55 protein-coding genes (1 of these 55 cut by a window edge) are annotated in these 56,374 nt (G+C 58.4%); 36 read left to right on the top strand and 19 right to left on the bottom strand.

Annotation, left to right across the window (positions count from 1 at the left end; all coding sequences use genetic code 11):
• The 6 genes from smrA to ACJO3M_RS08580 form a co-directional block, all read left to right on the top strand.
• Nucleotides 1–510, top strand: the 3' portion of a protein-coding gene (smrA, locus tag ACJO3M_RS08605) for a DNA endonuclease SmrA (protein WP_407000990.1). Its footprint begins 72 nt before the window's first position; the window shows 510 of its 582 coding nt (coding positions 73–582); its start codon lies off the left edge, out of view; it ends in the stop codon at nt 508–510.
• 68 nt (nt 511–578) lie between these two features.
• The gene (locus ACJO3M_RS08600) at nt 579–773 is read left to right on the top strand and encodes a hypothetical protein (RefSeq protein WP_406985395.1); all 195 of its coding nucleotides are present in this window, start codon (nt 579–581) and stop codon (nt 771–773) included.
• 49 nt (nt 774–822) lie between these two features.
• Nucleotides 823–1,449: a methylthioribulose 1-phosphate dehydratase gene (locus tag ACJO3M_RS08595; RefSeq protein WP_407000989.1), complete on the top strand. Its 627-nt coding sequence runs from the start codon at nt 823–825 to the stop codon at nt 1,447–1,449.
• Nucleotides 1,446–2,003, top strand: a complete 558-nt coding sequence (locus ACJO3M_RS08590; protein WP_407000988.1) for a 1,2-dihydroxy-3-keto-5-methylthiopentene dioxygenase — start codon at nt 1,446–1,448, stop codon at nt 2,001–2,003. Before ACJO3M_RS08595 ends, ACJO3M_RS08590 begins: the two co-directional genes overlap by 4 nt.
• Nucleotides 2,003–2,695, top strand: coding sequence for an acireductone synthase (gene mtnC, locus ACJO3M_RS08585; RefSeq protein ID WP_407000987.1), 693 nt, complete (start codon nt 2,003–2,005; stop codon nt 2,693–2,695). Before ACJO3M_RS08590 ends, mtnC begins: the two co-directional genes overlap by 1 nt.
• 54 nt (nt 2,696–2,749) lie before the next feature.
• A complete protein-coding gene (locus ACJO3M_RS08580) occupies nt 2,750–3,796 on the top strand; it encodes a DUF3080 family protein (protein WP_407000986.1) in 1,047 nt (348 codons plus the stop codon).
• Between the two features lie 8 nt (nt 3,797–3,804).
• On the opposite strand, the gene tfpB is transcribed toward ACJO3M_RS08580, so the two are convergent.
• From tfpB to arsC, 4 genes are read right to left on the bottom strand one after another with little or no spacing between them, the layout of a single operon-like run.
• Nucleotides 3,805–5,586, bottom strand: coding sequence for a type IV pilus assembly ATPase TfpB (gene tfpB / locus ACJO3M_RS08575; protein WP_407000985.1), 1,782 nt, complete (start codon nt 5,584–5,586; stop codon nt 3,805–3,807).
• A 12-nt stretch (nt 5,587–5,598) separates the two neighbouring features.
• Nucleotides 5,599–5,967: a DUF2069 domain-containing protein gene (locus ACJO3M_RS08570; protein ID WP_407000984.1), complete on the bottom strand. Its 369-nt coding sequence runs from the start codon at nt 5,965–5,967 to the stop codon at nt 5,599–5,601.
• 44 nt (nt 5,968–6,011) lie between these two features.
• A complete protein-coding gene (wrbA, locus tag ACJO3M_RS08565) occupies nt 6,012–6,614 on the bottom strand; it encodes an NAD(P)H:quinone oxidoreductase (protein ID WP_407000983.1) in 603 nt (200 codons plus the stop codon).
• A 13-nt stretch (nt 6,615–6,627) separates the two neighbouring features.
• Nucleotides 6,628–6,981 (bottom strand): arsenate reductase (glutaredoxin), encoded by a 354-nt coding sequence (gene arsC, locus ACJO3M_RS08560; RefSeq protein WP_407000982.1) that lies wholly within the window; start codon nt 6,979–6,981, stop codon nt 6,628–6,630.
• Nucleotides 6,982–7,116: 135 nt separating this feature from the next.
• Between arsC and ACJO3M_RS08555 the strand changes: the two genes are divergently transcribed.
• From ACJO3M_RS08555 to ACJO3M_RS08475, 17 genes are all read left to right on the top strand, one after another.
• Nucleotides 7,117–7,518, top strand: coding sequence for a TlpA family protein disulfide reductase (locus tag ACJO3M_RS08555; RefSeq protein WP_407000981.1), 402 nt, complete (start codon nt 7,117–7,119; stop codon nt 7,516–7,518).
• Between the two features lie 44 nt (nt 7,519–7,562).
• Complete coding sequence (gene dnaE, locus ACJO3M_RS08550; RefSeq protein WP_407000980.1) at nt 7,563–11,045, top strand: DNA polymerase III subunit alpha; 3,483 nt, start codon at nt 7,563–7,565, stop codon at nt 11,043–11,045.
• Nucleotides 11,046–11,194: 149 nt separating this feature from the next.
• Nucleotides 11,195–12,148, top strand: a complete 954-nt coding sequence (gene accA / locus ACJO3M_RS08545) for an acetyl-CoA carboxylase carboxyl transferase subunit alpha (RefSeq protein WP_407000979.1) — start codon at nt 11,195–11,197, stop codon at nt 12,146–12,148.
• Nucleotides 12,132–13,490 (top strand): tRNA lysidine(34) synthetase TilS, encoded by a 1,359-nt coding sequence (gene tilS, locus ACJO3M_RS08540; RefSeq protein ID WP_407000978.1) that lies wholly within the window; start codon nt 12,132–12,134, stop codon nt 13,488–13,490. Before accA ends, tilS begins: the two co-directional genes overlap by 17 nt.
• A gap of 88 nt (nt 13,491–13,578) precedes the next feature.
• Nucleotides 13,579–15,207, top strand: a complete 1,629-nt coding sequence (pyrG, locus tag ACJO3M_RS08535; RefSeq protein WP_407000977.1) for a CTP synthase — start codon at nt 13,579–13,581, stop codon at nt 15,205–15,207.
• Between the two features lie 2 nt (nt 15,208–15,209).
• Nucleotides 15,210–16,055 carry a 3-deoxy-8-phosphooctulonate synthase gene (gene kdsA / locus ACJO3M_RS08530; RefSeq protein ID WP_407000976.1) on the top strand — a complete coding sequence of 282 codons (846 nt, stop codon included), beginning with the start codon at nt 15,210–15,212 and terminating at the stop codon, nt 16,053–16,055.
• 116 nt (nt 16,056–16,171) lie between these two features.
• On the top strand, nt 16,172–17,467 hold the full coding sequence (eno, locus tag ACJO3M_RS08525) for a phosphopyruvate hydratase (protein WP_407000975.1): 1,296 nt from the start codon (nt 16,172–16,174) through the stop codon (nt 17,465–17,467).
• A gap of 203 nt (nt 17,468–17,670) precedes the next feature.
• A complete protein-coding gene (locus ACJO3M_RS08520) occupies nt 17,671–17,943 on the top strand; it encodes a septum formation initiator family protein (RefSeq protein WP_406985379.1) in 273 nt (90 codons plus the stop codon).
• A gap of 9 nt (nt 17,944–17,952) precedes the next feature.
• Nucleotides 17,953–18,654, top strand: coding sequence for a 2-C-methyl-D-erythritol 4-phosphate cytidylyltransferase (gene ispD, locus ACJO3M_RS08515; protein ID WP_407000973.1), 702 nt, complete (start codon nt 17,953–17,955; stop codon nt 18,652–18,654).
• A 30-nt stretch (nt 18,655–18,684) separates the two neighbouring features.
• Nucleotides 18,685–19,164, top strand: a complete 480-nt coding sequence (gene ispF / locus ACJO3M_RS08510) for a 2-C-methyl-D-erythritol 2,4-cyclodiphosphate synthase (protein WP_407000972.1) — start codon at nt 18,685–18,687, stop codon at nt 19,162–19,164.
• A complete protein-coding gene (gene truD / locus ACJO3M_RS08505) occupies nt 19,161–20,261 on the top strand; it encodes a tRNA pseudouridine(13) synthase TruD (protein ID WP_407000971.1) in 1,101 nt (366 codons plus the stop codon). The genes ispF and truD overlap by 4 nt, the downstream gene beginning before the upstream one ends.
• Nucleotides 20,262–20,328: 67 nt before the next feature.
• Complete coding sequence (gene surE / locus ACJO3M_RS08500) at nt 20,329–21,093, top strand: 5'/3'-nucleotidase SurE (protein ID WP_407000970.1); 765 nt, start codon at nt 20,329–20,331, stop codon at nt 21,091–21,093.
• Entirely contained in the window at nt 21,093–21,749 is a 657-nt protein-coding gene (locus ACJO3M_RS08495) for a protein-L-isoaspartate(D-aspartate) O-methyltransferase (protein ID WP_407000969.1), read from the top strand. Before surE ends, ACJO3M_RS08495 begins: the two co-directional genes overlap by 1 nt.
• 47 nt (nt 21,750–21,796) lie before the next feature.
• Complete coding sequence (locus tag ACJO3M_RS08490) at nt 21,797–22,687, top strand: DUF368 domain-containing protein (protein WP_407000998.1); 891 nt, start codon at nt 21,797–21,799, stop codon at nt 22,685–22,687.
• Nucleotides 22,688–23,385: 698 nt separating this feature from the next.
• Nucleotides 23,386–23,763, top strand: a complete 378-nt coding sequence (locus ACJO3M_RS08485) for a murein hydrolase activator EnvC family protein (protein ID WP_407000968.1) — start codon at nt 23,386–23,388, stop codon at nt 23,761–23,763.
• A gap of 197 nt (nt 23,764–23,960) precedes the next feature.
• Nucleotides 23,961–24,959: an RNA polymerase sigma factor RpoS gene (gene rpoS, locus ACJO3M_RS08480; RefSeq protein ID WP_407000967.1), complete on the top strand. Its 999-nt coding sequence runs from the start codon at nt 23,961–23,963 to the stop codon at nt 24,957–24,959.
• 202 nt (nt 24,960–25,161) lie between these two features.
• On the top strand, nt 25,162–25,737 hold the full coding sequence (locus ACJO3M_RS08475) for a chalcone isomerase family protein (protein WP_407000966.1): 576 nt from the start codon (nt 25,162–25,164) through the stop codon (nt 25,735–25,737).
• 79 nt (nt 25,738–25,816) lie between these two features.
• Here the strand turns inward: ACJO3M_RS08475 and nth are convergent, their stop codons facing one another.
• The 8 genes from nth to metG are packed head-to-tail and all read right to left on the bottom strand — an operon-like array spanning nt 25,817 to nt 34,037.
• A complete protein-coding gene (gene nth / locus ACJO3M_RS08470; RefSeq protein ID WP_407000965.1) occupies nt 25,817–26,455 on the bottom strand; it encodes an endonuclease III in 639 nt (212 codons plus the stop codon).
• 1 nt (nt 26,456) lies between these two features.
• A complete protein-coding gene (locus tag ACJO3M_RS08465; protein WP_406985370.1) occupies nt 26,457–27,173 on the bottom strand; it encodes an electron transport complex subunit E in 717 nt (238 codons plus the stop codon).
• Nucleotides 27,174–27,175: 2 nt separating this feature from the next.
• Nucleotides 27,176–27,877 (bottom strand): electron transport complex subunit RsxG, encoded by a 702-nt coding sequence (gene rsxG / locus ACJO3M_RS08460; protein ID WP_407000964.1) that lies wholly within the window; start codon nt 27,875–27,877, stop codon nt 27,176–27,178.
• 3 nt (nt 27,878–27,880) lie between these two features.
• Nucleotides 27,881–28,933, bottom strand: a complete 1,053-nt coding sequence (rsxD, locus tag ACJO3M_RS08455; protein ID WP_407000963.1) for an electron transport complex subunit RsxD — start codon at nt 28,931–28,933, stop codon at nt 27,881–27,883.
• Between the two features lie 22 nt (nt 28,934–28,955).
• The gene (gene rsxC, locus ACJO3M_RS08450) at nt 28,956–30,779 is read right to left on the bottom strand and encodes an electron transport complex subunit RsxC (RefSeq protein WP_407000962.1); all 1,824 of its coding nucleotides are present in this window, start codon (nt 30,777–30,779) and stop codon (nt 28,956–28,958) included.
• Nucleotides 30,779–31,357 carry an electron transport complex subunit RsxB gene (rsxB, locus tag ACJO3M_RS08445; protein ID WP_407000961.1) on the bottom strand — a complete coding sequence of 193 codons (579 nt, stop codon included), beginning with the start codon at nt 31,355–31,357 and terminating at the stop codon, nt 30,779–30,781. The genes rsxC and rsxB overlap by 1 nt, the downstream gene beginning before the upstream one ends.
• Before the next feature lie 27 nt (nt 31,358–31,384).
• Nucleotides 31,385–31,966, bottom strand: a complete 582-nt coding sequence (gene rsxA, locus ACJO3M_RS08440; protein WP_127331834.1) for an electron transport complex subunit RsxA — start codon at nt 31,964–31,966, stop codon at nt 31,385–31,387.
• Nucleotides 31,967–32,003: 37 nt separating this feature from the next.
• On the bottom strand, nt 32,004–34,037 hold the full coding sequence (gene metG / locus ACJO3M_RS08435; RefSeq protein WP_407000960.1) for a methionine--tRNA ligase: 2,034 nt from the start codon (nt 34,035–34,037) through the stop codon (nt 32,004–32,006).
• 189 nt (nt 34,038–34,226) lie between these two features.
• Between metG and apbC the strand changes: the two genes are divergently transcribed.
• From apbC to ACJO3M_RS08415, 4 genes are all read left to right on the top strand, one after another.
• Nucleotides 34,227–35,327: an iron-sulfur cluster carrier protein ApbC gene (gene apbC / locus ACJO3M_RS08430; RefSeq protein ID WP_407000959.1), complete on the top strand. Its 1,101-nt coding sequence runs from the start codon at nt 34,227–34,229 to the stop codon at nt 35,325–35,327.
• A 249-nt stretch (nt 35,328–35,576) separates the two neighbouring features.
• The gene (dcd, locus tag ACJO3M_RS08425) at nt 35,577–36,143 is read left to right on the top strand and encodes a dCTP deaminase (protein WP_012139486.1); all 567 of its coding nucleotides are present in this window, start codon (nt 35,577–35,579) and stop codon (nt 36,141–36,143) included.
• Nucleotides 36,144–36,183: 40 nt separating this feature from the next.
• A complete protein-coding gene (locus tag ACJO3M_RS08420; protein ID WP_407000958.1) occupies nt 36,184–36,783 on the top strand; it encodes a YjaG family protein in 600 nt (199 codons plus the stop codon).
• 65 nt (nt 36,784–36,848) lie between these two features.
• The gene (locus tag ACJO3M_RS08415) at nt 36,849–38,120 is read left to right on the top strand and encodes a valine--pyruvate transaminase (RefSeq protein WP_407000957.1); all 1,272 of its coding nucleotides are present in this window, start codon (nt 36,849–36,851) and stop codon (nt 38,118–38,120) included.
• Here the strand turns inward: ACJO3M_RS08415 and ACJO3M_RS08410 are convergent.
• The 3 genes from ACJO3M_RS08410 to purM all read right to left on the bottom strand — a co-directional run bounded on the left by ACJO3M_RS08410 (nt 38,117) and on the right by purM (nt 40,719).
• Nucleotides 38,117–38,905, bottom strand: a complete 789-nt coding sequence (locus tag ACJO3M_RS08410; protein WP_407000956.1) for a DUF3108 domain-containing protein — start codon at nt 38,903–38,905, stop codon at nt 38,117–38,119. The two genes, ACJO3M_RS08415 and ACJO3M_RS08410, sit on opposite strands and share 4 nt — an antisense overlap.
• Before the next feature lie 78 nt (nt 38,906–38,983).
• On the bottom strand, nt 38,984–39,658 hold the full coding sequence (gene purN, locus ACJO3M_RS08405) for a phosphoribosylglycinamide formyltransferase (RefSeq protein ID WP_407000955.1): 675 nt from the start codon (nt 39,656–39,658) through the stop codon (nt 38,984–38,986).
• Complete coding sequence (gene purM / locus ACJO3M_RS08400; protein WP_407000954.1) at nt 39,655–40,719, bottom strand: phosphoribosylformylglycinamidine cyclo-ligase; 1,065 nt, start codon at nt 40,717–40,719, stop codon at nt 39,655–39,657. Before purM ends, purN begins: the two co-directional genes overlap by 4 nt.
• Nucleotides 40,720–40,913: 194 nt before the next feature.
• Between purM and ACJO3M_RS08395 the strand changes: the two genes are divergently transcribed.
• The 5 genes from ACJO3M_RS08395 (at nt 40,914) to ACJO3M_RS08375 (ending at nt 44,675) form a co-directional block, all read left to right on the top strand.
• Complete coding sequence (locus ACJO3M_RS08395) at nt 40,914–42,152, top strand: DUF8605 domain-containing protein (RefSeq protein WP_407000953.1); 1,239 nt, start codon at nt 40,914–40,916, stop codon at nt 42,150–42,152.
• A 24-nt stretch (nt 42,153–42,176) separates the two neighbouring features.
• Entirely contained in the window at nt 42,177–42,740 is a 564-nt protein-coding gene (locus tag ACJO3M_RS08390) for a CDP-alcohol phosphatidyltransferase family protein (protein WP_407000952.1), read from the top strand.
• The gene (gene hda / locus ACJO3M_RS08385; RefSeq protein WP_407000997.1) at nt 42,719–43,435 is read left to right on the top strand and encodes a DnaA regulatory inactivator Hda; all 717 of its coding nucleotides are present in this window, start codon (nt 42,719–42,721) and stop codon (nt 43,433–43,435) included. Before ACJO3M_RS08390 ends, hda begins: the two co-directional genes overlap by 22 nt.
• Nucleotides 43,436–43,519: 84 nt before the next feature.
• Nucleotides 43,520–44,317, top strand: a complete 798-nt coding sequence (locus ACJO3M_RS08380; protein WP_407000951.1) for a ParA family protein — start codon at nt 43,520–43,522, stop codon at nt 44,315–44,317.
• A gap of 13 nt (nt 44,318–44,330) precedes the next feature.
• Nucleotides 44,331–44,675, top strand: coding sequence for a YqcC family protein (locus ACJO3M_RS08375; protein WP_407000950.1), 345 nt, complete (start codon nt 44,331–44,333; stop codon nt 44,673–44,675).
• 7 nt (nt 44,676–44,682) lie between these two features.
• Here ACJO3M_RS08375 and nadC read toward each other — a convergent pair whose 3' ends face one another.
• Nucleotides 44,683–45,522, bottom strand: a complete 840-nt coding sequence (nadC, locus tag ACJO3M_RS08370; protein WP_407000949.1) for a carboxylating nicotinate-nucleotide diphosphorylase — start codon at nt 45,520–45,522, stop codon at nt 44,683–44,685.
• A gap of 231 nt (nt 45,523–45,753) precedes the next feature.
• Here nadC and ACJO3M_RS08365 point away from each other — a divergent pair, with 231 nt between their 5' ends.
• The 4 genes from ACJO3M_RS08365 to ACJO3M_RS08350 all read left to right on the top strand — a co-directional run bounded on the left by ACJO3M_RS08365 (nt 45,754) and on the right by ACJO3M_RS08350 (nt 51,796).
• Nucleotides 45,754–48,051 (top strand): DUF1631 domain-containing protein, encoded by a 2,298-nt coding sequence (locus ACJO3M_RS08365; protein ID WP_407000948.1) that lies wholly within the window; start codon nt 45,754–45,756, stop codon nt 48,049–48,051.
• Nucleotides 48,052–48,127: 76 nt separating this feature from the next.
• Nucleotides 48,128–48,757, top strand: coding sequence for a 1,6-anhydro-N-acetylmuramyl-L-alanine amidase AmpD (ampD, locus tag ACJO3M_RS08360; protein WP_407000947.1), 630 nt, complete (start codon nt 48,128–48,130; stop codon nt 48,755–48,757).
• On the top strand, nt 48,757–49,644 hold the full coding sequence (locus ACJO3M_RS08355) for a histidine kinase (RefSeq protein WP_407000946.1): 888 nt from the start codon (nt 48,757–48,759) through the stop codon (nt 49,642–49,644). Before ampD ends, ACJO3M_RS08355 begins: the two co-directional genes overlap by 1 nt.
• A 121-nt stretch (nt 49,645–49,765) precedes the next feature.
• A complete protein-coding gene (locus ACJO3M_RS08350; protein WP_407000945.1) occupies nt 49,766–51,796 on the top strand; it encodes a methyl-accepting chemotaxis protein in 2,031 nt (676 codons plus the stop codon).
• A gap of 16 nt (nt 51,797–51,812) precedes the next feature.
• Here ACJO3M_RS08350 and ACJO3M_RS08345 read toward each other — a convergent pair whose 3' ends face one another.
• Genes ACJO3M_RS08345 through ACJO3M_RS08335 form a run of 3 tightly spaced genes read right to left on the bottom strand, consistent with a single transcriptional unit; the run spans nt 51,813 to nt 56,209 of the window.
• Complete coding sequence (locus tag ACJO3M_RS08345; protein WP_407000944.1) at nt 51,813–52,370, bottom strand: cob(I)yrinic acid a,c-diamide adenosyltransferase; 558 nt, start codon at nt 52,368–52,370, stop codon at nt 51,813–51,815.
• Nucleotides 52,370–53,353, bottom strand: a complete 984-nt coding sequence (locus ACJO3M_RS08340; RefSeq protein WP_407000943.1) for a ketopantoate reductase family protein — start codon at nt 53,351–53,353, stop codon at nt 52,370–52,372. Before ACJO3M_RS08340 ends, ACJO3M_RS08345 begins: the two co-directional genes overlap by 1 nt.
• Nucleotides 53,354–53,356: 3 nt before the next feature.
• On the bottom strand, nt 53,357–56,209 hold the full coding sequence (locus ACJO3M_RS08335; protein ID WP_407000942.1) for a valine--tRNA ligase: 2,853 nt from the start codon (nt 56,207–56,209) through the stop codon (nt 53,357–53,359).
• Nucleotides 56,210–56,374: the final 165 nt, after the last annotated feature.

The raw sequence follows: 56,374 nt of genomic DNA, 5'->3' as shown, positions 1-56,374 counted from the left end.
CGTGCGGAAGTTAAAGCGCCGAGGGAATTGACGCCCGGTCATATGGAGCGCCAACGGTCTGCCGTGGACCAGCCCGTGAAAGATGCGAATCATCTGACATCCGATATGGTGGACCCCCTGACGGCACACGATATTCTGAGCTGGCAGCGCCCTGGCGTCCAGCATGGCGTGTTCCGCAAACTGAGGCTGGGCCAGTATCCGATCGAGGCGAGGCTGGACCTGCACCGCATGACCGTTGAGGAAGCCCGGCGTGAGGTCTTCGGTTTCATTAACGATTGCGTGCGTTACGGTCTTCGCTCGGTCATCATTCTTCATGGCAAAGGCGAGCGTAACCCGGATGGTATTGCCCAACTGAAAAGTTACCTCGCGAAATGGCTGCCGGAACTGGACAGCGTGCTTGCCTTTCATTCGGCCCGGAAACACCATGGCGGCACGGGCGCGGTCTATGTCATGGTTCGCAAGAGTGAGCGGGACAAGCAACACAATCGCGAAATACATGGCAGCCGGTAACGGCGCCGGCTGTATACTAAGGCTGAACCGATCAAACAGCCTGGTAAGACAGGACTCTGGAGAAAGCTATGGCTAAGAAACTGTTCTTTGTAGTGTGTATATCCCTGGCGATGGCGGGTTGTAAGGACCGGGTGATCTGGAATGACAATGGCAAGGTGGATGAAGCCACGGAAAACCGGGAAGTCTGGGATACCAAAGGCAAAATGGACGGTGATGACCGCAAGATCTGGAATGATCAGGACGGCGAAGCTGTCGTAAAATAGGTCTGAAACTGCCCGCTGCCCCAGCGTTGGCTGAGTCTGGAGAATGCCCTTGTTCGATGTAACCCGATACGCCCGGGCGGCCGAGTCCATTATTGACGCCGGGCGCTTCCTGTATGGTCGTGGCTGGTCACCGGCGACCAGCAGTAACTACTCTGCCCGTATTGATGCCAACCATATCGCCATTACGGTTTCCGGTCGCCACAAGGGCGAACTGGGGGCTGGCGATGTCATGGTGGTGGATCTGGCCGGCCAGGCAGTTCAGAGCCAGGCCCGCTCGTCTGCGGAGACCCTGCTGCACACGGTGCTGTACGATCAGTTTCCTGACGTAGGGGCGGTGCTTCATACCCACTCGGTCAATGCGACGGTTCTCAGTCGGATCCTGCCTCCGGATCAGTCACTGGAGCTACAGGGTTATGAACTGCAGAAGGCCTTTCCCGGCCACGACACCCATGAAGACACGCTGGTCGTGCCGGTCTTCGACAACACTCAGGACATCCCGCACCTGGCCGAGCGGACCAAGCAATGGTTCCGGGATCATCCGGACCAGCCCGGTTACCTGATCCGGGGCCACGGTCTTTATACCTGGGGCAGGACCATGGCAGACTGCCTGAGGCATATTGAGGCGTTTGAATTCCTGTTTGAGTGTGAACTTGCAACCATGAGGCTCCGTCCATGACTACCCTGAGCATTTTTAACCAGAACCAGCCAGAGCAACCTCAGACGGTGACGGAAGACGCCAGCGAGATCCAGCGGTTGCTGGGGGAAAAGGGCATTCGATTCGAGCAATGGCCGACCCGAGATCTGCCAGAGGACGCCGCCCAGGATGCGATTCTGGAAGCCTATCAGACGGAGGTGGCGGCGCTTAAGCAGGAATGTGGGTTTCAGACCGCCGATGTGATCAGCCTGAATCCCGACAACCCGCAGAAAGACACACTGCGCCAGAAGTTTCTGGATGAACACGTACACAGTGAAGACGAGGTGCGTTTCTTCGTGCGTGGCCAGGGCCTGTTCTATCTGCATCTGGAGGACCAGGTATTTGCCGTGCTGTGCCAGAAGAATGATCTGATCAGTGTGCCTGACGGTACCCGCCACTGGTTCGATATGGGCCCTGAGCCCCGCTTCACCTGTATCCGCCTGTTTTCAAACCCTGAAGGCTGGGTTGCGAATTTTACCGGTGAAGACATCGCCAGCCGACTGCCGCGCTATGAAAAACTGGCTGGGGTCGCTTGATGATCCGGGTGATTCTCACTGACATTGAAGGTACCACCAGCTCCATATCGTTTGTCCACGAAGTGCTGTTTCCCTATGCGGCGGAGCATATCGCGGATTTTGTCCGTGAGGGGGCGGCGGATAATCCCGCAGTTTCCGAGCAGCTCGATGCCGTTGCGCAGCGCTCCGAGGTTGATCGCGGTGACATCGAAGGGTTGATTGCCGTTCTCCAGTCATGGATCCGCGACGACCGTAAGGAAACATCCCTGAAGGCTCTGCAGGGCATGCTCTGGGAACAGGGTTACCAGCAGGGCGCCTTTCATGGCCATATCTACCCGGATGCCGCGGATTACCTCCAGCGCTGGCATGACCGGGGGCTGAGGTTGTTCGTCTATTCCTCCGGATCGGTGAAGGCCCAGAAGCTGATTTTCGGATTCAGCGAAGCAGGGGACTTCACGCCCTTCTTCTCCGGTTATTTCGATACCCGGGTAGGGGGCAAGAAGGAAGCCCAGTCCTATCGCAATATCCTGGAGCAATTGGGGGTGGAGCCGGAAACGGTGCTGTTTCTCTCCGATGTGGAAGCGGAACTGCAAGCCGCGGAGGAGGCCGGTATCCAGACCGCCTGGCTGGTTCGGGAAGGGGAGCTTCCGGACGCTGACCGGGTGGTGGCCCGGAACTTTGCCGAGGTGGACGACCTGCTCAGAAAGCGTTGAGGACTTGCTGCCGCTACGCAGGCCGTTCGTCCTGATTCAGGGGGTATCTGCGCAGTGATTGTGCGTCATCTGATTGTTGCTTTCCTGGCTCTGGTGACCGCCGGCTGCAACCCTTTCTCTGAAGCCCCGTCGATGATGGATGAATACGTTGAGCGGGTCGCCAGGGTGCTCGATGGCGAGGTGTCGCTGTCGGAATTGCCCGAGATCCAGCGTATGCCGCGTCGGCGCGACCGTCGTATGGACATGCCCGATCTGGAGTTGGGCATCCTGGATTTCCTGTCGCTCTACGGCTGTCAGTTGCAGTATGTCGTTGGTGAGCGCAACTCGGTGATGGGGCGGGTCATGGATCCGCTGAATCGCCTTCGTTACGAACTCCGTTTTATTGAAGCCGCCCGTGACTGCCTGCCGGATATCGACCGCGAAAAGTTGAAAAAGAGCGTTGAACAGGCGATAGACAGCAAGCTGGAATCGTTGCCAGTAGCTATCTGGAACGCAACCTGGGCGACGGAAGAAATTGAAACACTGTTCACCCTGTCCAAGGGGTATTTCCCCGTTGCTGCCGATGGAAACCCGGTATCGGACCTTTCCGCTGATGTCAGCCGCCTCAACTCAACGGTGCAATCCCTCCTGGAAGGCCGACTCGACCACTCGCTGGACTATGTGGGTGAAGTGCATCAGCGCTGGCAGGCAGAGCACCGGGCTGGTCAGTTGCTGAACAGTGCGCGCCTGCTGATAGCCAGGCTGGACGACGCCACGGCTATTATCCGGTCACGGCTGGGCAGTCGCCCGCTGTGTATTGATGGCAAGCCCAACAACCAGTCCAATATCGTCCGGAACATGTTTTTCAGCGTCTACATCGACAGGATCCAGCCCTATATGAGTGACGTTCGTCGCGCCCGGGACGACCTGATCCGTCCGCTGGCGGCTTTGTCCGTCGCTCAGGAGGAGATAATGCCGGATTCCTTCAGGGCCTGGTCTCGCCGCTACTTGGCCACAACCGGGGATGACAGCCTGTGGCAGGCGCTGGATCGTGCAATGGCAGAGCACACGGAGAGCTGGCAGCAACTGTTGGGACAGTGTGGTCTGAGGCCGGGCGCCTGAGCCGACAATCAGCGCTGACTTTCGGGAGTGACCCGCAGTATTTCCTCAATTGTCGTCTGGCCCGCGGCTACTTTCTGGGCGCCGCTTAATCGCAAGGATTTCATGCCGGTCTTATAAGCCTCGAGTCGCAACTGCTCCAGTTCGCACTGATCGGTGATCCGGGCGCTCAGATCGCCGGACAACTTGAGGATTTCATAAACCCCGGCACGGCCATAATAGCCGGTGTTGCGGCATTCCAGACAGCCTACCGGCTGGTAGACCTGCTCTGGCGTCGGGGCTTTCCATGGGCGCGTCAGGCTTTTCCAGGCCTGGTTATCCACGGGGCCGGGTGCCTTGCAGTGAGGGCAGAGGGTGCGTGCCAGGCGTTGCGCCATTACCCCGAGAACCGTGGCGCGGATCAGGTAGGGTGGAATGCCCAGTTCCATCAGGCGTGTGATTGCGCTGGGTGCGTCGTTGGTGTGCAGGGTAGAGAGTACAAGATGCCCCGTCAGCGCCGCCTGTACCGCCATTTCAGCGGTTTCGAGATCGCGGATCTCACCGATCATGATGATGTCCGGATCCTGGCGCAGAAGCGCCCGGACACCGGAGGCAAACGTCAGCTCAATGTTGCTCTGGACCTGCATCTGGTTGAAGGCAGGCTCCACCATCTCGATCGGGTCTTCAATAGTGCAGAGATTCACCTCCGAGGAGGCCAACTGCTTGAGAGTCGAATAGAGTGTGGTGGTTTTGCCCGACCCGGTGGGGCCGGTGACTAGGACAATACCGTGGGGGCGATCGGTAATATCGTGCCAGCGTTCCCGGTCTTCGCGGGAGAAGCCCAGCTGTTCGTAGGACTTGAGCAGAACTTCGGGATCGAAAATCCGCATCACCATTTTTTCGCCAAAGGCCGTTGGCATGGTGGCAAGGCGTAATTCCACCTCGCTGTTGTCAGGCTTGCGGGTTTTGATGCGGCCGTCCTGGGGGCGGCGCTTTTCTGCGACGTTGAGGCGTCCCAGGATTTTCAGGCGGCTGGTGACAGCTACGCCCACATGGCCCGGGAATTCATACACATTGTGCAGCACGCCGTCGATCCGGAAGCGTACCTGAGTGACGTTGCGTCTCGGCTCGATGTGAATATCGGATGCACGCTGGTCAAACGCATACTGCAATAGCCAGTCCACGATTTTGACGACGTGCTGGTCATTGGCGTCGGGGTTCTCGTTGGCGCCCAGGTCCAGCAGCTGCTCGAAATTCTGGTTGCCGGCAGAACCGGACCCCTGCCGGCCGCTGGCCTTGCTGACGGAATTGGCCAACTGGTAGAACTCGACGGTGTAGCGGCGGATATCCTCTGGGTTGGCCACAACCCGGCGAATGTCTTTCTGCACCGCCTGGCGGAGGTTGCTTTCCCAGTCGCTTTTGAAAGGTTCGGCGCTGGCGATCAGCACCTCGTCCGGATGTATCTCGACCGCCAGTATGCCGTGGCGCTGGGCAAAGGCGTAGGACATTACCCTGGCGATGGAGGGAGTATCAATCTTCAGGGGATCAATGTGGTACCAGGGCTGCCCCGCCCACTCTGCCAGCCACTGGGTTAGGCGATCCAGATCCAGTGTGCGGCCGGAATTCAGGCTCTTGAGGCTGGCAATAGCAAACAGCTCAAGGGGGTGTCGGCGGTCGGTGTCCGCACCGATATTGGCCTGCAGGATGCGATCGGCATCCTGCTGGGAGATTTCACCGCTGGTGACCAGAGCCGTCGCCAGGTCGCGAAGGGTCAGGGTGCTTCTGGGCGGTGCTGGTGCGCGGAGGTTACCCATAAGTGGATCCCATCATGCGCCCGGGGCCGGATGCGGTCGATTCACTTTCAGATGCACCATGGCGACCGTGAACAGCAGGAACGTCAGAATCGTCAGGATGAGCCAGGCGGCGGCGCCTTCGCTCAGCCAGGCGGATACCACGGCCTGGGTGAAGTAAAAAATCACCACAAAGGCCATCCAGATATATCCCCGGTTATGACCGCGAAAGACAGGAACTGCAAAGGCCAGCAGGGGAAGCAGTTTGACTGTCAGCATCAGCGGAACCGACACGCCCTCGACCTGGGTTGGATAAAACGTGGTAATCAGAAGGGTCGCCAGGACCGCAATATAAAGACCGATGGTCAGTCTGGCTGTTATGCGTGCTTTCGGGTTGTGGAGCATAGGTGCTTTCCGTTTATGATCTTGTCAGTGTCTTGAATGCTGGCTCAATAAAGTTTCAGTGCCAGGGTGCCCAGTCGTTCACCAAAGCTCTGGCAAACGGTTTTTTCATGGCTTGTCAGCGGCCGCTGCTCGCCAGTGCCCGCCCAGTGAGAAGGGCCATAGGGCGTGCCTCCGGACGAGGTTTCATTCAGCGCTGACTCTGAATAGGGCACGCCACACAACACCATGCCATGGTGCAACAGGGGCAGCATCATGCTGAGCAGGGTGGTTTCCTGGCCGCCGTGCAGACTGCCGGTGGAGGTAAACGCTCCGGCGGGCCTGCCAGACAGGGTGCCGTTCAGCCACAGATCCCCGGTGTTGTCCAGAAAGTGCTTGAGCGGCGCCGCCATGTTGCCGAAACGGGTCGGGCTGCCAATGGCCAGGCCGGCGCAATGAGCAAGGTCGTCCTTGCTGGCGTAGGGGGCGCCGCTGTCGGGAACCGGTGGCAGGGTTGACTCGGTATCCGGAGACACCGGTGGCACCGTGCGAATGCGAACGTCCACACCGTTCACCCGCGATACACCGCGGCCAATCTGGGTGGCCATTTCGGCGGTCTGACCGGTTCGGCTATAGTAGAGCACCAGTACGTATGGGGTGTCAGACGACATCAACAGGCTCCGGTCATAGAATGGCCAGTACGTTTTCCGGCGGACGACCCAGAGCGACCTTGTCGCCACGGATCACGATAGGGCGTTCAATCAGTTTGGGATTGGCCACCATGGCACTGACCAATGCATCACGATCCAGTTCCGGGCTATCCAGGCCAAGTTCCCGGTACTCCTTTTCCTTGGTGCGCATCAGCTGGCGGGGTTCACAACCGAGCACATCCAGAATGTGTATGAGTTCCTGCTCTGTCGGTGGGGTTTCAAGGTAGCGTATAATCTCCGGCTCGATACCGCGATCGGTAAGCAGTTCAAGAGTTTGTCTGGATTTTGAGCAGCGGGGGTTGTGGAAAATACGGGTCGGTTCTGTCATCTTCTGGCCTGAGTTTTAAATGGCTTTCCTGAATTTCGGATGCCCCGTAGTCTAACAGGAGGACTCCCCGTGCAGTACCCTGCAAGGTCTCGTTGTCGAACTCTCTTTTCACCTCTGGTCGTGGTGATCTCGCTGTTGGCACTGTCTGGTTGTGGGAAGGTGGCGTTCGAGCAGGCACAAGGTGAGCCTGTCGACTGGGACAGTCTTCGGGGGCAGTGGGTCCTGGTGAATTATTGGGCCGAGTGGTGCAAGCCTTGCCTGGAAGAAATACCCGAATTGAATAAGCTGGACCGCAGTAGCCGTATTACTGTGCTGGGCGTGAATTTTGACGGCATCAAGGGGCAGGCGCTGGTCGATCTGGGCGAAACCATGGGTATCCGCTATACCATGCTGGCGGAAGATCCGGGCCCTGAGTTTGGCTGGAAAACCCCGGTGGGATTGCCTGCTACCTTTGTGGTGAATCCTGAGGGTGAGCTGCGCGAGACCCGTTTCGGACCCGTGACGGAAGCAGAAGTGATAGAACTGACGGGCGGCTGATATCGCCCGCAACTGGAATTCAACAGCAGGAATAGCCTGACGTTATGGCGCAAACCTTTGTACACCTCCGCGTACACTCCGAATACTCCATGGTGGATGGACTGGTGCGGGTCAAGCCGCTGGTCAGCCGGGTTGCGGAGCTCGGCATGCCGGCCGTGGGCCTCACCGATCAGTCGAACATGTGCGCGCTTGTGCGCTTTTACAAGGCCGCCACCGGAGCGGGCGTCAAGCCCATTATTGGTGCCGATCTGTGGCTGGAGAATCCTGAGGAGCCGGAAAACCCCTTCCGTCTGACGCTGCTGGCCCGTAACAATGACGGTTACCTTCACCTGACTGAAATCATCAGTCAGGGCTACACGGAAGGCCAGCGCTTTGGTAAGCCCATCATTCAGCGGGCGTGGCTGGAAGCCCGTTCAGCAGGCCTGATCGCTCTGTCGGGGGGCAAGTTCGGTGATGTGGGCAGGGCGTTGCTGGCGGGTAAGCCGGAGCTGGCCCGGGAACGGGCCGAATACTGGATGAATCTCTATCCGGATGCCTATTACCTGGAGCTTCAGCGCACCGGCCGCGCCGGCGATGAAGACTGCCTGCACCTGAACGTCGAGCTGGCGGAATCCCTGGCGATTCCGGTGGTGGCCACTAACGATGTTCATTTTCTGGAGACCGAAGATTTCGAGGCCCATGAAGCCCGGGTGTGCATTGGCGAAAGCCGGACTCTGGATGATCCCCGCCGTGACCGCCGGTTCAGTGATCAGCAGTTCCTCCGCAGTGCGGAAGAGATGATCGAGCTGTTCGAGGACATTCCCGAAGCGGTTGAGAACACCGTCGAGATTGCCCGCCGCTGCTCGGTCAAGGTTCGCATGGGTGAGTACTTCCTGCCCAACTACCCGATCCCCGACGGGATGACCATGGACGAATACTTCCGCAAGGTGTCGGAAGACGGCCTGGAAGAACGCCTGGCCAAAACCCTGAGCAAGGACGATCCCGAATACGACACCAAGCGCGAAGCCTATTACACGCGTCTCAACTTTGAGCTGGATATCATCATCCAGATGGGGTTCCCCGGGTACTTCCTCATCGTAATGGACTTTATCAAATGGGCGAAGAACAACGGCGTGCCGGTGGGCCCTGGCCGGGGTTCCGGCGCCGGCTCCCTGGTAGCCTACGCGCAGCTGATCACCGATCTGGACCCGCTGGAATACGACCTGCTGTTTGAGCGCTTCCTGAACCCGGAACGGGTATCCATGCCCGACTTCGACGTCGACTTCTGTATGGAAGGCCGGGACCGGGTGATTGCCTACGTGGCCGAGAAATATGGCCGTGAGGCGGTATCCCAGATCATCACGTTCGGTACCATGGCCGCCAAGGCGGTGGTGCGGGACGTGGCCCGTGTGCAGGGCAAGTCCTACGGCCTGGCGGACAAACTGTCCAAGATGATTCCGTTTGAGCCGGGGATGACCCTGGAGAAGGCTCTTGAGCAGGAACCTCAGCTGACCGATTTCCTCGAGCAGGATGAGGAAGCCCAGGAAATCTGGGATATGGCCCTGAAACTGGAAGGTGTGTGCCGTAACGCTGGTAAGCACGCCGGGGGCGTGGTCATCGCGCCCACCAAGATTACCGACTTCTCGCCGCTGTATTGCGATGACGAAGGCGGCAGCCTGGTCACCCAGTTCGACAAGGGCGACGTGGAAGATGCCGGTCTGGTGAAGTTCGACTTTCTGGGTTTGCGGACCCTGACGATCATCGACTGGGCCCTGAAAATGGTCAATCCACGTCGGGAAAAGCGTGGATTGCCACCGCTGGATATCAACGAGATTCCGCTGGACGACGTGCCGTCTTTCGACATGCTGAAGAAAGCGGAAACCACGGCGGTGTTCCAGCTGGAATCCCGTGGTATGAAAGACCTGATCCGGCGACTGCAGCCGGATTCCCTGGAGGATATGATCGCCCTGGTGGCGCTGTTCCGTCCGGGCCCGCTGCAGTCGGGGATGGTGGATGACTTTATCGACCGTAAGCATGGCCGGCAGCCGGTCTCGTTTCCTCACCCGGATTACCAGTACGATGGCCTGAAACCGGTATTGGAGCCCACCTATGGGGTCATCCTGTACCAGGAGCAGGTCATGCAGATCGCCCAGGTGATGGCTGGGTACAGCCTCGGTAACGCCGACATGTTGCGTCGGGCCATGGGTAAGAAAAAACCCGAGGAGATGGCCAAGCAGAAACAGTTCTTTCTTGACGGCTGCGAAAAGAATGGCATCGACAAAGTCCTGGCGGAGAACATCTTCGACCTGGTGGAAAAGTTCGCCGGTTACGGCTTTAACAAATCGCACTCCGCCGCCTATGCCCTGGTGTCCTATCAGACGCTGTGGCTGAAGGCCCATTACCCGGCCGAATTCATGGCCGCGGTACTCACTGCCGATATGCAGAACACCGACAAGGTCGTAACGCTGGTGGAAGAGTGCCGGAACATGAAGCTGGACCTTCTGGTGCCGGACGTCAGCCGCTCGGAATATACCTTTACCGTTAACGACGACGGCCAGATCGTTTATGGTCTCGGCGCCATCAAGGGGCTGGGGGAAGGGCCGATCCAGAGTATTGTGGAAGGCCGGGCCGATGGCGAGCCCTATCAGGATATCTTCGATTTCTGTCGCCGGGTGGACCCGAAGAAAGTCAACAAGCGGGCCATGGAAGCGCTGATCCGCTCCGGTGCCATGGACAAAATGGGTGCCGGCCGGGCCCAGCTCATGGCCAGCATCGACAAGGCGGTGCAACAGGCGGGGCAGCAGTCCCGTAACGACGCCGTGGGCATGATGGACATGTTTGGGGAAACCCTGGAAGCGGGCGGCGACACCGATCCCTACGAAGACGTGGCTCATGTCCGGGAATGGCCGGAGAAAGAGCGGCTGAAGGGGGAGAAGGACACCCTGGGTCTGTACCTGACCGGACACCCGTTCGATGAATACGAGAAGGAGGTGCGTCGGTTTGTGCGTTCGTCCATCTCTGACCTCAAGCCCAACAAGTCACCCCAGCGGGTGGCCGGGCTCGTGGTTGCCCAGCGCACCATGAAAACCCGTACCGGCTCCACCATGTGTTTTATAACCTTGGATGACCGCAGTGCCCGCATCGAAGCCACGCTGTTTTCGGAAGCGTTCTTCGAGAACCGTGAGTTGTTGCAATCGGACCAGGTGATCGTGGTGGAAGGTCAGGTCAGCCACGATGATTATTCCGGGCAAATGAAAATGCGGGTTAATTCCGTCATGGACGTCGGAACCGCGCGCCAGCAATTCAGCCGCGGGCTGAAATTGTCGCTGCATGCCGACCAGTTGCAAAACGGGCTGCTGGACAAACTGGGTAACACCCTTGACCCCTTCCGCTGCGAAGGTAGTCCGGTGTGGATCGAGTACAGTAGCGCGGAAGCGAGAACACGCATTGAGTTGGGAGAAGCCTGGAGGATCCAGCCAGATGACGACCTGTTGCTGGAGTTACGCTACCTTGTGGGCGACCAGTCCGTGGAACTGGTCTATGATTGAGGGATGCAGCAGGTTTAACGTTAAATGTTTGTCAGACTGCGGACTCATACCAATGTCCGCTTTAGCCTCGGAGCGGGCACTGCTATCTTTGTCCAAAATTCTGGTTTGACGGGATAAATTTCCGTCCTGCAATCAAATGATGGAACATCATGAACCCTAACTATCTTGATTTCGAACAGCCTATTGCCGACCTGGAAGCGAAGATCGAAGAGCTTCGCATGGTGGGTAACGACACCGACATCAACATCTCCGATGAAATCAATCGGCTGAAAAGCAAAAGCGTCAGCCTGACGGAGAGCATCTTTTCCGATCTGCAGCCCTGGGACGTGGCACGTCTGGCGCGTCATCCACGCCGGCCTTATACGCTCGACTACATCGAAATGATCTTCGATGATTTTGACGAGCTGCACGGCGACCGTCGGTATGCGGATGACCTCTCAATTGTTGGTGGGACAGCCCGCCTGGATGACAAGCCGGTGATGATTATCGGTCATCAGAAGGGCCGGGAAGTGCGTGACAAGGTCAAGCGTAACTTCGGCATGCCGCGTCCGGAAGGGTATCGCAAGGCGCTGCGTCTGATGGAAATGGCCGAACGTTTCCGCATGCCGATCCTCACCTTCATTGATACGCCAGGGGCTTATCCCGGTATCGGTGCCGAGGAGCGGGGCCAGAGCGAGGCAATCGCGTTTAACCTGGCGGTGATGTCGCGTCTTAAAACGCCAATCATTTCCACGGTGATCGGCGAGGGCGGCTCCGGTGGTGCACTGGCCATTGGTGTGTGTGATCAGTTGAACATGTTGCAGTACTCAACCTACGCCGTGATCTCCCCGGAAGGCTGTGCGTCCATTCTGTGGAAGAGCGCCGAGTACGCAGCCCAGGCAGCGGAAGCCATGGGTGTGACGGCGGATCGCCTGAAACACCTGGGGCTGGCTGACAATGTCATCAACGAGCCACTGGGCGGCGCTCACCGAAATCCCGAGAAGATGTCCGAGTCGCTCCGTGAGACCCTGCGGAAAGGGGTTGCCGAGCTGAGCCGTCTTCCCGTCGATGAGTTGGTATCCCGCCGTTACGAGCGGCTGACCCGATATGACACCGGGCGGTAAATCCGCCCCGGACTTTTCCTGGCCGGCGGAATTGTGCGAGTCGGTCAGGCGCCTTCCCGATGCCTCCTGTGTGTGGGTTGCCCTTAGCGGCGGGCTCGATTCGGTATTTCTTCTTCATCTCGTCTCCCGATGTCTGGGCAGTGATCGGGCGATCGCAGCGATTCACGTCAATCATCAGCTCCAGTCCAACGCTGAAGAGACCGAACGATTCTGCAGGAACCAGTGTCAAAGCCTGGCGATTCCTCTGACCGTCAGGCGTGTCACCGTCGAGGTCAGCGCCACCGAAGAGTCGACGACCGGTGGTGTCGAGGAAGCCGCGCGCCAGGCCCGTTATGATGTGTTCGAAAGCATTCTGGAGCCTGGTCAGTTGTTGCTGATGGCGCACCATGGTGACGATCAGGCCGAAACCGTGTTGTTTCGCCTGCTGCGGGGCAGTGGCGTGGCTGGCCTTGCGGGTATGCCGTCCAGCCGGGCTCTTGGCCAGGGGGAGCTGCATCGGCCGCTCCTGGCCTATAGTCGCCAGCAGATTCAGGACTGGATGCAGCAGGCAGGCCTGATCTGGGTGGAAGACCCCAGCAATACCGACCTTAAATACGATCGTAACTTCCTGCGCCATTCGGTCATGCCACTGCTCAAATCCCGCTGGCCATCACTGATCAAGCGGCTTGGGCACAGCGCCTCGGCCTGCCATAATCAGGGCGAGCTGGCGGCGTCCCTGGCCCAGATTCATTACGCTTCGGTGGCGGGGGGTGAGGGGCGACTGCGGGTCACCCAGATGCTTGGTCTCAGTCTAGCGGAGCAGAAAAACCTTGTGCACTGGTGGGTCACCCGGTCAGGTTACCGGTATCCGGCGGTGGCAAACTGGCAACAGGTATTGGATGAGTTGTTACTGTCCGCAGCAGACAGGGAGCCCGAGTTCCGTGGTGAAGGATTTTCACTGCGCCGTTTCCATGGCTGGATCTACCTGGTGCCCGATCAGCCCGGGGACCTGCCGGTGCCGCAATCCCTGGCGCCCGGGCATCCGGTTCAGGTCGGTGCCTGGCGGTTCACTCTGAGTGCGACCGTTACCCCAGATAATGCTCCTCCGCCAATACGAATATCTACGAGGCAGGGTGGCGAGCGCATACGGACCCGTCCTGATGGGCCCTCGAAACCGCTTAAGAAATGGTTGCAGGAACAGAAGGTGCCACCCTGGGAAAGGGCGCGGATCCCCTTGGTTTTCGAGGGCCAGGAAGACGGTGAGGAACTGGTCGCCGTTGGCGACCTGTGGCTTTCCGGTAAATACTGTGGGGAGGCCCCAGCCGCCGGCTGGCGCATTGTTGTGGAGCGGGAATTTGATTGAGTAAGGTGGGGGTTTCTGGTAGTCTGGCGTCCCATCTTGAGATGACAATCTCCCTCTCTTCACCGAACCAGACAATCATGGAATCTGCATGACGCGTTATATTTTCGTCACCGGCGGTGTCGTGTCCTCCTTGGGGAAAGGTATCGCATCCGCTTCACTGGCTGCGATCCTCGAGGCACGCGGCCTGAAGGTCACTATCCTCAAGCTGGACCCGTACATCAACGTGGATCCCGGTACCATGAGCCCGTTTCAGCACGGTGAAGTATTTGTCACCGAAGATGGCGCGGAAACCGACCTCGACCTGGGACACTACGAGCGATTCATTCGTAGCCGCATGAGTCGTCGCAACAACTTCACCACCGGCCGTGTGTACGAAGAGGTGATTCGCAAGGAGCGTCGCGGAGACTATCTGGGCGGCACCGTGCAGGTCATTCCCCATATCACCGACGAAATCAAGCGTCGTGTGGTGGAGGGGGCCGCCGGTTCTGATGTGGCGCTGATCGAAATTGGCGGCACTGTGGGTGATATCGAGTCCCTGCCGTTCCTGGAAGCCTGCCGTCAGCTAAAGGTGGAAGTGGGCCCCCAGCGGGCATTGTTCATGCACCTGACGCTGGTGCCTTACATTGCCACAGCCGGTGAGATCAAGACCAAGCCGACCCAGCACTCCGTGAAAGAAATGCGTTCCATCGGTCTGCAGCCGGATATCCTGCTGTGCCGCTCGGAACACGAGGTAGATGCCAGCTCCCGCCGCAAGATTGCGTTGTTCACCAACGTGGAAGAGCGGGCGGTCATCCCGTTGCAGGACGCCAAGTCCATCTATGCCATTCCACGAATGCTGTATGAACATGGTCTCGATCAGTTGGTGATCGAACGCTTCAGCCTGGATGCGCGTGCCGCGGACCTGAGTGAGTGGGACGCGGTTGTGGAATCCCTGATGAATCCGGAAGACGAAGTGACCATTGCCATGGTGGGCAAATACATGGAGCTTCTGGATGCCTACAAGTCTCTGATCGAGTCCTTGCTGCACGCCGGTATCAAGACCCGTACCAAGGTGAAGATCAACTACATCGATTCCGAGGACATCGAGCGTGACGGTACCGGAGCGCTCGACAGTGCCGACGCCATCCTGGTGCCGGGCGGCTTTGGTGAGCGCGGCGTGGAAGGCAAGATTCGCACGGTACAGTATGCCCGCGAAAACAAGGTGCCGTATCTGGGTATCTGCCTTGGCATGCAGGTAGCGGTTATCGAATATGCGCGCAACGTGGCCAACCTGAAGGACGCTCACAGCACAGAGTTCCGCCAGCACACACCGGAACCGGTAGTTGGCCTGATTACCGAATGGCTGGATGCCAGTGGGGAACGTGAGGAACGCACCGAGGAATCCGACCTGGGTGGTACCATGCGCCTCGGCGCACAGGACTGTGTGCTGACCGAGGGCTCCACCATTGCCAACTGCTACGGCAAGAAAACCATCCGTGAGCGTCATCGCCATCGTTACGAAGTGAACAACCATTTCCTGCCAAACCTGGAAGGCGCCGGATTGAAGGTATCCGGTCGCTCGACCGATGGCCGTCTGGTGGAAGTTGTCGAGGCTCCGGATCATCCCTGGTTCGTGGCGTGCCAATTCCACCCGGAATTCACGTCAACGCCCCGTGACGGGCATCCCCTGTTCAAGGGCTTTGTCCAGGCGGCACTGGCCCACAAGAAGGAATCCTGAGCATGGCGCAGAGCACGGTCAACGTCTCCGGAATTGAGGTCGCCAACGACAAACCGTTCGTGCTGTTTGGCGGCATGAATGTGCTGGAATCTCCCGAGCTGGCCATGGAAGTGGCCGAGGCTTACGTTGAGGCCACCGGCAAGCTGGGCATTCCGTATGTCTTCAAGGCTTCCTTCGACAAGGCAAACCGTTCTTCCGTGAACTCTTTCCGTGGCCCTGGCCTGGACAAGGGGTTGCAGATACTGGCAGACATCAAGAGCAAATTCGGTGTCCCCATTATTTCCGATGTCCATGAGCCAGCGCAGGCAGCGCCAGCGGCAGAGGTGTGCGACATCATCCAGCTGCCCGCTTTCCTGAGCCGCCAGACCGATCTGGTGGTCGCCATGGCCAGAACCGGCGCCGTGATCAACATCAAGAAAGCCCAGTTCCTGGCGCCCCAGGAAATGAAGCACATCATCACCAAGTGCGAAGAAGCCGGTAACGACAAGGTCATCCTGTGCGAGCGGGGCAGCAGCTTCGGTTACAACAACCTGGTGGTCGACATGCTCGGCTTCGGCATCATGAAGTCCATGAATGTGCCGGTGATGTTTGATGTGACGCACTCACTGCAAATGCCCGGTGGTCGCGCGGATTCCGCTGGTGGCCGCCGTGCCCAGGTAACCGATCTCGCGCTTGCGGGTATGTCCCAGGGCCTGGCCGGCCTGTTTCTGGAGGCTCATCCGGACCCGGATAATGCCAAATGCGACGGCCCTTGCGCCTTGCGTCTGAGCCAGTTGGAGCCATTCCTTCAGCGGGTCAAGGCCGTGGATGATCTCGTTAAGAGTTTTAAACCTATCGACACCGCCTGAAGGGCGGTTTCTGTTTTTGTATTGCTCGGGGGGAGCGAGCAGTCATACCCCGACTGCTCTTGATCGAACTATAAATCATAACCTTCTAGACATTGAAAATACGGAGATTCGGACGAATGACAAAAATTGCCAACATCAAAGGCCGTGAAGTACTGGATTCCCGCGGGAACCCCACGGTTGAAGCGGATGTGATTCTTGAAGACGGCACCATTGGCAGTGCCTGTGCGCCCTCCGGTGCGTCCACCGGTTCCCGTGAAGCCCTGGAGCTTCGGGACAAGGACGCAAACCGCTATCTGGGTAAAGGCGTGCTGAAGGCCGTTGAGGCGGTAAACACCAAAATCCGTGAAGCCCTGGTCGGCAAGGACGCAGCTGATCAGCGTGCCCTGGACAATGTAATGCTGGAACTGGATGGCACCGAAAACAAGGCCAATCTGGGCGCCAACGCGATTCTGGCGGTTTCCCTGGCTGCGGCCAAGGCGGCAGCCACGTCTCTGGGCAAGCCGCTGTACGCGCACATTGCGGACCTGAACGGCACGTCCGGCAAGTACTCCATGCCGGTGCCGATGATGAACATCCTCAACGGTGGCGAACACGCCGACAATAACGTTGATATCCAGGAGTTCATGGTTCAGCCGGTGGCGGCCAAAAGCTTTGCGGAAGCCCTGCGTATTGGTGCCGAGATCTTCCACAGCCTGAAGAAGGTGTTGAAATCTCAGGGCCTGAACACTGCAGTGGGTGACGAGGGTGGTTTCGCTCCGAACCTGCCGTCCAACGAAGCAGCGCTGGCGGTGATTCAGGAAGCGGTCGAGAAGGCCGGTTACAAGCTGGGTTCTGATGTGACCCTGGCTCTGGACTGCGCGTCTTCCGAGTTCTACAAGGATGGTCAGTACCAGTTGTCCGGTGAAGGCAAGAGCTTCGATTCCGAAGGTTTCGCGGATTATCTGGCAGGCCTGAGCGAGCGTTACCCGATCGTCTCTATCGAAGACGGCATGGACGAGAGCGACTGGGACGGCTGGAAAGTGCTGACCGACAAGCTGGGCAGCAAGGTTCAGCTGGTGGGTGATGACCTGTTCGTAACCAACACCAAAATCCTCAAGCAGGGTATCGACAAGGGCGTTGGTAACTCCATCCTGATCAAATTCAACCAGATCGGTAGCCTGAGCGAAACCCTCGACGCCATCAAAATGGCTCAGGACGCAGGCTTCACGGCAGTGATCTCCCACCGTTCCGGTGAAACCGAGGACACCACCATTGCCGACCTGGCGGTGGCCACCTGCGCCGGCCAGATCAAGACCGGTTCCCTGTGCCGCTCGGATCGCGTTGCCAAGTACAACCAGTTGCTGCGCATCGAGGAAGCCCTGGACGGTAAGGCGCCTTACCGTGGCCTGACCGAAATCAAGGGTCAGGGCTGAGGTCTGACGGAGTCATTTTTTACCTGTATTAATGCTCAATCCAGGTAACAAAATGTTAAGGCCATCGTGATCTGGATGAACATTCAGTCACGATGGCCTTTTTACACAACCATTTAGAAGAATTTGTTGTTAATCTACTCTAAGGTCTATACTCAGCACTCGGTGTTGGTTTTTTGTTCGGCTTTTATTAAACGGAATTAGCAATGAAGTTGCTCTGGTCCATCATGGCTGTGCTGATACTCCTGCTGCAGGTGCGCCTGTGGATCGGGGAGGGCAGCTTCGCGCAGGTATGGGCCCTGCAGCAATCCATTTCCGAGCAGCGGGAAGAGAATGCCGAATTGTCCGCCCGCAACGAACGCCTATACGCTGAAGTCCGTAACCTGCATAACGAGCAGGGCGCGGTGGAAGAGCGTGCGAGGATGAACCTGGGGCTTATCCGTGACGATGAAACCTTCTTCCTGGTTGTTGAAAACTGATACAAGCCAATGACGAATCCACGATTCTGGCTGATCGTGCCTGCCGCCGGTATTGGCCAGCGCATGCAGGCCGAGTGCCCCAAGCAGTACCTCAGGATTGATCGTCGTTATATCCTCGATATCACCCTGTCACGTACCCTCGATTTTGCTCCGTTTGATGGTTGCATGGTCGCCCTCCATCCGGACGACTGCTGGTGGCCGGACACCGAGGCCAGTGGCGATTCCCGAATACAAACCTGCCGTGGTGGCTCCGAACGGGCAGACTCGGTTCTTTCGGCTCTTCGTGCGCTGACACCTCAGGCGGGTGCGGATGACTGGGTGCTGGTCCACGATGCTGCCCGTCCATGCCTCCACCGGGACGATCTGACCCGGTTGATAACTTCGCTGCAGAACCATGATGTCGGCGGCCTGCTGGCCTCTCCCGTTGCCGATACTCTGAAAAGGGGGAACAACGCCACCCCTCCGGAAGCCCTGGAGACAGTGGATCGGAGTTCCCTGTGGCGAGCCCTCACTCCCCAAATGTTCCGGTACGCCAAACTGGTCAATGCCCTCGAGCAGGCCGTGGAAAATGGTCAGCCTGTGACGGATGAATCCTCTGCCATGGAATTTTCAGGTAACATGCCGGTATTGGTGGAAGGGCGCCCGGACAATATCAAAGTGACTGTCCCGGCGGATCTCGCCCTGGCGGGTTTTATCCTCAGCCAGCTCTGAATTTGCCTGCACGGTTTCGGGAAAGTCTATATGCGTATTGGTCAGGGCTTTGATGTCCATGCCTTCTGTGAAGGCAGTTATGTCACTCTCGGTGGTGTCCGGATTCCCCATAATCACGGCCTGAAAGCCCATTCTGATGGCGATGTGCTGCTGCACGCGCTGGCGGATGCGCTTCTGGGGGCGGTGGCACTCGGTGATATCGGGCATTTATTTCCCGATACCAGTGATGAGTGGGCCGGAGCCGACAGCCGGGATCTGCTGCGTCGTGTCATGGCCCGGGTGGCCGAGGAAGGGTTTTCGGTCGTGAATGTGGATGCGACTCTCATTGCCCAGGCCCCAAAAATGGCTCCCCACGTTGAGGCCATGCGGTTGAATATTTCTGAAGATCTGGCCATCCCGGCCAGCCGGGTCAGCGTGAAAGCCACCACCACCGAAAAGCTCGGCTTTACCGGGCGTGGTGAGGGTATTGCCTGCCAGGCTATTTGCCTGTTGGAGCCGGCGTCCTCATGAGTGATCAACCTGTAAACACCGGCAACTGGACACTGGATTGGCCCACGTCGCGAGGGGGCCGGATTGCGCGGGCAGAACTGAAACACATGCCGGAGGATTTCAGGGTTTTCGAGGACCTGGGGTTGCCCGGATTTCCCGCTGAGGGCCCGCCAGGAGATGACGCCACCGGTGGCGAGCATCTCTGTCTGCTGCTGGAAAAGACCGGCGACAATACCGAATATGTCGCGCGCCAGCTGGCGTTGTTGTCCGGGTGCCGCCATTTCGATGTGGGGTTTTGCGGCCTGAAAGACCGCCACGCCGTAACCCGGCAATGGTTCAGCATCTATCGCCCGGGTATGGAGCTCGATGATGATGCCTTCATTGCGCAGGTGGTGGAGCGCTGGCCGGTTCTTGCGTGGACGCGCTCTGCCCGTAAACTTCGCCGGGGAGATCACCGGGGAAACCACTTTGAGATAACCCTTCGCCGGGTGACTGGCACTACAAAAGACATTGACGAAGCTTTGTCTGAGCTGACTGTGTCGGGCGCCCCCAACTATTTTGGTCCCCAGCGATTCGGCCATGGTGGTGCCAACCTCGACCGTGCCCTCACCATCGATCCGTCGAAACTTAACCGGGGTGGCCGGAAGGGCGGTAAAAAAAGGGGCGGCAGGCATTCAGGCTCTGGCAGTCAGGACAGTAAAAACGTATTGTACTTTTCTGCTGCCCGGTCATGGCTGTTCAATGAGGTTCTTGGCCGTCGGGTCGAGGCTGGCAACTGGAGGCAGCTTCTGGACGGAGAACCCGGTTTGGGCCCGGACCTGGAACTGGTTCCGACCGGTCCCTTGTGGGGAGATGGCGGTACCGAAGCGGTATCGGAGCAGGGGGCTCTGGAGCGTGAAGTGGTTGCCGGAAACCCCGGGCTGGAAGGGTTGTTTTCAGCCACGCGGATGAAGCCGGAGCGTCGTCCCCTGATTGCCAGGCCGGAACAGCTGCGCTGGCAATGGCTGGCGGAGGACATGCTGCGGATCGGTTTCTGGCTCGCGCCGGGGCAATACGCAACCACCATCCTGGCAGATATCTTTGAATTGTATGAAGGGGCAAAAGACCCCGATCAATAAAATGTCCGGGCGGACAACCTGTTATCAGGTGTGATGATCCGGAACATAAAGGCTAGTGGAGAAAATTGTGCGCATACTGTTATCCAATGATGACGGTGTTCATTCACCGGGGCTTCAGGCTCTCCACGAAGGCCTGGAAGGCATCGGAGAGCTGGAGGTGGTTGCTCCCGACCGGGATCACAGCGGAGCCAGCAATGCCCTGACGCTGAACCGACCGCTGACGGTAGAGCAGCATCCGAACGGTTTCAGGTCTGTGGACGGAACGCCGACGGACTGCGTTCACCTGGCGGTGAATGGTCTGTTCAGTGAGCCATTCGATCGGGTTGTTTCGGGCATCAATACCCATGCCAACCTGGGCGATGACATCATCTATTCCGGTACCGTCGCGGCAGCGACTGAGGGCCGGAGCCTCGGCCTGCCCGCCATAGCGGTATCTCTCGTCAATAACGGACACTTCCATTATGAAACCGCGGCCCGGGTGGTGCGGGTTCTCCTGGAAGGCAGGAAAGCACTGGCCCTGGGGCCGAGATGTATCCTCAACGTGAATGTGCCGGATGTGCCCTGGGAGGATATCGCGGGATTCCGAGTAACACGCCTGGGGCATCGTGACCGGGCCGAAGGCGCTGTTCCGATGACGTGTCCCCGTGGCAAAGAGCGGTACTGGATTGGCGCCGCCGGTCAGGGTAGCGATGCCGGACCGGGGACCGATTTTCATGCCGTGCGTGAAAACTTCGTCTCGATTACCCCCGTTCATGTGGACATGACCCGACACGAAGCGTTGTCTTCGCTCCGGGAGTGGGTTGATGACGTAACTTCCGGGGAGGCGCACTAATGGTCGCAGAGCTCCAGGGTATAGGAATGACCTCCCGCAGAACCCGCATGCGCCTGATTCAGCGTCTGAGGGACGCAGGCATTGAGGACCAGCGTGTACTGGATGTGATGGCCGAGGTACCGCGCCATATTTTTCTGGACGAGGCCCTGTCACACCGGGCTTATGAGGATACCTCCCTGCCGATCGGTTACAGCCAGACGCTTTCCCAGCCGTACATTGTCGCCAGGATGACCGAGATCCTGATGCAGCATGCGCCGTCCCGCGTGCTGGAACTTGGCACTGGTTCAGGCTATCAGACCGCTATCCTGTCGCGGCTGGTGGATGAAGTGTTCAGCGTGGAGCGAATCAAGCCACTACAGGACCGGGCCCGGGACAGGCTGCGCCAGCTGGGCATGCGAAATGTCGTGCTCAAGCACGCCGATGGCGGCATGGGATGGCCTGACCGCGGGCCATTTGATGGCATTATGCTGACAGCCGCGCCAAAGGAAATTCCGCCGGAATTGCGCGCCCAGCTCGCCGATGGTGGTGTCGTTGTAGCGCCCGTTGGAGAAGTGAATCAGAACCTGGTGAAAATGGTGCGTTTCGGAGACAGCTTTGAAACCACTGAAATCGAAGCGGTTAATTTTGTGCCATTGTTGGGCGGGGTGGTCCGTTGACGGATAGCTCGCGCCAGCATCACCCCTTTGCCGTTTTTCTCCGTGGTATGGCAATGGGGGCGGCAGACATAGTCCCTGGCGTTTCCGGCGGTACTATTGCGTTCATTTCGGGTATCTACTTCCGACTGCTGGAGGCTATTAATGCCGTCCCGGGAGCTGTTATAGGGTATCTGTTTCGTGGCGACCTGAAAGGATTCTGGAGCAGGTGTGACGGCACGTTCCTGATCAGCCTGCTGGTCGGTATTCTGGTCAGTATTGCGACACTGGCCTCCATTATCAGCTACGGTCTGGAAACCTACCCGGTCCTGATCTGGAGCTTCTTTTTCGGACTGATCGTGGCGTCAGTCTGGCATGTTGGGCGTCAGGTACGTGAACTTTCTCCGGTCCTGTTGGGGCCGCTGCTGGCGGGTATCGCTTTTGCCTGGTGGGTGACCACGCTGCCGGCGGGGCAGGTGGATCCCTCTGGTCTGGTTTTCCTGGGCGCCGGTGCGCTGGCAATATGCGCCATGATCCTGCCGGGTATTTCCGGCAGCTTCATACTGGTTATTATCGGTATGTATGCGCCGGTACTGGATGCCATTCGTAATCTGGAAGCGGGTTTCCTGATGCTGTTTGCGTCCGGTTGCCTGATCGGGTTGTTGTCTGTTGCTCGATTGATCACCTGGGCATTTCACCGGTTTCATGATCCGGTGCTGGCGTTGCTGACGGGGTTTATGATCGGTGCGCTTAACAAGGTGTGGCCCTGGAAGGAAACGGTGAGCTGGCGCACCAACAGCTCGGGCGAGCTGGTTCCACTCAATGAGGTCAGCGTAACCCCCGGCTACTACGCCGAGCTCACCGGTCTGGATTCCCAATGGCCGGTGGCGCTAAGCGTGGCTATCCTCGGCTTTGCCATGGTGCTGTTGGTTGAATGGCTGGGAAGTCGCACCAGGCCATAGGGTTCGCAGGTGTTACTTTGGGGCAATAAGAATGTTTCGAGCAGTAACAAATGTGGCCGTGTAGTAACTTGGATTTGGTTATAAAATGTGCAATATATTAGCAAGTTACTCCAAGAACTTTAGAAACTGCCGTATTTTTAATACGGATTGCTTATAACGGGGCTATTTTTATACCTGTGAGATGTTTACCTGGGTCCCCCAAGACCGATTGTGCAGCATCCCTGCGGTTCCCCTCCGGTACCCGGGTATCCTTATGGCTAAAAAAGCCAGCCCTGTCTCTTTCCTGGCTCCCCCTGCTACTGCTCCTTCTCTGTGTGCCCCCGCTGATCAGCGGCTGTAACACCCATGCGATCTATCAGGATGATCGCTATAACCCTCCGGTGTACTGGGGGCGGCATGTGGTCAAGCCCGGAGAAACCCTTTACAGCATAGCCTGGCGGTATGGCCGGGATTACCGGGAACTGGGGAGTGCAAATGGTATAAGTGAGCCGTGGCACCTGAAAGCCGGTCAGGTATTGCGCCTGGATCTTCGCGGAACTGTCACATCCTCGGTGCAGAATAAGAGGCGTACCAAGCCATCGCCGGCAAAGCCACCGTCAAGGCAGACGAGCAAGGCGCCGGCCCCGAAGCCGGAGCCCAGGCCGAAGGTTTCCAGGGCCCCGGATCGAAAGTCACCGCTGAACAGCCAGACCCAGACGGTGTCGAACGTCAATTGGCGCTGGCCACACGTTGGCACTGTAATTGCAGGTTATTCAACATCCGGTAAAGTCAATAAAGGTGTTGATATTGCAGGAAAACCGGGAGATCCTGTAAGGGCTTCCGCAGGCGGTAATGTGGTCTACGCCGGAAGCGGATTGCTTGGATACGGCAATCTGATTATTGTGAATCATAATGAGCACTATTTAAGTGCTTACGCTCACAACCGGAAGATTTTGGTGCGGGAAGGGGAGGATGTAAAAGCCGGGCAGGTAATCGCAGAGCTCGGGAGTAGCGGTTCGGATCGACCCAAATTGCATTTCGAGATTCGAAAAAATGGCAATCCGGTGGATCCGATGCATTATTTGCCGCCACGCTGACCGAGAAAAGCCAGCCAGACACAGAAGACGTCCCGGCACTGACAAGAAAGCCGACAGCGAAGAATAAAAATAATGGTTACGTTTGTAGCCAGCCAACAACTAAATGTCCTGAACAAGAACGCGAACGCAGCAGGAGCTCACAATAAAAAGAATTCGTGAGCGAATAACCAGGATTATTGAGAGGCGGGGCAAGAGTTATGTCAGCAGAGCAAGAAGATCTCATCATCGATCGTGTGAGCGATATTGAAGACGCCGAAGATCAGATTTTGGCGGAAGACAAGGTCGACAAGAGCACTTCTGACACCGAAGTGGCAGAAGTCGAAGAAGGTATCCCGGCCCAGGGCCGATACTTCACCAGCCAGAAACAGCTCGACGCGACCCAGCTATACCTGAACGAAATTGGTTTTTCCCCACTGCTTACCCCCGAAGAAGAAGTGTATTTTGCCAGACTGGCCCGCAAGGGCGAGGAATCCGGTCGTAAGCGTATGATCGAGAGCAACCTGCGGCTGGTCGTGAAGATCGCCCGCAGGTATGTCAACAGGGGGTTGACGCTGCTTGATCTGATTGAGGAAGGTAACCTTGGTCTGATCCGTGCGGTGGAAAAGTTTGATCCGGAGCGTGGATTCCGGTTCTCCACCTACGCAACCTGGTGGATTCGCCAGACCATAGAGCGGGCGATCATGAACCAGACCCGCACCATCCGCCTGCCGATTCATGTCGTTAAGGAACTGAATCTGTACCTGCGAGCCGCCCGTGAGTTGACCCAGAAGCTGGATCACGAGCCCTCAGCGGATGAAATCGCCCGCATGGTCGACAAGCCGGTGAATGATGTAAAGCGGATGCTCGGGCTCAATGAGCGCGTGGCTTCCATGGACACCCCGATCGGCGCTGGTGGCGAGAAATCCCTGCTGGATACCGTGGCGGATGAGGGGGCCTCGGATCCCGCCGATCTTCTGCAGGACAATAACATGTGCTCCTGTGTCGAGAAGTGGATCGACCAGTTGAGTGACAAACAACAGGAAGTGCTTTCCCGCCGTTTTGGTCTGCGTGGTTATCCGGTCAGCACCCTCGAGGAAGTTGGCCAGGAAATCGGGCTGACCCGCGAGCGGGTACGCCAGATTCAGGTCGAGGCTCTGCGTCGTCTCCGGGAGATTCTTGAAAAGGAAGGTCTGTCAGGTTCCCTGTTGTTCATGTAAGCATTAGAGTCCTGTCATCCTCGAAAGCCGGCCATGGAAAATGGCCGGCTTTTCTGTTTCAGTAGACGCCCAAATGAGAACCACGTTGCGCAATCGTCGTTATTCCCCCTGTTAGAATGTTTTTCCCGGGCAGGGATAGGCTGTCGAAACCCGGTATAAAAACTACAACGACTCAATAATAACGACTGAAAAGGAAAGGATGATGAAGAAGGCTCTATCAACAGGTTTTGTGTCACTGGCACTGTCTGCCGCGTTGTCGGCTCCGGTGTCCGCCCTTACCGTGGAAGGTGTGGATGTCCCGGACACCTATTCCGCCATGGACACCGAACTCAAGCTCAACGGTGCCGGTACCCGTTCAAAATGGTTTATGGACCTGTATGTGGGTGGTCTGTACGTGCCGGAAACCATTGATGATGGTGTAGCGGTGATTAATGCCGACGAACCCCAGGCAATCACTTTGCACATCATTTCCGGCATGATCACCAGTGATCGCATGACCGAAGCCACCCTCGAGGGTTTCGACAGTGCGACCGATGGGGATATGTCGGCGATCCAGGACGATGTGGACCGGTTCATGTCAGTCTTTGAAGAAGAGATCACCGAGGGCGACGTATTCGATCTTGTCTACCTTCCGTCTGAAGGTGTACGTGTCCTCAAGAATGGTGAGGTCCGGGATACCGTGGGTGATCTGGAATTCAAAAAGGCCTTGTTCGGTATCTGGCTGTCCGACACGCCTGCCCAGAAAGACCTGAAAGCCAGGATGCTGGGCCAGCGGTAAGTCGCCCAGCCATTACCAGCCGCCGGGCAATCTGTGCCGGCGGCTGCCTGCCATTGTGATCATCGGGCTCGATGTCTGACTACTGATAGTCCCGCTTCTGTTTGAACTCACACAGGTCCTCAATGAGACAGGCGCCGCATTTGGGTTTTCTGGCGGTGCAAGTGTAACGGCCGTGAAGAATCAGCCAGTGGTGGGCGTCCAGAAGAAATTCTTTTGGCACCAGGCGCATCAGGCGCTTTTCCACTTCCAGTACGTTTTTTCCGGGCGCAATTCCGGTGCGGTTGGACACCCTGAAAATGTGGGTATCTACCGCCATGGCCGGCTGCCCAAAGGCCGTGTTAAGCACTACATTAGCCGTTTTCCGGCCAACGCCCGGCAGGGCTTCCAGATCCTCACGATTATCGGGTACCTCGCCCCCGTGTTTTTCCAGCAGTATCCGGCAGGTCTTGATGACATTCTCCGCCTTGCTGTTAAACAGGCCGATGGTCTTGATGTATTCCTTCAGACCATCCACACCCAGGGCCAGGATGGCGGCCGGCGTGTTGGCAACCGGAAACAGCTTGTCCGTGGCCTTGTTGACTCCGACATCGGTCGCCTGGGCCGACAGGGTGACGGCGACCAGCAACTCAAATGGCGTTGAGTAGTTCAGTTCAGTTGTGGGATTGGGGTTGTTGTCCCGCAGGCGAGTGAATATTTCAGTGCGTTTTTCCCGATTCATTTCAAGAAACCTGTCCTGTAACCCGAACCCGCTTGCTGCCAGTGTTGACCGGATCGGTCACTCCGGCGCTGCGGCGCTCCTTGATTTGGTTGTCGATGCCGTTCTTCAGTGCGATTAATAGCCCCAGCCCCACGAACGCACCTGGCGGCAGTACCATGAACAGCATGTCCGGGTAATTTTCCAGCGGGCGAATACCCCAGTCCGCGGCCATGGGGCCAAGCAGCAGATCCATGCCGGTAAACAGGGTGCCCTGACCAATGAGCTCGCGCATGGCGCCGAGCACAACCAGCACCGCAAGGAATCCCAGTCCCATCATCACGCCGTCGAGAAGGGCCGGTACCGGTCCGTTCTTGGAAGCGAACGCATCCGCCCGCCCCAGAATGGCGCAGTTGGTGACGATCAGCGGGATGAAAATGCCGAGGATCTGATACAGCTCATAGGTGAAAGCCTGCATCAGTAGCTCGGCACAGGTGACGAAGGAGGCGATGATCATCACAAACGCGGGCAGGCGCACGGATTCGCTCACAAAATTCCGGATCAGTGACACGGCCAGGTTGGACCCCATCAATACCATAAGGGTCGCCAGTCCCAGTCCGATGGCGTTAACCACGGTGCTGGTGACCGCCAGCAATGGGCACAGGCCGAGTACCTGGACCAGGGCAGGGTTGTTGGTCCAGAGGCCCTCACGAATGATTTCCGGGTTGCTCTTGGTTGCCATGATCAGGAGTGCTCCGTGTCTTGAAGTTCGCCAGCGACAGTGTCCGGATTGATGGGGCTGCTGCGGATTTCCGGAGGCTCATTGAGAATATCCCGCACTTCCTCCCGGTTCTGGCGGAAGTATACCAGGGTCCGCTGAACCGCCTTGACCACGGCCCTTGGGGTAATGGTAGCCCCGGTAAACTGGTCAAAGGCACCGCCGTTCTTTTTTACGTTCCAGCGGTCGGGGGCCGGATCGCCGAGGCTACGACCGTCAAACGAATAAATCCAGTCGGATTTCTTGGTTTCAATTCCGTCGCCGAGCCCGGGGGTTTCCCGGTGGCTGGTTACCCGCACGCCGAGAACATTGCCCTGAAGGTCGATGCCCACCAGCAGGCGGATGTTCCCGGAATAGCCATCCGGCGCCACTGCGGGAAGGATCAGTCCGACAGGCCGCTCACCCTTGCGCGCTACCCAGGCGGTTATGGGGTCAGGCTGGGCCAGGCGATCACTTGCCGGCAGTTGCACGGTGTCCCTGAGCAGATCGTTGTCGTGATGGCTCTCGGGAATAATGTCGAACAGGGCCTGGGCTTCGGCGCGGGCGGCCTGTTCGGCGATGCGATCGGCGGTCATAACCTGGGTGACGGCAATGGTGCCGCCGGTGATGACCGCGAACAGGCCAAGACCAATGGCGCTGCGACGGATGGACTGTGCAATAGCGGCCATGAGTTACCCCTGAGTCTTGCCGGGAACGCCGCGCCGGGCCTTATGGTGACCATAAGTGCGGGGCGGCGTGTAGTGATCGATAAAGGGCACGGCGAAATTCATCAACAGTACGCTGAATGCAACCGCGTCCGGGTAATTGCCCCAACTGCGGATAACGTATATCAGCACTCCGATACCGGCCCCGTATATGAGCTTGCCCTGATGGCTGGTGGCGGCGGAGACCGGATCAGTGGCAATAAAGAAGGCGCCGAGCATGGTCCCACCGGCCAGCAAGTGCAGGGAAACCGGTGCGTACTGGTCGGGATTACTGCCAAAGGCGAGGCTCATCACGGCAATGGCGGCCAGCATGCTGACGGGAATGTGCCAGGTAATGATCTTGAGGCCGATCAGCACCAGGCCGCCCAGCAGGAAAGCCGCGTTCACCCACTCCCAGCCGTGGGCGATGCCGTCGCCAAAGGTGGGGTGTGCAAGTACTTCCGCGGCCGTGTGGGTGGCTATCTTGTGCTTGTACTCATCCAGCGGTGTGGCCATGGTGTAGCCATCCACAACGGCCTGCTGACCGGATGCCAGCAGGTTGAGGGTTTCGCCAAACCCGGGTGCGGACTCCCAGAGCAGGCCGGGCTGGGCCCAGTTGGTCGTCATCGCCACGGGAAAGGAAATCAGCACCAGTGCATAACCGACCATGGCCGGGTTGAAGGGGTTGGAGCCAAGCCCGCCATAGAGCTGTTTGGCCATGACAATGGCTGATATCACGGCGATGGCCGAGACCCACAGCGGAACGAACTGGGGCAGCGACAGCCCCAGCAGCAGGCCAGTCACGGCGGCGGTGTTGTCCCTGAGAAAAAACGCCAGCGGCTTTCTGCGAAGCGACAGCATGGCGGCTTCCGCAGCCAGGGCAACGGCAACACACCACACCACATTGATCAGGTTACCCCAGCCGAAGAAGATCGTCTGTGCCAGCAAGCCTGGCACGGCGGCCAGAATCACCCAGAGCATGAGCCGGGAAGTCGACCGGGCTTTACGGGCATGGGGAGAAGACTGTTGTACTAATGCCATGAAGACTTGGCCCTGATGTCCGTTATTCGGTGGATTGGGTCGCCGGGGCGGTGTCCACACCGGCCTCAGCCAGGGCTTCTTCTGCCCGTTTTACCCGTTCGTGATTCTTGGCAACCGCGCGCTCGAGCTTGTCGACGTTGTCCGCTTGCTGTGCCTTGGCGTCATCCAGCATTGACTGCATGGTCTCCAGCTTGGACTTCGCCTGGGTCAGCTGTTTTTCCAGGGCGGGAATATCGGGTGCCGGTGCCGTGTTCTCCGCGCCGGTAGCCTGCGGTTCGGACGCAGCTGGCGTGCCGGCTTTCTTGCGAGCCAGCGCCTCCTGCACCAAAGCCGCCTTGGCGGCCTTTTCATCGACGGCTTCGCCTTTGGCAGCGGCTTGTTCCGCTTCCTCTTTCTTCTTTGCCTGGGCTTCCGCTGCGGCTTTGGCGCGTTCCTTGCGGCGCAGTTCCTTCTCCTGTTGTTCCCGTTCCAGCCGGGCCTGACGTGCCTCGAAACGCTCCCGGGCGCGATCCGCTTTTACTTGCTCTGCCTGCTGAACGCGAATTTCGCCCTTGGCAAACCGGTAGTACTGCACCAGGGGAATGGAGCTGGGGCAGACATAGGAACAGGCTCCGCATTCAATGCAGTCGAACAGGTTCAGGTGTTCCGCCTTCTCGAATTCGCCGGCCTTGGCATGCCAGAACAACTGTTGCGGTAGCAGCTCCATGGGGCAGGCTTCGGCGCACTGGCCGCAACGGATGCAGGGTTGTTCCGGTTCAGGCTCGGGCAGTTCTTGCGCGCTGGCGGCAATCACGCAGTTGCTGGTCTTGACCACCGGTATGTCGGGGGTATGCAACGTATACCCCATCATCGGGCCGCCGAGAACCAGCCGATTCAGTTGGGCTTCCCGCAATCCGGCCTGGCTCAGCAGATAATGGATGGGGGTGCCCAGAAGCGCTTCAAAGTTTCCGGGCCCGGAAACCGCTTCGCCGGTAATGGTGACCACGCGCCGGATTAGTGGTTCGCCCTCCAGAATGGCTCGGGCCACGGCAATGGCGGTACCGACGTTCTGGCACATAACGCCAATGTCTGCCGGGATGCCGCCACTGGGCACCTCCATGCCGGTGAGGATCTGGATCAGCTGTTTTTCGCCGCCGGACGGGTACTTGGTCGGCACCACGACGACTTCGATCTGAGTGCCTTCGGCCGCCGTTTTCATCGCTGCGATCGCTTCCGGCTTGTTGTCCTCAATGGCGATGACGCAGCGTTCCGGGCGCAGGATCCAGGCCATGATCTTCAGACCGGCAATGATCTCATCCGCCCGTTCGCGCATGGTCATATCATCGGCGGTGATGTACGGCTCGCACTCGGCGCCATTGAGGATCAGGGTACCAACCTTGCGATCCTTGGGCGGCCTGAGTTTGATGTTGGTCGGGAAGCCCGCACCACCCATGCCCGAGATGCCGGCATTGTGGATGGTTTCCAGAACCTCCTCGCGGTCCAGGTTACGATAATCCGGCAGCGGGTGACGCTGGCACCATTGGTCCTCGCCGTCGGGTATGAGGGTAATGCACCAGTCGTCCATGCCGGAGGGATGGGGTACCGGCAGGCGGGCGATGGACTCAATGGTTCCGGAAGTCGGTGCGTGAATGGGCACGCCCATGCCGCCGGACACTTCTGCAATTCGCTGGCCTTTCAGTACGCGGTCGCCAACCGCAACCATCGCCTCTGCGGGAACGCCGATGTGTTGCTGCAGTGGCAATACCAGCCGTTGCGGAATGCCGGCCTGGCGGATGGCGCGCCCCGTTGACTGATGCTTGTTCTCTGCCGGGTGAATACCGCCGGCGAAATCCCAGAGTTGTGTCATCAGGCGCTGGCCCCCTGGCGATCAGTGGCAATGATGTCCGTCTTTGGCGGATTCCAGGTCCAGGCGCGGATGTCTGGTTCGATAGTGACCATGTCGATGCAGTCGACCGGGCAGGGATCCACGCACAGGTCACAGCCGGTGCATTCGCTTTCGATGACCGTATGCATGTGCTTGGCGGAACCCAGAATGGCGTCGACAGGGCAGGCCTGGATGCACTTGGTACAGCCAATGCACTCATCCTCACGAATGACCGCCACCCGCTTCTCCTGCTCGATACCATGCTCGGCGTCCAGGGGCTCGGGTTCCACATCCAGCAGGTCGGCCAGGGATTTGATCGTACCTTCACCGCCCGGAGGGCATTTGTTGATGGGGCCGCCCTCGGCAATGGATTCCGCATAGGGGCGGCAACCGGGGTAGCCGCACTGGCCACACTGGGTTTGCGGCAGCAGGGAATCGATTTGTTCCACCAGGGGATTGCCTTCAACCCGGAAGCGCTCAGCGGCGTAACCCAGCAGCCCGCCAAACACCACGGCCAGGGCTAACAGAACAACAACGGCGATGAGGATGCTTGTCCACATAAATCGATACCCCTAAACCTTACCCGGTCAAACGCCGACCAGGCCGGTGAAGCCCAGGAACGCCAATGACATCAGTCCTGCGGTCACCATGCCAATGGCGGCGCCGCGGAAGGCCACGGGCACATCGGCAACGGCGATACGCTCACGCATGGCGGCAAATAGCACGAGAACCAGCGAGAATCCGGCGGCCGCACCAAAACCATACAGGACAGATTCCACGAAGTTGTTGTTCTTGTTCAGGTTCAGCAACGCCACGCCGAGCACCGCGCAGTTGGTGGTGATCAGCGGCAGGAAAATGCCCAGCACCCGATAGAGCAGGGGGCTGGTCTTGCGCACCACCATTTCGGTGAACTGAACCACCACCGCAATCACCAGAATAAACGTGATGGTCTTCAGGAACGCCAGATCCAGGGGCTCCAGCAGGTAGGTGTAGGCCAGATAACTGCACACCGAAGCAAGGGTCAGCACAAAGGTCGTCGCCAGAGACATGCCCATGGCGGTTTCCAGCTTGCCGGACACCCCCATGAACGGGCACAGCCCCAGGAACTGAACCAGCACAAAGTTGTTCACCAGAATGGTGCTGACCAGAATCAGCAAATACTCGGTCATTCGCCTTGCTCCATCACACTGCGTTTACGCAGGTGCCTTACATGATCCGCATGCCCGGGGTGGCGCCGGAGTCCGGTGACAGGATAAAAATGTCCTTGCCGCCGGGGCCCGCTGCCAGAACCATGCCTTCAGACATTCCGAACTTCATTTTACGGGGCTTCAGGTTGGCAACCATCACCGTCAGCCGGCCTTCCAGTTCCTCCGGCTTGTAGGCGGATTTGATGCCGGCAAACACGTTGCGGTCACCATGCCCGATATCCAGCGTCAGCCGGAGCAGCTTGTCGGCACCTTCTACATGTTCGGCTTTGACAATTTTTGCGACCCGAAGGTCCACTTTCGCAAAGTCCCCGAATTCTATCTCGTCGGCCACCGGTTCGAGATTGGCAGTCTCAGCCGGTTTTCCGGTCGCTGCGGGCAGCTCCTCTTTGGACGCGTCCAGCATTTTCTCGATCTGCGCCATATCCACCCGGCTCATCAGCGGCTTGAACTTGTTGATGCCGTGGTTTTCCAGGCGCTCGCCGCGATTGTTCCAGTCGAGCCCGGCCTTGAGGAATGCCTCGGAAGCCTTCGCGGTCTCCGGTAGCACCGGAGCCAGATAGGTCATCAACAGGTGGAACATGTTGATGGCGTTGGTGCAGATCGCCTGAAGATTGTCTTCCTGACCCTCCTGCTTGGCAATCACCCACGGCTGTTCGTCGTTCACGTACTGGTTGGCAATATCCGCCAGTTCCATAATACGACGCATGGCGCGGCCAAACTCGCGGGCCTCATAGAAGTCGGCGATTTCCTCACCGGCATCAATAAACTCTTTCAACTTGTCGTGCTCGGTGACCTGACCAAGCTGGCCATTAAAACGCTTGGTGATGAACCCTGCACTGCGGCTGGCGATATTGACCACCTTACCCACCAGATCCGAATTCACCCGCGAGGCGAAGTCCTCCAGGTTCAAGTCCATGTCATCCACGCCGCCGGTCAGCTTGGCAGCGAAGTAATAGCGCAGGTACTCCGGATTCAGGTGATCCAGGTAAGTACGGGCCATGATGAATGTGCCCCGGGACTTGGACATCTTCTTGCCGTTAACGGTGACAAAACCGTGGGCCCAGACCGCTGTCGGCGTGCGGAAACCGGCGTCGTGCAGCATCGACGGCCAGAACAGTGCGTGGAAGTTAATAATGTCCTTGCCGATGAAGTGGTACACCTCGGCGGTGGAATCGGCCTTCCAGAAATGCTCGAAGTCGATATCTTCCCGGTTGCACAGGTTCTTGAAGCTGGCCAGGTACCCGATCGGTGCGTCCAGCCAGACATAGAAATACTTGCCCGGAGCATCCGGAATCTCGAACCCGAAGTAGGGCGCATCACGGCTGATGTCCCATTCCTGCAGACCGGCATCCAGCCACTCGGCCAGCTTGTTGGCCACCTGCGGCTGAAGCGTACCGCTACGGGTCCACTTGGCGAGGAAATCGGCAAAATCCGGCAGCTTGAAGAAATAGTGCTCGGATTCCTTCTCAATCGGCGTAGCGCCTGACACGGCAGAGCGCGGGTTAATCAGCTCCGCCGGCGTATAAGTAGCACCACAGGCTTCGCAGTTGTCCCCGTACTGATCCTCGGTCTTGCACTTCGGGCAGGTGCCCTTGATAAACCGGTCCGCCAGGAACATGTTCTTTTCCGGATCAAAGGACTGGGTAATCTTGCGGGTCGCAATATGCCCGTTTTCCTGCAGCTGCCGGTAGATATATTCCGAGAACTGGCGGTTTTCCTCGGAATGCGTGGTGTAGTAGTTGTCAAAGCGGATATGGAAACCGCTGAAATCCTGCTGATGCTCGTCACGGATGCGATCAATCAGCTGCTCGGAAGTAATGTCCTCGCGCTCGGCGCGCAGCATGATCGCAGTACCGTGGGCATCGTCGGCGCAAACGTAGTAACAGTTCTGGCCTCGCATATTCTGGTAACGCACCCAGATGTCCGTCTGAATGTATTCCAGCAGATGACCCAGATGAATAGGGCCATTGGCATAAGGCAGGGCGCTGGTGACCAGAATATCGCGCTGTTGCTTTGAACTCGCTTGCGTCATGTTGATATCCGAACCTTTAATGAATAAGGATTTGGCGTAAATCAGTAACACAGAGTCTGCCGATGATCCGGGTAAAGACTCTGTATGGCCAGAAACGGGCACAGATGATACCTTCCGGACAGATATTTTTCATCCGAAACACCTGTTTCCGTGCTGCAAATCAAGCATGAGCTTATTCCGGAGAACCCGATGACCCAGATTTCAGAACAGGCGCTGCAAGCGGCGGTTCGCCAGTACCGCGACCCGTATCGTGATCAGGACCTATACGACCTCGGCGCCGTCAAGTCCCTGACCGCGGACGACAACGGCAAAGTGACCCTCATGGTGGAACTGCCATACCCGTCAAAAGGCATCGCCGGCGCCTTGAAACAACTGGTCACCAACGCCCTGGAAGATGTTGATGGTGTGGAAAGTGCGGACGTCCACGTCGGCCAGAAAATCCACTCCTACAAAGTCCAGAAAGACCTGCCTTCGGTTCCCGGCGTGAAAAACATCATCGCCGTCGCCTCCGGCAAGGGCGGCGTCGGCAAATCCACCACCGCCGTCAACCTCGCCCTGGCCCTCCAGGCCGAAGGCGCCAGAGTCGGCATCCTCGACGCCGACATCTACGGCCCCAGCATCGGCATGATGCTCGGCGTCCCCGAAGGCAAACGCCCCGACACCCGCGAAAACAAATACTTCGTCCCCATGGACGCCCACGGCCTGCAAGCCAACTCCATGGCCTTCGTCGTCACCGACAAAACCCCCATGGTCTGGCGCGGCCCCATGGTCAGCGGCGCCGTCATGCAATTGCTGCAACAGACCCTGTGGAACGAACTTGACTACCTCATCGTCGACATGCCCCCGGGCACCGGCGACATCCAGCTCACCCTGGCCCAGAAAGTCCCCGTCACCGGCGCCGTCATCGTCACCACCCCGCAGGACATAGCGTTGCTGGACGGCAAAAAAGGCATCGAAATGTTCCGCAAAGTCGACATCCCGGTGCTGGGCGTGGTGGAAAACATGAGCGTCCACATCTGCAGCAACTGCGGCCACGAAGAACCCCTCTTCGGCCACGGTGGCGGAGAACGCATCGCCGAGGAATACGACACAACGCTCCTTGGCCAGTTGCCTCTGCACATGACTATCCGCGAACAGACTGACGGCGGCACCCCGTCCGTGGTCGCCGAACCGGACTCGGAAGTTGCCCGACGTTACCGGGATATTGCCCGGAGGGTTGGGGCAGAGCTGTCTACCAGAGAGCGGAACCTGAGCGGGTCAATTTCCAGCGTATCGGTGACCGAGCACTAATACCGGATTTTGGGCTTGCTGAACCTCACTGCGGAGATCGTTCGCAGTTGCGGGAATCACTGACCAAAAATTTCGAAGGCCAGGGATGGCCTGAGAGAAGCGCACATGGATGTGCTTGTAGCGGTTTTTGGTCAGTGATTTCCGCGACTGCAGCCCCCGAGTCTGAGAGATTGACGGGCTTCGACAGACACCTCGGTAACGGGTAAACTACGGCGTCAATTTTTCCCAGTGGATACGAGACCTTCACCCATGAGCATCAAATCCGATAAGTGGATTCGCCGGATGTCCGCAGAACACGGCATGATCGAGCCCTTCGAGGCCGGCCAGGTCCGTGAAACCGAAAAAGGCCGTGTCATCTCCTACGGCACCTCCAGCTACGGCTACGACGTACGCTGCAGCAACGAATTCAAAATCTTCACCAACGTCCACTCAGCCACCGTCGACCCTAAAAACTTCGACGACAACAGCTTCGTGAACTACACCGGTGACGTCTGCATCATCCCGCCGAACTCCTTTGCCCTGGCGCGGACCGTAGAATACTTCCGCATCCCCCGCAGCGTACTCACCATCTGCCTGGGCAAATCCACCTACGCGCGCTGTGGCATCATCGTCAACGTCACACCACTGGAACCCGAGTGGGAAGGGCAGGTCACCCTGGAATTCTCCAACACCACCAACCTGCCAGCCAAAATCTACGCCAACGAAGGTGTGGCCCAGATGCTGTTCTTCGAGTCCGATGAAATCTGCGAAACCAGCTACAAGGACCGGGGCGGCAAATACCTTGGCCAGACCGGCGTTACGTTGCCGAAAACATGAGGAAATCCTGCCGATTTCCTGAGCAATACCGGAGGCTGACTTGAACGCCAATCAGTTTCTCAAAGCGGTCTCACAACTCCAGGGCTGGCGGGAATGTGCCTTCCTGCTGGCGCTGGCCGAACGCTCGTTCCCGAATTACGCCCTGTTTGCAGATGCCGTGGAGCTGAAAACCGGTGCCAAGATGCGCCAGCTCATGGACCTGGCCTGGGACATGCTGCAGAAGGATGCCTCGGAAGCCGCTATACCGCAATTACTGGCGAAGCTGGAAGCCCTGTCCCCGGACGTGAACGCCTACGATGCCTACGGAGTCTACCCGGCATTTGATTTCTGCCAGCTGCTGGAGCAGGCACTGCTGAACCGGCTCAACCCCGGAAAACACCGGGCAACCGAAGCTTCCGGAATCGCCACCACCACGGTTATGAACTTCGTGGAAATGTCCGAAGGCGAAGATCTCGACGAGGACGAACTGGTCAGGTTGTTGGACCAGCACCCGCTCATGAAAGAAGACAAGGCGTTCCAGCGGGATCTGGTGCTTGACCTCAAGCGACAGCGTACACCCACCAGTCAGTTTGTCGAGCGACTGCGCCAGCAAGCCGTCAACGACGGCGTGAGCAACCTGGGCGTCTCCCTCGGAGACTAGCCGGCGGTTGCCCAGCTCCTGTCCTACACTGAATCCGTAACCCCCTGTTGAATTTGGGAAGCCTCATGAAACTTTCAGCTTTTGGTCGGAAATTCACCGCCGATGCCGGCATTACCTCATTGATGGATGACCTGGGTAATGCGCTGGCCTCCGGTGACGACATGATCATGATGGGAGGCGGCAACCCGGGGCACATTCCCGAGATTCAGCAGAGGGTTCAGGAAATACTGGCGACTATCTGTCAGACGCCCGCAGATATGCGCCGGCTAGTGGGAATCTACGATCCGCCCCAGGGCGAAAAGCAGTTCATCGCGTCCCTGGCGGATTTGCTCAACCGCGAGTATGGCTGGGGGCTCAAGCCCGAGAACATTGCGCTCACCAATGGCAGCCAGGCTGCCTTCTTCATGCTCTTCAACATGTTCGGAGGAGAATACGGCGACGGCCTGCGCAAACACATCCTGCTGCCGCTGGCGCCGGAGTACATCGGTTACGCGGACGCCGGCATTGAGCCAGGCCTGTTCCACGCCGTACAGCCGGATATCTCGTTTACCGATGCCCATGAGTTCAAGTACCGGGTGGATTTTGACGCGGTCGAGGTGACCGGGGAAACCGGCGCAATCTGCGTATCCAGGCCCACCAACCCGACGGGCAACGTCATCACCGATGAAGAACTGGCCAGGCTCGAGCAACTGGCTCGCCAGCACGACGTGCCGCTTATTGTGGATGGCGCCTATGGCACTCCGTTCCCGAACCTGCTGTTTGTGGATGCCACGCCGACCTGGAACGACCAGATCATCCTGTGCCTGAGCTTGTCCAAGCTTGGTTTACCGGCAGCTCGCACCGGTATTGTTATTGCCTCTGAACCGGTGATCAAGGCGCTTTCCGGGATCAATGCGATTATGAATCTGGCCACCGGCAGCTTTGGCGCCATGCTGGCGGAGCCTCTGGTGCGTTCTGGAGAGATTCTTTCCCTGAGCCGGGATGTGGTGTGCCCATTCTACAAGGCCAAGATGGAGAAGGCCGTGGCCGCTTTCCGGGAAGCCATGGGTGAAGACAGCTGCCACTGGTATGTCCACAAGCCCGAGGGCGCCATGTTCCTGTGGTTGTGGTTCCCGGATTTGCCGATCAGCAGCCTGGAACTCTATCAGCGTCTCAAGGCCAGGGGCGTGTTGGTGGTTTCCGGTCATTACTTTTTCCCGGGCTTGCCGGATGAAGACTGGAAGCATCGCCATGAGTGCCTGCGGGTGACCTACTCACAGGATGATGACAGGGTTGCGGAAGGTCTGCGTATTATCGCGGATGAGGTCAAAGCGGTGTGGGCCGCCCACAACGGCTAGCGGCGGATTTCTGCGTCATCAATCCTGATTTCGTAACGGCTGCCGTCGGGCTCAACCTGTAGCAGCCGGACCAGCAGGTATTCCTGGTCGGGGGCGAACCACATAAGGGTCTGGCGTTTGCTGTCGTCGTCACGGACTTTCTCGGCCTTGAGAGTCATCATCTCGCCCTGGTCGGTTTGCAGGGTCTCTTCGTCAATCACTGCAAAACGGTCAGTGTCGTAATCGCCCTTGTCGATGACGCGGTACTCCATTTCCCTTTTGCCCGCGCGTATATCCTGATGAAGCTGGAGTTGATGGCCCATTGGGTCCAGTGTCCCGTCCTCCAGTTCCAGTGAGAACCTGTCCCCTTCATGGTGACCGCTTGCAACCCGGTTGTCCCAGTCAAAATCGATAGCCTCCTTGCGATCCCTGATCAGAAAACCCGACAGTTTATAGCGATACTTGAGAGGGATAACCCGGTTGTTTTCCCATCGCAGGATCAGGGATTCCTCAATATCCGCAATGAATGAGTCAACGTCGGTCCTATAGATCCAGGTGCCGTCATCCCGTTCAGTCAGACTTCGGGTGGCGCTGCCGCTGAGGGAGATGCCTTTGTCCATGGACGCGTTGTAGCTGGCTTTCAGCGGCAGGAGAGGGGGGTAATCAAATGCCTGGGCGCGGGTTTGCTGCTGCGGACTTTCGGTTTCACCCTGCGGCTCGTCTGCCAGGGCGGGGGTTTGGGAGAAGGTCAGTGCCGCGCAGGTAATGATGGCGGCGGGGAATCTGACCAAAAGGGACGCAGTCATGGTGTCGCTCCTGTTGCGCAAGGCTACATGATCTCGTCAGTGTAGCCCGCCTGGCCACAAGGGAGGGTGACAATCTGTTTAGTGTACGACCCTTTCGTCGGGAAGTCGCATGGGTTTGTTCAGCAGTTCGCCGTCAAACAGGACGTAGTCTGTACCCAGTTGGATACGCCCTTCGCAGAACCAGCGAACCACGATCGGGTACAACAGGTGTTCTTTCTCCTGGACTTTCTCCGCAAGGGAGTCGGCGGTGTCATCCGGATCGATCGTGACCTCGGCCTGGGCGATCACCGGGCCGCCATCCAGTTCTTCCGTGACGAAGTGGATGGAAACGCCGTGAACTTTGTCGCCGGCATCCAGTGCGCGCTGATGAGTATTCAGCCCGGTGTATTTGGGAAGCAGGGAGGGGTGGATGTTCAGCATTGTGCCCCGCAATGCCCGCACAAAATCGGTGGTCAGGATGCGCATGAAGCCGGCCAGGACGACAAGATCCGGGTTGTGGCGACGGATCTCAGCCATCAGCGCGCCGTCAAACTCTTCCCGTGATCCGTAATCCTTGTGGTTCACCACGAAGGTGTCGATGTTGGCCTGGGCAGCCCGCTCCAGTGCAAATGCCTGCGGGTTGTTGCAGCCAACCGCCACAATTTGTCCCGGGAAGTCCCGTTCGCGGCTGGCATCAATCAACGCCTGAAGGTTGGTGCCGCTGCCAGAGGCGAGAACCAGGATACGGGGCTGAGGTGCTGGATCGGCATTCATTCTGCAAGCATTCCCGGAGCATAGCGGACAACGGATTTCGCCGTTGTATCGCCTGCGCTTTCGATGATGCCAATCTGCCAGGCCTTTTCACCCATGGAGGTGAGCGTATCGAGAGCGAGGTCCTTCTGGTTCGCCGGCACACAGACAATCATGCCCACGCCGCAGTTAAAGGTGCGGTACATTTCCTCGCTGGCAACGCCACCGGCATCCTGCAGCCACTGAAATACGGGCGGCAGCGTCCAGCTTGCGGTATCAATTGCCGCGATGGAGCCGTCCGGCAGCACCCTGGGAATATTCTCCGGCAGGCCGCCACCGGTAATGTGTGACAGGGCCCGGACATCCACTTCACGGAACAGCTGAAGCAGGTTTTTAACGTAAATGCGTGTCGGGGCCATCAGCGCTTCGGCCAAGGTGCCGTCACCCATGGTCTGATTCAGGTCGACCTTGCTGACCTCGATGATCTTGCGAATCAGCGAATAGCCGTTTGAGTGCGGGCCTGACGACCCCAGCGCGATAAGCACATCGCCATTCTGTACCCGGCTGCCATCAATAATTTCGCTGCGCTCGGCAACACCCACACAGAAGCCGGCCAGGTCATAGTCGTCACCTTCGTACATACCCGGCATTTCAGCGGTTTCACCGCCAACCAGCGCACAACCCGCCTGTTCGCAGCCTTCACCGATACCGGCCACCACCTGGGCAGCGACATCGACGTTCAGCTTGCCGGTTGCGTAGTAATCGAGGAAAAACAGGGGCTCGGCGCCACCGACCACAAGGTCGTTCACGCACATGGCAACAAGATCAATACCGATGCTGTCGTGCTTTTGCAGTTGCATGGCCAGCCGCAGTTTGGTGCCAACGCCGTCAGTGCCTGATACCAGTACCGGCTCACGGTAACCGGCGGGGATGGAAACCATGGCGCCAAAACCGCCCAGCCCCCCAAGCACTTCCGGACGGCGGGTACGGGCAGCCGTGTCCTTGATGCGGTTAACGAGTTCGTTACCTGCGTCGATATCAACGCCGGCATCGCGATAGGTAAGGGAGGGCTTCTGTTCGCTCATGGTGTGCTTAACCGTTTTGGCCAGTGGGTCAGGCGGCGGATTTTAACAGGTGAGAGGTGGCGCTCCAAATTGATTTTCCGAAATCCCCGTTAGCTACTCACGACTCGGGCCATGGTGTATCCTATGCGCCATTCAGGCGAATTGCAGGGTGTTTCATGTCATTATCAGGACGAATTTCGACACGGGCAACGCGAATGATTCGGTGGGTTCTGCCGATTGTCGGCACACTGGTGGCGCTGGCGTCCTTTCCCGCTGGTGCGGTGACGGTGACCGGATTGTATTCCGTTGAGGTTCCCGTGGCCGGATCTCAGCCAGGCCAGCTGAAGCAGGGATATGCCGACGGCCTCGAAAAGGTATTTGTTCGGGTATCCGGGGGCAGCGATATTCTGAGTTACGACGGAGTGCAGGCGCTTCTTGCGGATGCCGAGTCATTGCTCCAGTCCTATCAGGTGCTGCGCCGTCAGGAGGGCGATCGCCTGCGGATGAGTTTCGGGGCAGTGGGCGTCAACCGCGCTCTGGCCTCGATCGACGCTCCGGTATGGGGAGCGAACAGGCCGCTGACCCTGGCCTGGGTCGCGGTGGAAGAGCGGGGCTCCCGTTCGTTGCTGACCGCCTCTGATGGCGGCAGTGACAGCCGCTGGTCGGAAGCGTTTCGGCAGGCCGCTGCGGACCGGGGTTTGCCGCTTAATTTCCCGCCACGGTCGAAGGCGAATGATCGTGAGCTGCTGTCCGATATCTGGGGGCAATTCACCGGCAGAGTGAAATCCGCGTCCGAACGTTTCGATCACGATTTGATGGCGCTGGTTCGGGTGAACCGCTCGGGTAATCAGTGGCGTGCGGGCTGGATTTTTGACGGCATGGGCATGGATGAGGGTGAGCAGTCCGTGACCGCAGGCAGTGAGCGAGAGCTGGCAGACAAGGTAGTTGGTCTCTGGGCTGACGCGTTTGCCAGCCGCTACGCCGTCGCTGCTGGCGATGTGGGGGATTTGCCGCAGGTCGAGATTGTTGTTCGGGGTGTGGGCACGCTGCAGGATTACGGCAATATCATCAACGTGCTTGATGATCTGACCCCGGTGCAGGACGTCGACGCATCCCGGGTGGCCGGTGATCAGCTCACCCTCAGGGTTGCGTTTTCGGGTGAACTGGAGCAGTTGCGTGAATACATTGCGCTGGATACGCGCTTTGTTCCATTATCCGAGTCGGAAGTGGTGAATAGCGCGCTTTCCGAAGAGCCCTCTCCGGAGCAGGTCCCGGAAGCGACCACTGACCAGGCGGTGGAGGAATCCCCGGATGCTATGTCTGATCCGCTGTTTGCCTACCAGCCGCTGCTGGGGGACGCAGAAGAATCCGAAGAAGCCTTTGAATCGCTGTACGAAATTCTCCATTATCGCTGGCAGCCAGCCTCGGTGATCAGTTCGGATGATTCCGAGTAATCCAAGGGGAGAGGGAGCCTGCTAATGTCAGAACGGTGGCGCTGGATACCCAATGCCCTGACGTTTTTGCGCTTCGTGCTGATTATTCCTTTCGCCGCCGCGCTGTTGGCGATTGAATACCGCTTGGCTCTGGGAATATTTCTCCTGGCCGCCGCCACGGATGCCTTTGATGGTTTCCTGGCCCGCCAGTTCAACTGGAAGTCCAGGCTGGGGGCCATCGCGGACCCGCTGGCGGACAAGGCTTTGCTTATTACCGCCTACCTGATGCTCACATTGACCGGGGTGCTGCCATTATGGCTTTTTGCCCTGGTCCTCGGGAGAGATCTGCTGATCGTTATTGGTGGACTGGCTTTCCACTACGGCGTCGGACGCTTCGAAATGGAGCCCAGCATTCCGGGAAAATTCAATACTCTGGTCCAGATACTGGTGGTGCTTGCTATCATTGTACTGCTGGCGGGGCTGCCGATGCCGATACCTCCATGGGTAATGGAAGCCGGCATTCTGCTGGTTGCGTTTTCAGCGGTTGTCAGTGGTGGGCACTACCTGGTTGTCTGGGGTGGCCGGGCCTGGAGGGCAAAGCGGCAGTGAGTTCGTCACAGATGACTCTGGGAGTCAAACTGCGGGATGACGCAAGGTTTGACAACTTTCATGGCGACCGTAACGCCGTGGCGGCAAACCGCCTGGAGGCGATCTGTCGTCAGGTCGCCCGTGTGCCTGTCGTGGTGGTGTGCGGTGATGCGGACACGGGTAAAAGCCATTTGTTGCAGGCAGCCTGTCATTTCATGGAGAGCCATGAGGAGGCATCGGTTTGCGTCAGTATCCAGGAATTGTTGCCGTTTGGGCCAGAAGCCCTGTCTGGGCTTGAGAACCAGGCGCTGATCTGTCTTGATGACGTTGATCTCATCGCCGGCCGGGCCGATTGGGAAGAGGCTGTTTTTCACCTGTACAATCGCGTGTTGGACAACAACCACCTGTTGCTTGTCAGTTTATCGGAAGTACCCGGTTCCGTGCCGTTTGTATTGCCGGATCTGGTATCGCGGCTTACCCATGGTTTGCTGCTTCAGCTGGGCATCTACCGGGATGATGATCGTCTGAGGATCCTGATGGCCAGGGCGGAACAGCGCGGGCTGGTGATGGGTGATGATGTGGCCGGCTTTATTCTGCGGCGTGCACCACGCCGGCTGGGCGAGTTGCTGGGAATTCTCGACCGTCTGGATGAGAATTCCCTGCAGGCGCAGCGCAGGTTGACCATACCCTTCGTTAAATCGGTCATGGGCTGGTGAAGGGGCAACAGTATTCATAATAACGTCACGTGTACCGGGGCAGACAAATGGCGGGCTCCCGGATGCCACGGTCAGGGGGGAGAAATGAGACGAGTCGTTTTCAATCAGAAGGGTGGTGTCGGTAAATCCAGTATTACCTGTAACCTGGCGGCCATCAGTGCGGCCCGGGGCAAACGCACGCTGGTGGTGGACCTGGATCCCCAGGGGAATTCAACGCACTACCTGCTGGGCAAGCCGGCGGCGGATCTGAAGGATACTGTCGCGGACATGCTGGAGCAGACCGTGGCTTTCACGGTATTCAACCGCCGTCCGGACGAATTCGTTCATGCCTCTCCGTTCGACAACCTGTTTGTCATGCCTTCCAGTCCGGAGCTGGATTTTCTTGAGCGCAAGCTGGAGGCCAAGCACAAGATATACAAGCTCCGTGAGGCTTTGAAGAAGCTGGATGAGTCCTTCGATGCCATATACATCGATACCGCGCCGGCCCTGAACTTCTACACGCGTTCTGCATTGATTGCCGCCCAGCGGTGCCTGATTCCGTTCGATTGTGATGATTTCTCCCGTCAGGCGCTCTACAACATCCTTCATGAAATCCAGGATCTGCAGGAAGACCATAATGAGGATCTGGTTGTGGAAGGTATTATCGCCAATCAGTTTCAGCCGCGGGCGAGCCTGCCAAAGCAGCTTGTCCGTGAGCTGTTGGAAGAGGGCCTGCCAGTGCTTCCGGTGCGTCTGTCCAGTTCCGTCAAAATGAAAGAGTCACACCAGAGCCGGCAGCCACTGATATACATGGCCCCAAAACACACGTTGACCAGACAGTACGAAGACCTGTTCCGGATCCTTCACGGAGAGACCGTGGAGCTGGAACCGCTTGCGGACTGATCGCGGAGGGGGTATGCCACAATCAACCGCTCACGGGCAGATTGGAGAAGTCGCGGACAGTCTGCTCAGAATAGAAGTAGAGCTTAGGCGTATTGGCGTATGGGAAAATCAGCCGCCGTCCCCGGAGGCATTCCAGAGCACGCAGCCGTTCTGCGTCGATACGCTGGAGTTTACGCAGTGGCTGCAGTTTGTGTTTGTCGCCAGGCTGAAAATCCTGATCGAGAGTGATCACCCCCTGCCGGCGGTATCCGGTATTGCGCCCATGGCGGAAGAGCATTTCCGAGGGCGCCCCGAATCCGGTGAGGGGCTGATCCGGGAGCTCGAGACCATGGACCGGTTATTGTCCGGGGAGGGCTGACGAGGTCTTATTCCAGGCGCATGGACAGATCAATGGCCCTGACGTCCTTGGTTAGCGCGCCAATCGAGATGTAATCCACGCCGGTCTCCGCAACAGGCACCAGGGTGTTGGCGTTGATGCCTCCGGATGCTTCGAGTTTCGCCCTGCCAGCAGTGATGGTCACTGCCTTGATCATGTCCTCCATAGAGAACTCGTCAAGCATGATGATATCGGCGCCTGCGTCCAGTCCCTGCTGGAGTTCTTCCAGATTTTCGGTTTCCACTTCCACCGGGCGTCCGGGGGCAATCCGTCGGGCTTCACTGACGGCCCGGGCGATGGATCCACAGGCCGCGATGTGGTTTTCCTTGATCAGAAAGGCATCCCACAGGCCAATGCGATGGTTATAACAGCCTCCGCAGCTGACCGCGTACTTCTGTGCCAGGCGCAAGCCGGGCAGCGTCTTGCGGGTATCCAGTAGTTTTACTCCGGTGTGGGCAACCTGATCCGCAAACGAGGCGCACGCCGTTGCCGTTCCCGAGAGGGTCTGCAGCCAGTTCAGAGCCGCCCGCTCTGCGGTCAGCAAGCCCCTGGCCGGCCCCTGAAAGCTGAACAGGACGCTGTCTGGCTCCGCGTGGTCGCCGTCCTGCACATTCCATGTCAGCTCAAGGGTCGGATCCACCTGGCGGAACACCTCGTCGACCCACTGGCGCCCGGCGATCACCGCTGATTCACGGGTAATGACGCGCCCGGCGCTGATTTTGTCAGCTGGAATGAGCTGTGCCGTGATATCGCCGTCACCAATGTCTTCCCGCAGACTGTGTGCGACGGATTCAACGCGGGATTGGCGAAGCAGTTCGGCTGGAATCATGATAGCTGTCCGGTAGAAGAAGGTTATCGAATCGGGTTTGGTATCTGTGGCGTGATTCTAAAGCCCGGCAGCGAATTCGCCAAACGGAAGGTCGCTGGCTGCTAGAATGTGAACTGCATCTCCTGGTCACAAAAGGTGACAAAATCTGACACAAGGTGACGTTGAAACGACATAAGATGTGAAGTGGAATAAAGCCCGATTCGTTTGCCAGTCAATACCCGGAGCAGCCAAATGGCGCAGGATAGCAAGGTGGTCAGTTTTTCATCCCGGAAGCCCGGAGGCCGGTTTGCCTTGCCTCAGGCCCTGGTGAGGCTACGTGACGCATCGGGGCACTCCCTGAAATCTGTGTTGGCCGGTTTCTTTGACCGAGCGGACGATGCGCTGTTCGAGCTCGCGGACAAAGCCGGCTCCAATCAGGACCAGACCGCCTATTTTGATGCGATGCGGGAGTTGCGGTTACGCCGCAAGTTAATGACCGTTTCCATCCTCCAGCATGTGAGCAGGGCATTTAACGATATCGGCAAGTTTAATCCCGATAACGCCGGTGGCAGTCTGGAAGACGTGGACCAGGATTCTCTGAGCCTGGTCGATCATTCGGAGCTGGAGCAGCGCGTGGCCATTGAGAATCTGGTCAACAAACTGCGCAACAGGCATGCCGAGGCCATTCGGATGCTCAATGCCCGGGTGGGTCACCTGATGCCCTCCGTTTCCCTCACCAACAGCCAGATGCCCCTAAGCCCGGAAGTGATCTGCGGTGGTCTGGGGGAAGCCTGCTCGGACCTGGACATCGATATTCGCGCCAAGCTGGTGGTTCTTAAGCTTTTTGACCGCCTGCTGGCGGATACGCTTGGCGAACTCTACCAGGACGCCAATCGCACCCTGATTGATGAAGGCGTGCTGCCAGACATGAAGCGCCCGCCCGCGGGCCATCGTACAGGGAATCGTTCCCCGCAGACGTCTGATGTGTCTCGTTCGTCTGGCAGGGCGGACACCGGTGGAGCTGAGGAGGGTGCGACAGGCGGGACCGGGGCAACCGCCGGTCAGACCGGTGGGACCTTCTCCGAGCTGAGCGCGCTGTTACATCAGGGGCGCGATGACGGCGGCCAAACCGTGGCCGGGGGGCAGGGGTTTCTCGATACGAACCACCTGATGGCGAGGCTCAACGCGATCCAGTCACTACCTGGAGAATGGACGCAGGGGCGTGTGGTGTCCCTGGGTGAGCAATTGCAACCCGTGCTCAGGGCCGACAATGGCCGGTCCTATGTTGTCGGTCAGGTGGACAGCGATGTGATCAACCTGGTGTCCATGCTGTTTGATTTCATTCTGGAAGACCGTCAGTTGCATCCGGCCATGAAGGCGTTGATTGGTCGGTTGCAGATTCCGGTGCTGAAAGTTGCTCTTAGCGACAAGAACTTTTTCAACCGTGGCGGCCATCCGGTTCGCAAGTTGCTCAATGAGCTGGCGATGTCTGCGATTGGCTGGACCGAGAAGCAGGGCCGTCAGCGCGATCCCTTGAGGGAGAAAATCGAGTCCGTGGTTGACCGGGTGCTGAACGAGTTCACCGACAATGTGGATCTGTTCAGTGAGTTATTGACGGACTTCAACCATTTCATGGACCTTGATCGCAGGCGCAGAGATCTGGTGGAGCAGCGTCTGCGGGATGCGGAGGAAGGGCGCGCAAAACAGGAGCGTGCGGCCGAGTCGGCTCATCAATTGCTGGCTGAGGTGACAGCCGGACGGGTATTGCCTGAGCCGGTCGACAATTTGCTGAAAGAAGCCTGGAGCAAGTATCTGCAGTGGAAGGTGCTGCGGGAAGGTGAAGACAGTGAGAACTGGGCCGCTGCTGCAGAATTGACGCGCAAACTGGTGTGGAGTGTGGATCCGCAGCCGGTAACTGACAATACACGTACCGAGTTGCTGCGGGCGATTCCATCCATTGTGGATGACCTGCGCCATGCGTTACAGGAAATTTCCTGGGACCCGTTTGCCACTGACGCGGCGATCCGCGACCTTGAGCTTGCGCATGTTGATGTCTTCCAGCAACTGGTAACGTCAAGGGTGTCACCCTCATCCGAGGAGTCTCCCGAGGAAGTCACAGAGGTTGCTGCTGTCGAGCAGACTCAGCCTGCTGAGGCTGAGTCTGAAGTGGTAGAGAGGGCCGATATCCAGCTGCCTGAGCCGGCGCCGGCTGAAATCCTGCCCGATACTGAGAATACTGACGCGCAGGCGACATCTGAACCAGAGATCGAGCAGGCCTGGCTGGACCGTGCGGATAGCCTGCGGGTTGGCTCCTGGATTGAACTGGCCCGGGAAGGCGTCAAAACCCGTTGCAAGCTGGCGGCGTTCATCAAGGCGACGGGTAAGTATATTTTCGTCAACCGCAGCGGCGCCAAGGTGGCGGAGTACCACCGGGAATCCCTGGCGCAGGCGATGGCTTGCGATGAAATTACCATGCTCGACGATGGCCTGATTTTTGACCGTGCGCTGGAATCCATCATTGATAACCTGCGAAGCAGTCGCAAGGACTGACCCGTCGTAGCAACCCGGGCAACTTTGTGCTTCAATCAGCTGAGATATCAACAGCGACAAACCTGCTGGATTTACCTTGCCTGACTCGATTCAAAGCCAGAATGCCATAACCTGCACCCAAGCTTCCATTGACCATTTGCGCCGCACCGGTCGAATGTCCGGAGTGCGCTGGTGCCCATCTCCCAATTTCGGGCCAAGGCCCGAAGACGCTGATATATCCCTGCTGGTTGTTCATAACATCAGCCTTCCGCCGGGTCAGTTCGGTGGAGACGCGATTGAACGTTTTTTCTGCAATTGCCTGGATACTTCGGAGCACCCGTATTTTGAAACCATTGGCGAACTCAAGGTGTCGGCCCACGCTCTGATTCGGCGGGACGGCAGTGTGGTTCAGTTTGTCAGCATGCTGGAGCGTGCATGGCATGCCGGTCGCTCCTGTTTTGACGGGGAAGAGGAGTGTAACGACTTTTCCATTGGTATAGAGCTGGAAGGCGCCGATGACATTCCCTACACGCCTGAACAGTATCGGCGCCTGGCGGAGCTTTCGGCCCTGATCATGCGGGCTTGGCCGAAAATCACCGGTGATCGTATTACCGGCCACAGCGATATCGCGCCAGGCCGAAAGACGGATCCCGGTCCCGCCTTTGACTGGGATCAATATCGCCACCAGCTGGCCACATTGGAAGCAACCATACGAGGGACCCGCTAATGGTACTGGTGGTGTTTCTGCTTGCATGGCTGGTCCGTCGGCGGCTGGATCTGTCCGGTGCACTGTCTGGTGATCGACTTTGGCGTGCCTGGTTTCAAGCGGGTTGGTCGGCCGAGGCTGGTCATGAAGGGGGGATTCGTTGGGGACTGGTGCGGGTTGTGGTGCCCGCATTGTTGCTGTCAGGGTTTGTCTGGTTGGCGGCGGCCGAGGGCTGGCGGATGGCGGCTTATCCACTGGAGTTCCTGTTGCTGGTACTGCTGATGGGGGCGCCGGGATGGAAGCCGTTACTCAGGGCCTACAGCGAGGCCTGGAGCAGAGGGGACATGCAGGCCGCCTGGCATCACATCAAGGATTGCCTGCCAGCGGATGAGCGGGGCCAGGCGATATCACCGGATGAAATGCACATGGCCCTGTCGAAACAACTGATCGTCACGCTGTTTGAGCGGTTCTTTCTTGTGGCCTTCTGGTATGTGGTGGGTGGTATTGGTCTGGCTTTCCTGGCGAGAGGGCTGGTGGCATTGCAGGAACAATGGCCCCAGGCGGCTGCGCGCCCCAGATTCGCCCGCATCGCTGGATGGGTCAGTTGGATTCCGGCCAGATTGCTGGCTTGTACCTTTGGCCTGGCGGGAGATCTCGCCGGCTGGTTGAAGGCGGTTAGAGGCGTGCTGTTTACACTCGGGCCGGCAACCGACCGTGTGCTGATTCAGGCGGCCAACGGCGCGTTGACCGGATATGCACTGGACCCCGCACGATTCTCCAGGGTGCATCCGGATGAGTGGACGGCATTCGGGGGCAGGAGCCTGGGGGCCATTCGTGATTTGCTGAACCGAAGCATGCTGGTATGGGTTTGTGGCATTGCTCTGTTGGTTATCGCCGGAGTGGTTTGACGCTTCGATTTTGAGGAACGTGACAGGCTGACAACAAAAGCACTAAAGTTTTTAAGACTTTAGTCGACAACATAAAAAAGAATAAAACATTTTTCCAAAGAAGCACCGTGCGGGGCCAAATGTGAACCAATTAATCAAACCTGCAGTTGCGCTGATGAACCGGCTGCCGATGTTCTACAAGTTCAGTCTGATCAGTGTGTTGTTCCTGCTCCCCATCGTCGGCCTGTCCTGGCTGGTTATCAGCGAACTGAACCGCTCGGTGGAAACCATGACCCGGGGCGTGGAAGGCCTCGACCAGCTGGAACAGGTGAATCATCTGCTGGATGCCGCCTTTGATTACCGGGATTATCGGGCGCCGGGCAAAGTCCGGGATGAAGCCGAACTCCTGTCAAGGTCCGACGAAGCCGCCGAAACCATCAGCCGTATTCTGGAAGACCTGGCCTCCCGCGAGCTGGCGTTTGACACGGCCGGTAACTGGAACCAGCAGATAGTCCAACTGCAGGAAGAGTGGCAGGCACTCAGAAATTCAGACAGCTATCAGGGCAACCTGGATCCACAGTTCAAGTATTACCAGGAGTTCGTTCAGAAAGTACGGGCTATGTTGTCCGCTACCATTGAAATCTCCGGTCTCGGCCAGGACGCCTCCCGGGATAACCAGTTATTGCTCGGTCTGGTGAGGGAATCCCTGCCGGAAGCCCGGCATGTGATTGGTCGTGCCAGGGCATTTGGCACTTTCGCACTGGTCGATGGGCAGGTGGGTTACAACCTGAGCGATGGTCTGAACGAGATTTACGATGCGCTGACCAACCGGGCTTCTTTGCTGGCGCCAGCCTTGTCAGTGGCTCAGAACGCTTCACCGAGACTGGCGGAAGAGGCGGGCAACACGGTTGAAAGTATCGGCAATGGTCTGGCCGTGGTTCGAGACGAGCTGGACATCAATATCATCACCCCGATGCGGCTGGAAATGCCCTGGCGGGAATTTGATGCCCTGGTGGCTGCAGAGTTAGCGCATTACGATGCCCTCACTGGCGTTATTTTCGACGTGGTGGGCGACAACCTGAGCGCCAGGCTGGAAGGCGAGATCCGTCAGAGGCAACTGATCATCGTAGCACTGGTTATTGTCCTGCTGGTGGTGGTTTACCTGTACATTGGTTTCTTCATGTCGGTACGTACGGCCATCAACCGCTTCAGCGAAGCCGCCCGTATGGTCGCCGCCGGCGATATGACCGCTCACATCCAGCTTGATAACCGTGACGAACTCGGTGAGCTGACTACCGAGTTCAACAACATGACCGACCGTATCGCCGAACTGGTTCGGTCGGTCAGCCGTACGACCTCCGATGTTGATCAGCAGGCCACCCGGGTGAAAGACACGGCGTCCGCCAACAGTGAGGCCGTGGCTCGCCAGATGGATGAGTCCGGGCAGATCAACGAAGCGATGAATCAGATGGTGGAAGCGGTCCATGAGGTTACGGAGAGCGCTCACCGTGTGTCTGACAGCGCCGGAACGGCAGAGCGTGACACCGAATCTGGTCGTCAGGTGGTGGCGGATACCGTGCAAACCATCAATAGACTGGCGACGGAGATTTCCGGAGCAGTGGATGTTATCAATCGGGTCAGTGCGGACAGTGACAACATCAGCCAGGTGTTGGTTGAGATCAAGGCCATTGCCGAGCAGACCAACCTGTTGGCGCTTAACGCAGCGATCGAAGCCGCCCGTGCCGGAGAGCAGGGCCGTGGCTTTGCGGTAGTGGCGGATGAAGTCCGCTCACTGTCCCAGCGAACCCACAAATCCACCGAAGAAATCGAGAGCATGATTTCCCGCCTGCAGAGTGGCGTAAAGGATGCGGTTGCCGCGATGACCAACAGCCATGAGGTGACGGAAACCACGGTTCGCAAATCCTCGGAGGTCACCGAAGCGCTGGATCGTATCGCCGGCGGTATTTCTACCATCGTGGATATGAGCCACCAGATTGCCCAGGCGGCGGAGGAGCAGTCGGCGGTTGCCCGGACCGTGAATGCCAACGTTGAACAGATCGGTGTGTTGGGCCGGGAAACCGCGGACAACGCCGAGCAGACCCTGGGGTCATCCCGCCAGATGTCGGAGCTGACGGCGTCACTTCAACGGCTGGTCGAGGCGTTCAAGGTCTGATCGGCAGGGTCCGGCCTCAAAGGCCGGACTTGTTCTGCTCCCACAGAATCTCTTCTCCGCCGTTCCGGCGGGCCAGCACCCTGGCAATCACGAACAGCAGGTCTGACAGTCGGTTGAGGTACTGTCGTGCCGCGGCATTGATGGAGTCCTCATGGCTGAGGGCTACCACGACCCGCTCAGCCCTGCGGCATACGGCGCGGGCCAGATGGCACTGGGCTGCCTCCGGTGTGCCGCCGGGCAGTATAAAATTCTTCAGTGGCGGCAGGTCGTCGTTGTGCTGGTCCAGGGTCGTTTCCAGCCATTCAATGTGTTCTTTTCCGATCATCTGGCTGCCTGGAATGGCGAATTCGCCGCCCAGATCAAACAGGTGGTGTTGTATCCGCCGGAAGGTCTCAATCAGGTTGTCACCGGCATCCAGGCACTCAATCAGCTGGCCAAGGTGGCAGTTCAGCTCATCGACGGTTCCCATGGCCTCAACCCGTTGTGCGTTCTTGGCAATGCGGTTGCCGTCGGCCAGGCCGGTAGAGCCATCGTCGCCGGTTCTGGTATAGATCTTGGAAAGGCGGTTGCCCATCAGGTTGCTCCTGGAGTATCCGGTTGAGGTTCTTGCTGTGTATCTGTTCGGAGTTTTACCTGCTCCGTCAGCATTTGGTTCACTGGCACCGCAAGGTTGTGGGCACCTGCCCGGCTGACAATGTAGCCGTTGATGTAGTCGATTTCCGTCGGTTTGCCCCGGCGCACATCACTGCACATGGATGAGGTGTTCTTCGCGGTTTTCCTGGCAACGGCTTCTATCTGCGACTCCATGTCCTCCGGGGAACGGGACGACAGGCCCTCATGATGCATCACGTCAGCCAGTTCAAGGCACAGTTGCCGGATGGTGTCCCGGAACAGCGGGGCGTCGAGGATGTCTCCGTTGGCGCAATCGAGAATGGCGGTATAAGGGTTGATCCCGGCATTGATGATCAGCTTGCCCCAGAGCCGTTCGAGGATATTTGGCTCTTCATGGATGATCAGTCCTGAGGTTTTCAGTTGATTGACGACGCTGGTAACGAGTGATGGCGCGCTGTGTGTCAGGGCGCCAATCCAGGTTTCTCCCTGGCCGGCATGAACCGTGGTCTGGCTATCCGGGCGATTGGCGCCTTCCGTTGTGCTGGCGGCCATGATGGGGCGATTCGGCCATCGTTCAGCCACTGCCTGCTGGCTGCCCATACCGTTCTGGAACAATACCACGGGCACAGTCGGTTTCAGGTTTGGGAGCGTGGTTTCGAGTGCACCCAGCGTATCACCCGCCTTGGTGGTGACGATCAGCGTATCGGGGGATTGGGCGCTCCAGTCCAGTGAGGGCACGGTGATCGGATAGTAGTGCCCGTGCCCGTCCTGAAAGCGGTAGGTCAGGTCTGGTTCGTATTCATCCGGTGCATGCCGGCGAGGGATGAAAGCGGTTGTACCCTTGGGGAGCAGGGCGCCCCAGAGCCGGCCAAGGGATCCGGCCCCGAGAATGGCCACCAGGCCATTCCCGTTGCCGCTCTTTACTCGATGCTGGGCATCGGCCATGGCTTACATGGCCTCGATGTCAGCCCGCTGGTCACTGAGGCGGGTCAGGCTACCCTGCGCATCCCGCAGCTTTTCCTGTTCCTTTTCGACCACTTCGGCAGGAGCCTTGGCGGTGAACTTCTCATTGCCAAGCTTGCCTTCCAGGCGACCAATCTCTTTATGAAGGCGCTCCAGTTCCTTGTCCAGACGCTTGAGTTCGGCGTCCTTGTCAATCAGGCCGGCCATCGGCACAAGCACTTCCATTTCGCCGACCAGTTGCGTGGCGGACATGGGCGCTTTGTCGCCTTCGAACCATTCCAGGCTTTCCAGCTTGGCCAGTGAGCTGAGGAACTGGCGGTTGTCGTCCAGGCGGCGCTGGTCTTCCGCGTCTTTGCCGCGCAGCAGCACCGGGATTTTCTTGGCCGGAGAGATGTTCATCTCGCCGCGAATATTGCGGACGGCAACGATAACGCCTTTCAGCCATTCAATGTCCGCCGCCACGACCGCGTCCTGCTTGCTGCTGTCTGGCTGCGGGAAGGGCTGCAGCATGATGCTGTCACCGGTCTTGCCTGCCAGTGGCGCAATACGCTGCCAGATTTCCTCAGTAATAAACGGCATGATCGGATGGGCCAGGCGCAGGACGGCTTCCAGTACCCGCACCAGGGTGCGTCGGGTACCGCGCTTGGCTTCCGGACTGGCGCTGTCATCACTCAGTGCAGGCTTGGACAGTTCCAGGTACCAGTCGCAGTATTCGTTCCAGATGAATTCGTACAGGGCATGGGCCGCCAGGTCGAAACGGTATTGCTCCAGGTAGCGGGTGACGTCCTGCTCGCATTTCTGCAGTTCGCTGATGATCCAGCGATCCGCCAGGGACAGTTCCACCGGCTCGTTGTTGATGCCGCAGTCCTCGCCCTCGGTGTTCATCAACACGTAGCGGGCGGCATTCCACAGCTTGTTGCAGAAGTTGCGGTAGCCTTCCAGGCGCTTCATGTCCCAGTTGATGTCACGACCGGTGGTGGCCATGGCTGCCAGGGTGAAGCGCAGGGCATCCGTGCCGTGGGCGGTAATGCCTTCCGGGAATTCCTTTTTCGTGCGTTTGCCGATCTTTTCGGCCAGCTTGGGCTGCATCAGGTTGCCGGTGCGCTTCTCCAGCAGGTCGTCCAGGCCGATGCCATCGATCATGTCCAGCGGGTCGATGACGTTGCCCTTGGACTTGGACATCTTGTCGCCGTGTTCGTCGCGGATCAGGCCGGTGACATAGACGGTCTTGAACGGTACCTGCGGGGTGCCATCCTCGTTCTTCATGAAGTGCATGGTCATCATGATCATCCGGGCAACCCAGAAGAAGATGATGTCGAAGCCGGTTACCAGTACGTCTGTCGGGTGGAAGGTTTTCAGGCGTTCGGTGATTTCCGGCCAGCCCAGGGTGCCAAAGGTCCACAGGGCGGAGCTGAACCAGGTGTCGAGCACGTCGTCGTCCTGGTTCAGTGCCAGGTCGGCGGCGAGGCTGTACTTCTGGCGCACTTCTTCTTCACTGCGGCCGACATAGATATTGCCCTCGGCGTCGTACCAGGCGGGAATCCGGTGGCCCCACCACAGTTGGCGGGAGATGCACCAGTCCTGGATGTCCCGCATCCAGGCGAAGTACATGTTCTCGTACTGCTTGGGCACGAACTGGATGCGGCCGTCTTCCACCGCTTCGATCGCTGGCTTGGCCAGGGTCTTGGCGTCGGCGAACCACTGGTCGGTCAGCATGGGCTCGATGATCAGGCCTGAACGGTCACCGCGGGGGACGCTCAGCACGTGGTCTTCTTCGCGCTCCAGCAGGCCGGCTTCTTTCAGGTCCGCGACGATGGCTTTGCGGGCGTCTTCCCGGGTCAAGCCGGCGTAGGCGGCGGGCATGGTGCCATCGAGATCGTTGTTCTCGGTGCCGTCGCTGTTGAAGACTTCGGCCATGGCCCGGATGTTGGCATCCTGGGTCATGACGTTGATCATCGGCAGGTTGTTGCGTTTGCCAACGGCGTAATCGTTGAAGTCGTGGGCCGGGGTGATCTTGACGCAGCCGGAGCCTTTTTCCGGATCGGCGTGGTGGTCGGCGACTATCGGAATCTTGCGGTTTACCAGCGGCAGCATCACGTGTTTGCCGATCAGGTGCTGGTAGCGCTCGTCGTCCGGGTGTACGGCCACGGCGGTGTCACCCAGCATGGTTTCCGGGCGGGTGGTGGCGACGACGAGACAGTCTTTGCCGTCCTGGGTTTTGGCGCCGTCAGCCAGCGGGTAACGCAGGTGCCAGAAGAAGCCCTTTTCTTCCTTGTTCTCCACTTCCAGGTCGGAAATGGCGGTGTGCAGTTTCGGATCCCAGTTGACCAGGCGCTTGCCGCGATACACCAGGCCTTCGTCATACAGGCGGATGAACACTTCCTGTACGGCTTTGTAGAAGCCGTCATCCATGGTGAAGCGTTCGTTGTCCCAGTCTACGGAGTTGCCCAGGCGGCGGATCTGGCGGGTGATGGTGCCACCGGACTGTTCTTTCCAGTCCCAGATGCGTTTGATGAATTCTTCCCGGCCGAGGTCGTGGCGGGTTTTGCCTTCTTCGGCCGCCAGTTTGCGTTCGACGACCATCTGGGTGGCGATGCCGGCGTGGTCGGTGCCTACCTGCCACAGGGTGTTGTTGCCCTGCATGCGTTTGTAGCGGGTGAGGGTGTCCATGATGGTGTGCTGGAACGCATGGCCCATGTGGAGGCTGCCGGTGACGTTGGGCGGCGGGATGGCGATGCTGTAGGACTGGCCTTCACCGCTGGGGCGGAAGTACCCTTTGGATTCCCAGTTTTCGTACCACTGGCGCTCGATGTTTTCTGGCTGGTAGGTTTTTTCCATGGGTTTCTGCTGGTGACCGTTTGGTTGATTCACAAGGGAAAATTGAGACGCCTGATTATACATGCTCGCCCTCGCTGCGGCGAACCTCTGTATACACGTAGCTTGCTGATTTGGTGCCTTGCGGAGTCGGAACAGGCTTCCCAAAAACCGCTACAAGCACATCCA

The sequence above is a fragment of the Marinobacter alkalisoli genome, assembly GCF_045449795.1.
Taxonomy (GTDB): domain Bacteria; phylum Pseudomonadota; class Gammaproteobacteria; order Pseudomonadales; family Oleiphilaceae; genus Marinobacter.
Note: the sequence above shows the minus strand (reverse complement) of the source record. Positions and strands in the feature narration are given on the sequence as shown.

What these genes read in the sequence shown, in the direction of transcription:
- ACJO3M_RS08600 (WP_406985395.1), top strand. Translation starts at nt 579, where the DNA reads ATGGCTAAGAAACTGTTCTTTGTAGTGTGTATATCCCTGGCGATGGCG.
- ACJO3M_RS08590 (WP_407000988.1), top strand. Translation starts at nt 1,446, where the DNA reads ATGACTACCCTGAGCATTTTTAACCAGAACCAGCCAGAGCAACCTCAG.
- mtnC (WP_407000987.1), top strand. Translation starts at nt 2,003, where the DNA reads ATGATCCGGGTGATTCTCACTGACATTGAAGGTACCACCAGCTCCATA.
- tfpB (WP_407000985.1), bottom strand. Translation starts at nt 5,586, where the DNA reads ATGGGTAACCTCCGCGCACCAGCACCGCCCAGAAGCACCCTGACCCTT.
- ACJO3M_RS08570 (WP_407000984.1), bottom strand. Translation starts at nt 5,967, where the DNA reads ATGCTCCACAACCCGAAAGCACGCATAACAGCCAGACTGACCATCGGT.
- wrbA (WP_407000983.1), bottom strand. Translation starts at nt 6,614, where the DNA reads ATGTCGTCTGACACCCCATACGTACTGGTGCTCTACTATAGCCGAACC.
- arsC (WP_407000982.1), bottom strand. Translation starts at nt 6,981, where the DNA reads ATGACAGAACCGACCCGTATTTTCCACAACCCCCGCTGCTCAAAATCC.
- dnaE (WP_407000980.1), top strand. Translation starts at nt 7,563, where the DNA reads ATGGCGCAAACCTTTGTACACCTCCGCGTACACTCCGAATACTCCATG.
- accA (WP_407000979.1), top strand. Translation starts at nt 11,195, where the DNA reads ATGAACCCTAACTATCTTGATTTCGAACAGCCTATTGCCGACCTGGAA.
- tilS (WP_407000978.1), top strand. Translation starts at nt 12,132, where the DNA reads ATGACACCGGGCGGTAAATCCGCCCCGGACTTTTCCTGGCCGGCGGAA.
- pyrG (WP_407000977.1), top strand. Translation starts at nt 13,579, where the DNA reads ATGACGCGTTATATTTTCGTCACCGGCGGTGTCGTGTCCTCCTTGGGG.
- kdsA (WP_407000976.1), top strand. Translation starts at nt 15,210, where the DNA reads ATGGCGCAGAGCACGGTCAACGTCTCCGGAATTGAGGTCGCCAACGAC.
- eno (WP_407000975.1), top strand. Translation starts at nt 16,172, where the DNA reads ATGACAAAAATTGCCAACATCAAAGGCCGTGAAGTACTGGATTCCCGC.
- ACJO3M_RS08520 (WP_406985379.1), top strand. Translation starts at nt 17,671, where the DNA reads ATGAAGTTGCTCTGGTCCATCATGGCTGTGCTGATACTCCTGCTGCAG.
- ispD (WP_407000973.1), top strand. Translation starts at nt 17,953, where the DNA reads ATGACGAATCCACGATTCTGGCTGATCGTGCCTGCCGCCGGTATTGGC.
- ispF (WP_407000972.1), top strand. Translation starts at nt 18,685, where the DNA reads ATGCGTATTGGTCAGGGCTTTGATGTCCATGCCTTCTGTGAAGGCAGT.
- truD (WP_407000971.1), top strand. Translation starts at nt 19,161, where the DNA reads ATGAGTGATCAACCTGTAAACACCGGCAACTGGACACTGGATTGGCCC.
- ACJO3M_RS08495 (WP_407000969.1), top strand. Translation starts at nt 21,093, where the DNA reads ATGGTCGCAGAGCTCCAGGGTATAGGAATGACCTCCCGCAGAACCCGC.
- ACJO3M_RS08490 (WP_407000998.1), top strand. Translation starts at nt 21,797, where the DNA reads ATGGCAATGGGGGCGGCAGACATAGTCCCTGGCGTTTCCGGCGGTACT.
- rpoS (WP_407000967.1), top strand. Translation starts at nt 23,961, where the DNA reads ATGTCAGCAGAGCAAGAAGATCTCATCATCGATCGTGTGAGCGATATT.
- ACJO3M_RS08475 (WP_407000966.1), top strand. Translation starts at nt 25,162, where the DNA reads ATGAAGAAGGCTCTATCAACAGGTTTTGTGTCACTGGCACTGTCTGCC.
- nth (WP_407000965.1), bottom strand. Translation starts at nt 26,455, where the DNA reads ATGAATCGGGAAAAACGCACTGAAATATTCACTCGCCTGCGGGACAAC.
- ACJO3M_RS08465 (WP_406985370.1), bottom strand. Translation starts at nt 27,173, where the DNA reads ATGGCAACCAAGAGCAACCCGGAAATCATTCGTGAGGGCCTCTGGACC.
- rsxG (WP_407000964.1), bottom strand. Translation starts at nt 27,877, where the DNA reads ATGGCCGCTATTGCACAGTCCATCCGTCGCAGCGCCATTGGTCTTGGC.
- rsxD (WP_407000963.1), bottom strand. Translation starts at nt 28,933, where the DNA reads ATGGCATTAGTACAACAGTCTTCTCCCCATGCCCGTAAAGCCCGGTCG.
- rsxC (WP_407000962.1), bottom strand. Translation starts at nt 30,779, where the DNA reads ATGACACAACTCTGGGATTTCGCCGGCGGTATTCACCCGGCAGAGAAC.
- rsxB (WP_407000961.1), bottom strand. Translation starts at nt 31,357, where the DNA reads ATGTGGACAAGCATCCTCATCGCCGTTGTTGTTCTGTTAGCCCTGGCC.
- rsxA (WP_127331834.1), bottom strand. Translation starts at nt 31,966, where the DNA reads ATGACCGAGTATTTGCTGATTCTGGTCAGCACCATTCTGGTGAACAAC.
- metG (WP_407000960.1), bottom strand. Translation starts at nt 34,037, where the DNA reads ATGACGCAAGCGAGTTCAAAGCAACAGCGCGATATTCTGGTCACCAGC.
- apbC (WP_407000959.1), top strand. Translation starts at nt 34,227, where the DNA reads ATGACCCAGATTTCAGAACAGGCGCTGCAAGCGGCGGTTCGCCAGTAC.
- dcd (WP_012139486.1), top strand. Translation starts at nt 35,577, where the DNA reads ATGAGCATCAAATCCGATAAGTGGATTCGCCGGATGTCCGCAGAACAC.
- ACJO3M_RS08415 (WP_407000957.1), top strand. Translation starts at nt 36,849, where the DNA reads ATGAAACTTTCAGCTTTTGGTCGGAAATTCACCGCCGATGCCGGCATT.
- ACJO3M_RS08410 (WP_407000956.1), bottom strand. Translation starts at nt 38,905, where the DNA reads ATGACTGCGTCCCTTTTGGTCAGATTCCCCGCCGCCATCATTACCTGC.
- purN (WP_407000955.1), bottom strand. Translation starts at nt 39,658, where the DNA reads ATGAATGCCGATCCAGCACCTCAGCCCCGTATCCTGGTTCTCGCCTCT.
- purM (WP_407000954.1), bottom strand. Translation starts at nt 40,719, where the DNA reads ATGAGCGAACAGAAGCCCTCCCTTACCTATCGCGATGCCGGCGTTGAT.
- ACJO3M_RS08395 (WP_407000953.1), top strand. Translation starts at nt 40,914, where the DNA reads ATGATTCGGTGGGTTCTGCCGATTGTCGGCACACTGGTGGCGCTGGCG.
- ACJO3M_RS08390 (WP_407000952.1), top strand. Translation starts at nt 42,177, where the DNA reads ATGTCAGAACGGTGGCGCTGGATACCCAATGCCCTGACGTTTTTGCGC.
- ACJO3M_RS08380 (WP_407000951.1), top strand. Translation starts at nt 43,520, where the DNA reads ATGAGACGAGTCGTTTTCAATCAGAAGGGTGGTGTCGGTAAATCCAGT.
- ACJO3M_RS08375 (WP_407000950.1), top strand. Translation starts at nt 44,331, where the DNA reads ATGCCACAATCAACCGCTCACGGGCAGATTGGAGAAGTCGCGGACAGT.
- nadC (WP_407000949.1), bottom strand. Translation starts at nt 45,522, where the DNA reads ATGATTCCAGCCGAACTGCTTCGCCAATCCCGCGTTGAATCCGTCGCA.
- ACJO3M_RS08365 (WP_407000948.1), top strand. Translation starts at nt 45,754, where the DNA reads ATGGCGCAGGATAGCAAGGTGGTCAGTTTTTCATCCCGGAAGCCCGGA.
- ACJO3M_RS08355 (WP_407000946.1), top strand. Translation starts at nt 48,757, where the DNA reads ATGGTACTGGTGGTGTTTCTGCTTGCATGGCTGGTCCGTCGGCGGCTG.
- ACJO3M_RS08345 (WP_407000944.1), bottom strand. Translation starts at nt 52,370, where the DNA reads ATGGGCAACCGCCTTTCCAAGATCTATACCAGAACCGGCGACGATGGC.
- ACJO3M_RS08340 (WP_407000943.1), bottom strand. Translation starts at nt 53,353, where the DNA reads ATGGCCGATGCCCAGCATCGAGTAAAGAGCGGCAACGGGAATGGCCTG.
- ACJO3M_RS08335 (WP_407000942.1), bottom strand. Translation starts at nt 56,209, where the DNA reads ATGGAAAAAACCTACCAGCCAGAAAACATCGAGCGCCAGTGGTACGAA.